Raw genomic sequence first — 57,671 nt, 5'->3', positions numbered from 1 at the left:
GTACGAATTCGATGCCTCCAAGGCACTGATCGACGATGGCCGTCACTTCGTCGGACTGGCCCTCGATGATGCCAACCAATATGACCAGACCGATCCGCGCATCGAGCAGTGGGTCGAGCAGATCCTGAGCGAAATCCACGCCCTGCTCTGATCTTTCCCACGTTTTGGCAAAACGACCCTGAGCGCCTGGCCCTTGCCGCCGGGCGCAGTTATCGCACCGATTTTCTCAATCGGTATCATCGCATGACGCTATAGCGACTTTTTTGTGCTGGTCTGCAACAATGGACTCGACATCCCATAACAATCAGAGCCGGATGTCGGAAGCAAACGGACAGACCAGAAAAGGATATTCTATGACCCCATTCTCCCTGTTGGCCCCCGCCATTGCCCGTGACGTGCTCGATCACGCACTGGCGCTGGGTGCCGATTTCGCCGAGCTGTTTGTGGAGCGCAAGCGCCGCAGCCAGCTCAGCCTGCTCTCCAGCCAGATAGAGAACATCAGCGGTGGCCTCGATTTCGGTATCGGCGTGCGCCTCTGTTACGGCCACAAGGTGCTCTACGGCTACACCAACCAAGCCAGCCGCGACGAACTGCTGCGCATCGTCACCCTGCTGGCGGCCAAAGACCGCCGCGACCCTGTGGTGACCGCCACCGCCTTCGATTTCACCCGCCTGAGCGATCGCAACCCGGTGGCGCTGCCCCTGTCGGCAGACAAGCTGCTGGAGCAGAAGATCGCCTATCTGCACGCCATGGATGCGGCGGCCCGCGCCGAGAGCGACAAGGTGAGCCAGTTCTCCGGCAACGTGCTGGGCTGGGAGCAGGAGGTGGAGATCTTCAACAGCGAAGGGGTGCAAGTGGCCGATCGCCGCCACTACAACCGCATCATGGCCCAGACCATCGCCATTGAAGGGAGCGAGCAGAGCGTCGGTTACGAGGCCCCCGGCGCCCTGATGGGCTGGGAGCATGCCGATCGCATCGATCCGCGCGAGCTGGCCCTCACCGCCACCCGTCAGGCACTGGTGAAACTGGGCGCGGCTCCCTGCCCGAGCGGCACCCTGCCGGTCATCATGGAGAACGGCTTTGGCGGCGTCATCTTCCACGAGGCGTGCGGTCATCTGCTGGAGACCACCTCGGTAGCCAAAAAGGCCTCGGTATTCCACGACAAGATGGGCCAGCTTATCGCCAATCCGGTGGTCAATGCGGTGGATGAAGGCTTGCAAAGCAATGCCTGGGGCTCCATCAACGTCGATGACGAGGGGATGGCGACCCAGCACACCCAGCTCATCAAGGACGGCGTTCTGACCGGCTTTCTGGTGGACAGAATGGGCGCCCTCAAGACGGGCTACGCCCGCACCGGCTCCGGGCGGCGCGAATCCTACAAGTACGCCCCCACCTCGCGCATGCGCAACACCTATATCGAGCCGGGCAACCACAGCCTCGACGACATGTTGGCCACGGTGGAGCACGGTATCTACGCCAAGAAGATGGGGGGCGGCTCGGTACAGCCCGGCACCGGTGAATTCAACTTCAATGTGCAGGAGGCCTATCTCATCGAGCACGGCAAAATCACCACGCCGCTCAAGTCGGCCACCCTGATCGGCACCGGCCCGCAGGTGCTGAAAGAGATCTCCATGGTGGGCCGCAATCTGGCGCTGGCCGCCGGCATGTGCGGCTCGGTCTCGGGCTCGGTCCCCACCTCGGTGGGCCAGCCGGCTCTGAAAGTGGACAATATTCTGGTGGGAGGGAACGCCTGATGAGCCAGCTCGACATGAACCAACTGCTCACCCGCTTGCTCGACAAGGTGGCCGACCTCGGCGCCGAGGCAGACATCATCGCCAATCAGGAGAAGGCCTTCTCCCTCAAGGCAGACAAGGGCGAGCTGGGTGAATACAAGGTCACCAGCAGCCAGCAACTCGGTATTCGCCTGATAAAAGAGGGTCGGGTCGGCATCGCCTACTCGGAATCCCTCGATGAGCTGGCGCTGGATGCCATGCTGCAGGATGCGCTCGATGCCAGCCGCTTTGCCAAGGTGGATGCAGATCAGCGCATCTCGGTGGCCAATAGCCGGATCACCACAGATTGCGCCGAGATCAACCAGCCCGATATCACGCCGGTTGAGGAGAAGATCGCTCTGGCCCTGCGCCTCGAATCTGACATGCTGGCCATGCCCGATGTGAGCGGCGCCCCCTACAACAGCTTCTTCGAAGGGGAGAGCCAGCTCTGGCTCGCCAACAGTCAGGGCACCCTCTGCCAGCACGGCGAGTTCAGCGTCGGCTGCTACACCTCGGCGCTGGTGGAACGGGATGGCCGCCAGTCGATGCACTCGCAGGGGCAGTATGGCCGCCGCTTCGACGAGCTGGACAGTCAGGCCCTGATCGAGCAGATCTACGCCATCGCCGATGGTCTGCTGCCCGGTGAAGCGGTGCCGAGCGGTCACTACAGCGTCATCTTTAGCACCAACTGCTTCGCCAGCCTGTTTGGCTGCTTTCAGGGTGTGCTGTCGGGCAAGTGGGCCCAGCAGGGGATCAACCCCTGGCGCAGCAAGGTCGGCCAGAGCGTAGCGTCACGCTGGCTTACTCTGGAGAGCAGGGTCTATATGCCGGGCGGCATGAACATCAAGGCGTTTGATGGCGAGGGAGCTGCCAGCTCGGATCTGCTGCTGATTGGCGAAGGGGAGCTGAAAACCCTGCTCCACAACAGCGCCACCGCCCGCCACTTTGGAGTCGCCAGCAACGGTTCGGCCGCTCGCGGTGCCCGCAGCGCCCTCGATGTGACCGCTCGCCATCTGGTGTTTGGCGCAGGCCCCCATAGGGAAGCGGAGGTGCAAAGCGGCGACTATCTGGAGCTGGTCAAGCTGGATGGCCTGCACTCCGGTGCCGATGCGGTGAGCGGCGACTTCTCCTTTGGCGCGTCAGGTTTCCTCTGCCGCGATGGAGTTCGCCTGCAGCCGGTGCGCGGCATCACGGTAGCAGGCAACTTCTACCGCCTGCTGGGCGAGCTGGAAGCAGTCGGTGACACCCTGCACCACAACGACGGCAAGGGCTTCTACGCCCCGCAGATCCGTTTTGGCGGCCTCTCCGTAGCGGGCAAGTAAACGTCCCGACGAAACCTGCAAGCAAGAAAAAGGCGCCTGATGGCGCCTTTTTGCTCGTTATCTCGTCCGCCTTGATGGCATGACTCAGGGCGAGAGCGGCTCGCGATGATACTCGGCGCAGCCGCATTCGGGGCAGGTATCGAGCTGCTCGGGGTGTAGCACGGTATGGCGCCAGCCACACTGGTCGCACACCATGACCCCGAGCCCCACCCAGTCACCCGCTTCGTAAACACCCTTATGCTCCAGCTCGTCGGCCAGCTCCCGCCACTCCACCTGGGCGCGGTCGGTCACATCCGCCAGCCAGGACCAGGCGGTGTCTTTGAGGGCCAACATAAAGGCAGACTCTTCCACCTGCGCACTATCGTCATGGCGCCCCTCGTCATAGTTGCCCAGATCCCGCTTCACGTACTCGGCGATGAGCGCCAGCTCGTCCTGAGTCAGGTCGCTGGCGGCCTCCAGATAGGCCTGCACCTTGGCAATCATCCGGTTGAGGCGCTCCCCCTGGAACTCTTCAGTCTCTTGCCACTGTTTTTGCAGCTCGGCAATGAAGGCTTCGTACCCTTTTTGACGTTTGTCCATGGCTCTAACTCCTCTACTAAACCCTGATCTGGCCCGGCTTAAGGCCCAAGGGACGCTGGCGGTTGTTGCCGCCGCAGGATATGGGTATTCTATTGCGATTTCCCAGCTGATTTATCTATTCATTTCACAGATCCGGATGTCACCAATGCAAGAGCAATACGTTCCCCAATCAATCGAACCAGCAGTGCAAAAGCACTGGGATGCCAAGAAAACCTTCAAGGCCGTGGAGAAGGTAGACAAGGAGAAGTTCTACTGCCTGTCCATGTTCCCCTATCCGTCTGGTCGACTACACATGGGGCACGTTCGTAACTACACCATAGGTGATGTGATCTCCCGTTATCAACGCCTCAATGGCAAGAACGTGCTGCAACCCATAGGTTGGGATGCATTCGGTCTGCCGGCCGAGAACGCCGCGATCAAAAACAATACCGCACCGGCGCCCTGGACCTACGAAAACATCGAATACATGAAGAACCAGCTGAAAATGCTGGGTCTGGGTTATGACTGGGATCGTGAAGTCGCCACCTGCAAACCGGATTACTACCGCTGGGAGCAGTGGTTCTTCACCAAGCTCTACGAGAAGGGTCTGGTCTACAAAAAGACCTCCTCCGTCAACTGGTGCCCGAACGACATGACAGTGCTGGCCAACGAGCAGGTGGTCGACAACTGCTGCTGGCGCTGTGACACCCCGGTGGAACAGAAAGAGATCCCCCAGTGGTTCATCAAGATCACTGACTACGCCGAAGAGCTGCTCAACGACATCGACAATCTGGAAGGCTGGCCAGAGATGGTCAAGACCATGCAGCGCAACTGGATTGGCCGCTCCGAAGGGGTCAACATCAGCTTCGCCATCGAGGGTCAGGGTGAGCAGCTGGAGGTCTACACCACCCGTCCGGACACCTTCATGGGCGTCACCTATGTCGGTATCGCCGCCGGTCACCCGCTGGCGCTGCAAGCAGCCCAGAACAATCCTGAGCTGGCCGCCTTCATCGAAGAGTGCAAGAACACCAAGGTCGCCGAAGCGGAACTGGCTACCATGGAGAAGAAGGGCATGGCCACCGGCCTCTATGCCATTCACCCGCTGGATGGCCGCAAGGTACCGGTCTGGGTCGCCAACTTCGTGCTGATGAACTACGGCACCGGCGCCGTGATGGCAGTTCCGGCCCACGATCAGCGTGACTTCGAATTCGCCACCAAATATGGCCTCGACATCAAGGCGGTGATCAAGCCGGTTGATGGCGACGTCGACGTGAGCGAAGCGGCTTACACCGAGAAGGGCGTGCTGTTCAACTCCGGCGAGTTCGACGGTCTCGACTTCCAGGGCGCCTTCAATGCCATCGCCAGCAAGCTGGAAGGGCTGGGCAAGGGCAAGCGCACCGTAAATTACCGCCTGCGTGACTGGGGTGTCTCTCGTCAGCGTTACTGGGGGGCCCCCATCCCGATGCTGACCCTGGCTGACGGTACCGTAGTGCCGACACCGGAAGATCAGCTGCCGGTACTGCTGCCGGAAGACGTGGTGATGGACGGTATCCAGAGCCCGATCAAGGCTGACGCCGAATGGGCCAAGACCACTTACAACGGTCAGGAAGCGTTCCGCGAGACCGATACCTTCGACACCTTTATGGAGTCCTCCTGGTACTACGCGCGCTACTGCTCCCCGGACTACGACAAGGGTATGCTGGATCCGGCGGCGGCCAACCACTGGCTGCCGGTGGATCAGTACATCGGCGGTATCGAGCACGCCTGTATGCACCTGCTCTACGCCCGCTTCTTCCACAAGCTGCTGCGTGACGCGGGTCTGGTCAACAGCGACGAGCCGTTCAAGCGCCTGCTCTGCCAGGGCATGGTGCTGGCTGACGCCTTCTACTACAAAGACGAGAAGGGCGGCAACGTCTGGGTCAGCCCGACCGACGTCAAGGTAGAGCGTGACGAGAAGGGTCGCATCACCAAGGCCATCGACAACGAAGGCCGTGAGGTAATGCACTCCGGCATGACCAAGATGTCCAAGTCCAAGAACAACGGCATCGACCCGCAGCTGATGGTCGAGCGTTACGGCGCCGATACCGTCCGTCTGTTCATGATGTTCGCCTCTCCGGCCGAGATGACCCTGGAGTGGTCCGACTCCGGCGTAGAGGGTGCCCAGCGCTTCCTGCGTCGCCTGTGGCGCGTCACCTTCGAACACGTTTCCGGTGGCGCCGTTGCCGCGCTGGATGTAGCGGCTCTCACCAACGAGCAGAAAGCGGTACGCCGTGAACTGCACAAGACCATCGCCAAGGTAAGCGATGACGTGGGTCGCCGTCAGACCTTCAACACCGCCATCGCCGCCATCATGGAGCTGATGAACAATCTCTCCAAGCTGGGCAACGACGAGCAGGACCGCGCCCTGATGCAGGAAGCGCTGGAAGCCGTGGTAGTCATGCTCTACCCCATCACCCCGCACATCGGCTTCGAGCTGTGGAAGATGCTGGGCAAGGGCGACGACATCGATCACGCAGCCTGGCCGGTGGCCGATGAAGCGGCCATGGTCGAGACCGAGAAGCTGGTGGTGGTACAGATCAACGGTAAGATGCGCGGAAAACTGACCGTGCCGGCCGAGATCAGCCAGGCCGACGTCGAGAAGCTGGCGATGGCTGATGCCTCCGTGCAGAAGTTCACCGACGGTCTGACCGTGCGCAAGGTGATCTATGTACCTGGCAAGCTGCTCAATATTGTCGCTAACTAATTGGCTGCCAACTGATTGGTTACCAACTGATCATTGCCAATCTGTAACAGCAAACGGATGATAACGGCGGGCCCTGCGCCCGCCGCTTTCCCTTAATGCAAAGAGGATTTTCTATGGGCACCATCTTCACCCGCTGGATGGCCATCGTGCTGGCTGGTCTGCTGCTGCAAGGCTGCGGCTTTCACATGCGCGGCAACGGCATTCCGAGCGAGCTGATGACCATGAAGGTCGTGGGCGACAACAAGAGCGACTTCTACCGGATGGTTACCACCCGTCTGAAGGCCTCTGGCGTGACCCTGGCCGACAAGGAGGGCATTCCGGTGCTCACTCTGGGCGGCGTAGGCAGCACCAGTCAGGTCGCCTCGGTCAACGCGCTGGGGACGGACACCGAATATGTGCTGGGCTTTGGTACCCAGTTCACCATCTCGGTACCGGGCAAGCCGACTCAGGTCTTCCCCATCAACTTCAACCGCAGCTTCCTCAACAAGCCGGATGCAGCGCTCGCCTCCTCCCGTGAGCAGGAGCAGCTCAACCGCGAGATGCAGGAGCAGGCGGCCAATCAGGTGATCCGGCAGTTGAGTCAGGTCAGCTTCTGATGCGGATTTACCCGGAACAATTTGGTGACCACCTCAAAGCAGGGCTTCGGCCCTGCTATCTCGTTTTTGGCGACGAGCCCCTGTTGCGACTGGAGGCCATCGATGCCATCCGTCAGATCGCCCGCAAGCAGGGTTTCGATGAGCGCCACACCTTCGTGGTGGAACAGGGGCTGGACTGGAATCAGGTCTACGATGCCTGTCAGGCCATGAGCCTCTTCTCCGCCCGCCAGATCATCGAGCTGGAGCTGCCCGCCAAGGTGGACAAGGATCTCGCTGCCCGCATCAGCGACATTGGCAAGCAGCTCCACCCCGACCTGCTGCTGGTGCTGAGTGGCGGTCGCCTCAACCAGACCCAGATGAAGGCAGCCTGGTTCGACAAGCTCTACCAAATTGGCACCTATGTGCCGGTCAACCATCCGGAGCCCAAGTTTTTCCCGCGCTGGATGAGCGCCCGTTTTGCGCGTTTCGGCCTCAAGGCGCTGCCGGATGCCATCAACTTCATGTGCCACTCCTACGAGGGCAACCTGCTGGCCGCCAGTCAGGAGATCGAGAAGCTGACCCTGCTCTCGCCGTCCCAGCCCATCAGCGTCACCTATCTGCAAGAGACCATTATCCGCCACGCCCACTTCACCCCGTTCCAGCTGGTCGATACCCTGCTGGAGGGCAAGGTGAACCGGGCCCAGCGCATTCTGGCCGCCCTGCGGGCCGAAGGTACCGAGCCGGGGATGCTGGCCTGGACCCTCTGCCGCGAGCTGGAGCAGCTGACCGAACTGTCGCTGGCGATGCGCAACGGCCAGCCGCTGGGTGAGCACTTCAGCCGCCTGCGCATCTGGCAGAGCCGCCAGCAGCTCATTCAGCAAGCGCTGACCCGACTGCCGTTTGCCAAATTGCAGCAACTGTGGCAACTGATGGCCCAGCTGGACGACGCCCAGCGCAGCTTCGATACCGAACAGGCCTGGCTGATGTTGCAGACCATTGCCCTCGGCTTTCGTGATGGCACCCCGCTGCCGCTGGTGATGGAGAGTGCGCCATGCTGAAGGCGCCTGTCGGTTTGCTTGGCGGCACCTTCGACCCCATCCATATCGGTCATCTGCGCCCGGCCATCGAGGCGCGCGATGCCCTCGGGCTGGCCGAGATGCGGCTGATCCCGAACCATATCCCGCCCCACCGTGCCAATCCGTTCTGCTCCAGCGAACAGCGTCTCGCCATGGTCAAACTGGCGGCAGCGGAGAACCACCACTTTGTGGTGGATGAGCGGGAGCTGAGACGGGACAAGCCCTCTTACACCATCGATACCCTGATCGAGCTGCGTCATGAACTGCCCGATACGCCGCTCTGTTTTCTGATGGGGATGGATTCCCTGCTGAGCCTGCCAAGCTGGCACCGCTGGCAGGAGCTGCTCGACCATGCCCATCTGGTGGTGAGCGTGCGGCCGGGCTGGCAACCGGATTATCCGGCCGGGGTGGCGCAGCTGCTGGCGCGCCATCACACCACTGACGCCAGCGCGCTGCACCAGCGTCTGGCTGGCCATATCTGGCTGGCGGACAACCAGCCCATCGAACTGTCAGCCACCCGGCTGCGGGCCCTGCTGGATGCGGGGCAAGACACCCGCTACCTCTTGCCCGAGTCGGTTGCGCACTATATTGATCAACAGGGGCTCTACCGCGCCAACCGCCGCTAGCCCCTGTCGTAATCCCGCCCCACCCGATGGGAAACGGGAGTGACCATGATATAATCCGCCGCCCTGACGCAAACGCTGCGCGCCGGAATACAGGAGAGACTCATTGCAAGGCCAAGAATTGCATGCCTTTATCATCGATAAGATCGATGACATGAAAGGCCGCGACATCATTACCCTCGATGTACGCGGCAAATCCAGCATTACTGACACCATGATCATCTGTTCCGGCAACTCCAGTCGTCACGTCAGCGCCATTGCCCACCATCTGGCCAGCGAGGCCCGCCACGCGGGTCTGGATTTGCTGAGCGTGGAAGGGCAACTGAGCGGTGAATGGGTGCTGGTAGATATGGGCTCGGTGATCGTGCATGTGATGCAGGATGAACACCGTGACTTCTACCAACTGGAAAAGCTGTGGAGCGGTGCCGCTCAAATGAATACGCAATAAGAGCACAAGTGTAACGACCATGAAGATCCAGTTGATTGCGGTGGGCACCAAGATGCCCGCCTGGGTAGAGCATGGCTTCGAAGAGTATCGTCGCCGCTTCCCCAAAGACATGCCGTTTGAACTCGTCGAGATCGGCGCAGGCAAACGGGGCAAAAATGCCGACATTCCCCGCATCCTGCAGAAGGAAGGGGAAGCCATGCTGGCTGCTGCGGGGCGTTCGCGCATCGTCACCCTCGACATTCCGGGCAAGCCCTGGACCACGGAGCAGCTGGCTACCCAGCTGGAGGCGTGGAAACTCGATGGCCGCGATGTCGCGCTGCTGGTAGGCGGGCCGGAAGGCTTGTCCCCCGAGTGCAAGGCTGCCGCTGAACAGAGCTGGTCACTGTCACCGCTCACCCTGCCCCATCCACTGGTGCGGGTGCTGGTGGCAGAGAGCCTCTATCGGGCCTGGAGCATCACCACCAATCATCCGTATCATAGAGAGTGAGCCATGCGTCTCTGGAGTCTCACCTCTCATATTCCCCCCTATCACAGAGAGTGAACAATGCAGTTCCTGCTCTTATTGCCCCCAAGGGTCTTGAGGTAAAGGCATGCTGAAACAACGCATCGAAATGCGCGATCACAGTGCCGAGGGCAATCTGTTCTTCCGGCGCACCCTGGTAGCCTACATCGGCATCGTCGTGCTGATGCTGGTGCTGCTGGGCAATCTCTATTATCTGCAGGTCGAGTCCTACGACACCTACCAGACTCGCTCCAACTCCAACCGAATCCGCGTGGTGCCGGTGGCACCGCCACGGGGCCTCATCTATGACGCCAACGGTGTGCTGCTGGCGGAAAACCGCCCGGTCTACAGTCTGGAAATTGTGCCGGAAGAGACCAAAGATCTCGAAAAAACCGCCGACCAGCTGATCACCCTGCTGGGTCTGCCGGAGGGCACCAAGGAGAAGTTCCTCGCCGAAGTGAAGCGCCAGCGCCGCTTCAAGCCGGTCCCCCTCTACGAGAAACTGACCGAATATCAGGTAGCCCTCTTCTCGGTCAATCAGCATAACTACCCGGGCGCCAGCATCGAGGCCTACCTCAAACGCTACTACCCGTTTGGTGACACCCTCACCCACGCTTTGGGCTATGTGGCCAAGATCAACACCCGTGACGTGGAGCGCCTCGAGAAGGAAGAAAAACTCGCCAACTATGCAGCCACCAAGGATATCGGCAAGCAGGGGGTGGAGAAGTATTACGAGGATGAGCTGCACGGTGTGGCGGGCTATCAGGAGGTCGAGGTGAACAACCGCGGCCGGATTGTCCGTACCCTCAAGTTCCAGCCGCCTATTCCGGGCAAGGATATCTACCTCAATATCGACGTCCGGATGCAGCTCAAGGCCCAGCAACTGCTGGCCGGCCAGCGCGGCGCCATCGTGATGATGGATCCGAGAACCGGCGCCATCATCGCCATGGAGTCGAGCCCGAGCTACGACCCAAACCTGTTCGTGACCGGCATCTCCAGCGCCAACTATTCGGCGCTGCTCAACGATCCGGCGCGGCCGCTGGTGAACCGCACCACTCAGGGCATCTATGCCCCCGCCTCCACCGTCAAACCCATGATGTCGGTGATGGGGCTCAACGAGGGAGCCATTACCCCGGGCTACCGCTATTTCGGCGGCCCGAGCTTCTCCATTCCCGGCACCACCAAGAAGTTTCGCGACTGGCGTCGCTGGGGACACGGCTGGCTCGATGTCTATCGCGCCATCGAGGTCTCGGCAGATACCTACTTCTACGATCTCGCCTATCGGGTCGGCATCGACAAGATCCACAGCTACATGACCAAGTTCGGCTTCGGTCAGTACAGTGGCGTCGACCTCTATGAAGAGACCAAGGGGGTCATGCCATCCCGTGACTGGAAAATGGCCCGCTGGCGTCAGCCCTGGTATCAGGGGGACACCATCTCCATCGGTATCGGTCAGGGTTACTGGAGCGCCACGCCAATCCAGCTGGCCAAGGCGATCAGCATCCTGACCCAGAATGGTCACGATGTGACCCCGCACCTGCTCAAGAGCACCGCCTCCCAAGCGGGAGTGGTCGATGCACCGATCAACCCGAACATGGCGCTCAAAACCAAGAGCGACAGCTACTGGCAGGTGGCGCGTGAGGGGATGTGGCGAGTGATCAACGGCCACGAGGGTACCGGCCGTCGCGCTTTTGCCAACACCCCCTATGTGGCGGCAGGCAAGTCCGGCACCGCCCAGGTGGTCAACATGAAAGAGAATCAGGTCTACAACGCCAAAACCATGAAAGTGGAGCACCGCGACAATGCCCTGTTTGTCGCCTTTGCTCCCTATGAAACACCCAAGGCAGTCGTGGCACTGGTGCTGGAGAACGCCGGTGGTGGCAGTACCAATGCGGCCCCCGTTGCTCGCCAGATGCTGGATGCCTATCTGCTGCCCCCTGATCCGCAACTGCCACCGGCACCGGAAAAGCCGTCCCAACCGAGTGAGGTCGCCCCCAATGAGTAATTCTGCCCGCCAGCAGAGCATCTGGTACAAGCTGCATATCGACTTGCCCCTGCTGCTCGGTCTGCTGGCCGTGATGACCCTCTCCATGGTGGTGCTCTACTCCGCCTCCGGTCAGGATATGGACTCCATCGTGCGCCAGCTGGTGCGCGGCGGTCTCGCATTTGCCCTGATGATCGGCCTGGCCCAGCTGCCCCCCTCCCTCTACGCCCGCTGGTCGGTGCCGCTGTTCGCCGTGGTGGTGCTGATGCTGATTGCGGTGGACGTATTCGGCCACATCGGCAAGGGGGCCCAGCGCTGGCTCGATCTGGGCTTTATGAAGTTCCAGCCCTCCGAGGTGATGAAGCTCTCCATGCCGATCATGGTGGCCGCCTGGCTCAGTCGCCACTCGCTCCCCCCCAAGTTCAGCCATGTGGTGATCGCCCTCATCATGGTGCTGCTGCCCACCCTGCTGATCGCCGCCCAGCCTGACCTTGGCACCTCCATTCTGGTGGCCGCCTCCGGCTTCTTCGTCATCTTCCTGGCGGGGCTCAGCTGGTGGCTGATCGGTTTGGCGGTCCTGCTGATGCTGGCCTTTATGCCGGTGCTCTGGTTCTTCCTGATGCACGACTACCAGCGCCAGCGGGTGCTGATGCTGCTCGACCCGGAGAAAGACCCGCTCGGCCGCGGCTATCACATCATCCAGTCCAAGATTGCCATCGGCTCCGGCGGCGTCTTTGGCAAGGGATGGCTGCAAGGGACCCAGTCCCAGCTTGAGTTTTTACCAGAACGGCATACCGACTTTATCTTCGCGGTATTTAGCGAGGAGTTCGGTCTGGTGGGGGTTGCCCTGCTGCTGGTGCTCTACCTCTACGTCATCAGCCGTTGCCTGTTTATCTCGATGCAGGCCCAGAACAGTTTCGAGCGACTGCTGGGCGGCGCCATCACCCTCACCTTCTTCGTCTATGTGTTCGTCAACATGGGCATGGTGAGCGGCATCTTGCCGGTGGTGGGGGTACCCCTGCCGCTGGTGAGCTATGGCGGCACCTCCATGGTGACCCTGATGGCCGGATTCGGTATCCTGATGTCCATCCAGACTCATAGAAGACTGCTCGCCTGATGAGACGGGTCGGATTGCTGCTCTCGCTCGCCACCACGATGGCGACCGCCGCCGTGGCGCCGGACCGGTTGGCCCTGCTCGCCGAACAGCAGCAGGTGCCGCTGGCGGAGTTGCAGGCTGCCGTCGCCCGCGCCCAGTTACGGCAGGAGGTGCTCGACACCATCAGCAAGCCGTGGGAGGCCAAGCCCTGGCATCGCTACCGGCCGCTGTTCGTTACCCCGGATCGCATCCGTGATGGCCAGCAGTTCTGGCAGCAACATGCCGAGACGCTGGCTCGCGCGGAGCAGACCTATCGGGTGCCCGCCTCGCTCATCGTGGCCATCATAGGGGTAGAAACCTTCTACGGTCGCCAGATGGGCCGTCATCCGGTGCTCGATAGCCTCTACACCCTGGGGTTTCACTACCCCAAGCGGGCCGACTTCTTTGCCAAGGAGTTTGCCCAGCTGGTGGTGCTGGCCAAAGAGGAAGGGTGGCAACTCGATACCCTCAAGGGCTCCTATGCCGGCGCCATGGGGATGGGGCAGTTCATGCCCTCCAGCTACCGCCACTACGCCGTCGATTTTGATGGGGATGGCAAGCGGGATCTGTTTGCCAACCCGGTCGATGCCATCGGCAGCGTGGCCAACTATTTTGCCAGCCACCAGTGGCGCTGGGGCGAATCCGTGGTGGAACCGGCCCAGATCGGGTTGATGGCAGTCGAACCTCTACTCAGGCCTGAGCCCGAGTTAACACAACAGTGGTCAGAACTGGCGGCGGCAGGGATTGAGCTCGCCACGCCGCTGGCCCCACAGACGCCGGTCAAGTTGCTGGCGTTTGCCCAAGCCGATGGACCGGAATACTGGGTCGCACGGCATAACTTTTATGTGATCACCCGTTACAATCGCAGCCCACTCTATGCGATGGCGGTGTATCAACTTAGCCAAGCCATTCAGGAAGCGTATGCATCTTCGTCACAAACTCCTCCCGCTCAGCCTGAGCTTGTTGCTGGCCGCCTGTAGCAGCCAGCCGGAACAGAGCGCCCCCATCGAGCCGCAAGCACCGGTCAGCAAACCACCCGTTATCGAGATCCCGCAAGCCACCGGCGCCATTCCGCGCCCCGAGCCCCTGAGTGCCAGCGGCAACCGGGACTACTGGATTGGCAAGCAGAAGCACGAGGTGTGGCGCGACATCAAACACTACAGCGAAGAGGGCACCGCCAGCTGGCTGTCGCCGGATCTGGACGGCCAGAAGACCGCCAACGGCGATGTGCTGGACAGCAAGCTGTTCAGTGCCGCCCACCGCAACCTGCCCATCCCGAGCTATGTGCGGGTCACCAATCTGGACAACGGGCTGGAGACCATAGTGCGGGTCAACGATCGTGGTCCCTTCAACAGCCCGCGCCTGATCGACCTCTCCTACGCAGCGGCCAAGCAGCTGGAGATGGTCGACAGCGGTGAGGCCCGAGTACGGCTGGAGCTGATCAGCGACACTCCGGATCAGATGGTGATCATGGAGCCGATGAAGCCCATCGAAATGACTCCAACCACTCCGGCTGCGGCCTCCAACACGCTGTCGCAAGATGGCTTCCTGGGTGAACCGACCGCGCTGGCGATGGCCACTCCCGCCGCCGATCCGGCTCCTGTCAAGGCACCCGCCGCCAAGCCCGCCAAAGCGGCACCTGTCAAACCAGCGCCAGCCAAGGCTGCAGCGCCCGCCAGCAGTGGGGATGGCAAGATGATCCAGGTACTGGCCAGCGGTTCCCGGGATCGGGCCGAGGCGATGGGCAAGGTGATGACCCAGCGTTACGGCGTACCCTACCGAATCGATGCCCATGGCGCCATTTTCCGGGTGCTGATTGGCCCGGTCGCCGCCGACCAGCAGGCAAGTGTGCTGGAAAAAGTACGTCAGGGCGGACTGGAACAGGCCTTTATCGTGCCCTGATCGCCCCCTTTTGCCGCGGATGTGACTAACCGCTTACTCACTGTCATCACGTCGTTTTATGGCGTGATGACAGGGAGTGATGGATAAAAAACCAGTTCTGATCGCCATCTCGGGCTATAACCTGCGGGCGCATCTGGTATAGTTAGGCCCGCATTTTATCCCCATCTGGCTCGCAGGAATTTCAAGATGTCCAAATTTGCCCGTTCAGTTCTTCTGGCCTCACTGATCAGCGTAACCGCCCAGGCCAATACGCCGGTGCCGACACCGACCCCGAATGCCATGCCCATGGTGGTTCCCGCCGCGCCGGAGATCTCCGCCAAGGCCCATATTCTGATCGACTACTACTCAGGTCAGGTGCTGGCCGAGCAGAACGCCGAAGAGCGTCTGCCGCCCGCCAGTCTGACCAAGATGATGACCTCCTACATCATCGGCCAGGAACTGCTGAAGGGGAACATCAAGCGCACCGACATGGTGACCATCAGCCAGAACGCCTGGTCCAAGAACTACTCCGACTCCTCCAAGATGTTTATCGAGGTGGGCAAGCAGGTCTCCGTCGATGATCTCAACAAGGGCATCATCATCCAATCCGGCAACGATGCCTGCGTCGCCATGGCCGAATTCCTGGCGGGCAGCACCGACTCCTTCGCCAGCCTGATGAACAGCTGGGCCGCCAAGCTTGGCATGAATGACAGCCACTTCATGAACCCGCACGGTCTGGATGCAGAAGGTCACTACAGTACCGCTCACGACATGGCCCGTCTGGGTCAGGCGCTGATCCGCGACCTGCCGGAGGAGTACAAGATCTACTCCCAGAAATCCTTCGTCTTCAACGGCATCACCCAGCACAACCGCAACCGCCTGCTGTGGGATCAATCCCTGCAAGTGGATGGCATCAAGACCGGCCACGTCAGCCAGGTCGGCTATAACCTGGTCTCCTCTGCCACCAACAACGAAGGCATGCGCCTGATCGCCGTGGTACTGGGCGCCAGCAGCGAAGCCTCCCGCGCCGCCGAGAGCAAAAAACTGCTCACCTACGGCTTCCGCTTCTTCCAGAGCCTGACCCCGTACAAGGCGGGCACCGAGCTGGTCACCCAGAAGATCTGGATGGGCGACAAACCGGAAGTGAAACTGGGCGTCGACAAAGATGTCTCCGTGCTGGTCACCCGCGGTCAGGGTAACAACCTGAAGGCTGATTTCCAGCTCGACAGCGAGCTGAAAGCGCCGCTGGCCAAGGGGCAGCGCGTCGGTACCGTGTTCCTGAAGCAGGGCGACAAAGAGATCAAGCAGGTGCCGCTGGTCGCCCTGGAAGAGGTGCAGGAAGGTGGCTTGATGAGCCGTCTGTGGGACTACCTGGTACTGCTGGTCACCAGCTGGTTCAAGTAATCCAACGCACAATCCTCACCAAACAGCGGCGCCAACAGGCGCCGCTGCTGTCTGTGACGGACAAAAGCAGCGAATAACCCTGTAAACTGCAGGTTCCGCCTTACCCTGATTTGTGGTAAAAAGCAGCACTTCCATCCTTGTCTGACCGATCCTGGCCTTGATCCCGGTCTGGGCAGCGCCCATATAGTTATGAGCCGTGCCCATATAGACTTGAAATGGCGGCCTCCACGGGCCATCGGCCACTAGCCATCCAAGATGAAGTCATCCCGGTGATGACGCAAAAGGTGAGTAAATGAATACCAAGTTTGATGAACTGCTGGAGTTTCCCTGCAAATTCCCGTTCAAGGTACTCGGCGTTGCCGACCCGGCACTGCCGGAAATGGTGGTTGAAGTGCTGCAGCAGCACGCCCCCGGCACCTATAGCCCGACCGTCCAGCCCAGCTCCAAGGGCAACTACCACTCGGTCCGCGTGACCGTGACTGCCCAGAGCAAAGAGCACATCGAAGCGATGTACCACGCCCTTGGCAAGATCGAGCTGGTGAAATACGTACTGTAATTTTTCTCTCGCCCCGTTCTGCGGGGCGACTGTTTTTGGCCGCAGCACGCCGCGAGGACGCCATGTCATCCCAGATCCCCGCCCAGTCCAGCCTGATTGTCAGGCAGCTGGGTCGCCGCCCCTACCAGCCGGTATGGGACGCCATGAAAGCCTTCACCGACAACCGCACCAGCGATACCCCGGACGAGTTCTGGGTGGTCGAGCACGATCCCGTCTACACCCAGGGTCAGGCCGGCAAGGCCGAACACCTGCTCAATCCGGGCAATATCCCGGTGGTGCAGAGCGATCGCGGCGGTCAGGTGACCTATCACGGCCCGGGCCAGCTGGTGCTCTACGTACTGGTGGATGTCCGCCGCTGCAAATTCTCGGTTCGCGAGCTGGTGACCGCGCTGGAGACAGCCATCATCAACACCCTCGCCAAAAGCGATATCCAGGCCTATGCCAAGGCCGATGCCCCCGGGGTCTATGTGAAAAATGACCTTGGCATGGAGGCAAAACTGGCCTCGCTGGGTCTGCGCATCCGCAAGGGGTGCTCGTTCCACGGGCTGGCCCTCAACATCAACATGGACATGACCCCCTTCCTGCACATCAATCCGTGCGGCTATGCGGGTATGGCCATGACCCAGACCAGCGCCCTGGGCGGCCCGCGAAGCGTGGCCGAGGCGCAATCCATTCTGGTGGCCGAGCTGGCTCGCCTGATTGGCTATCAAACAATAACAAACACCGAGAGTGAATCATGAGCAAACCCGTTCGTATGGAGCCGGGCGTCAAGCTGCGCGATGGCGACAAGATGGCCCTGATCCCGGTGAAATTCATGCCGGATCCCAACGAAGAACTCCTTCGCAAGCCGGACTGGATGCGGATCAAGCTGCCCCCCTCCAGCCAGAAGATCGAACACATCAAGAGCACCTTGCGCAAGAACAAGCTGCACTCGGTCTGTGAAGAGGCCTCCTGCCCCAACCTGGCGGAGTGCTTCAACCACGGCACCGCCACCTTCATGATCATGGGCGCCATCTGCACCCGCCGTTGCCCCTTCTGCGACGTGGCCCACGGCCGCCCGCTGGCACTCGATCCGGAAGAGCCGAAGAAGCTGGCGCTGACCATCAAAGAGATGAACCTCAAGTATGTGGTGATCACCTCGGTGGACCGCGACGATCTGCGCGACGGCGGTGCCCAGCACTTCGCCGACTGCATCCGCGAGATCCGCGAGCACAGCCCGCAGACCCGCATCGAGATCCTGACTCCGGACTTCCGTGGCCGGATGGAGCAGGCGCTGGAGGTGTTCCGCGAGACCCCGCCGGACGTCTTCAACCACAACCTGGAAACCGCGCCGCGCATGTATCGCGTCGCCCGCCCGGGCGCCGACTACAAGTGGTCGCTGGAGCTGCTGCGCCGCATCAAGGAGATGCACCCCCACGTACCGACCAAATCCGGTCTGATGATGGGCCTTGGCGAGACCAACGAAGAGATCGTCGAGGTACTCAAGGATCTGCGCGCCCACGGCGTCAACATGCTGACCCTGGGTCAGTATCTGCAGCCAAGCCGCCACCACCTGCCGGTCAAGCGCTACGTGCCGCCCGCAGAGTTTGACGAGCTGAAAGATGTCGCCATGGAGCTGGGCTTTACCCACGCCGCCTGTGGTCCTTTCGTTCGCTCCTCCTACCATGCTGATCTGCAAGCCAAGGGCGAAGAGGTCAAATGATTTCGCACGACAGAGTGGCCAAGTAACCGCCACCCTCACAATAAAAAGAGCGCCCATTGGCGCTCTTTTTATTGGTATCACTGACCGTTGCGGCTTGATCTACTTCAGTAGCCGTGGTCGAAGATTCCCTGCTGATGCCAGCGTTGCAGCTGGGCCAGCACCCGGGTCTCTCGCGCCGTCCACTGGGGACAGGGTCCCGCCAGCTGAGTCTTGTTGGTTTGCAGCGCTTCGTCGAGGGCAAACCAGCCGGGCACGAAGCCAAGGCGGACCTCGTAGGGCTGTGGCTGCGGGGCTACCAGCTGATCGCCAATCCGGCACAAGTAGTAGAGCGAGCGGATGCAGTAGGCATCGAACCCCGGCTCGCGGGCGGCGCGATATTCACGGGTCTCGCCAAGCAGGCCCCCCACTTCCCGCAGCTCGGCACCACACTCCTCCAGCAGCTCGCGAGCGAGCGCCACATGGTGGCTCTCCCCCGCTTCAATGCCGCCCCCGGGGAACATCAGATCGCCGTTGACCCGGGAGTGGACCAGCAGCAGCTCGTCGCCACGGGGCACCACGGCGCGCACTGTGAGGCGCTCAAGCGTGAGGCCATCGGTACGTACCTCGCCATGAACGAAAGAGAGATCGAACGGATTGGGCCAGCAACTGGCCGGAGAGAACGTCGTCATCACTGCATCAGGGCCGGTAGTTGCCATGCTTTAGCTGCTCGACAATTTCGGCAGCCCGCACATCGTAACCATCCTGCTCTGTCTTGCTCAGGGTGTGGTAGATGCCAAAACGCTTGGCTGAGACCTCGGGGCTATCCTGAAACGACTCGCTCACCTTGCCCCACAGATAGGCCAACCCGTACTGTTTCTGACCCATATAGAGGGTGCTGAGGGAGGTGAACATGCGGCTGTTCACCTTGTCCCCCTCCTGATAGAGGGATAGGCCATGCTGCAGGGTGGCGATGGCCTTTTCCGGGTCGCTCTTGGCGTAGATACCGCCGAGCGCCAGTTGCAGCTCGGGTTCATCCAGCGCCTTGGTGCCTTCCAGAGCCATAAACTGTTGGCGAGCCAGCTCGTTGGTGTTGTTGGTCCAGTGCCAGAGCAGCAGGTAGGGATCTTGTGAATTGCGGGTCGCGGCATCGAGCTGGGCCAACTGATCCCCGGCCGCCAGCATTCCCTCTACCCGTGGGCTCTTCTGCTCGCGGGCATTCTTGTACTCAATGCTGGTGGAGCGCTCGGCACACTTAAGATAGCGCTCAAGGTTACGCATCAGCTCGTACTTGCGCCGATCCGTCCCCTCCTCCTTGAGATAGAAGCGACTGCGGATCACATCTGTACGCTCGTAGCGACACCAGCCATCGTCCACCAAATCCTGGCAGAGCTCGGGATGATTGCCACAGATGTTGTGGATCCGGTCGTCATTGCAGCCAGCCACGGCAAGGCCGACGGAAAGCATGATGAAGGTCTGTCGCAGGGGGAAATTGGCCATGGTTCACATCTTGTTGGTAACGCGGGTTGGTAACAACTGGCGCCTTTACGGGCCACCTCCGGCTAGCAAACCGGTTACATATCCATTACAATGCGCGCGCCATATAAGGCCGCGATTGCAGAATAATATAACGAAATATACACCCCTACACTGATCTGCATTCGACGAATTTTCTATTTACACCAACAACGTGAAATAAAGGATCTGGTCAATGACCCACGAGCACTACTTGCAAGCGTGGCAGGAGAGCCAGGAGCTCGCCGAAGCCATGCAGCCCTTGATTGGTCGCCTCTACCGACAACAAGGGGTCGAGATCACCCTCTACGGCCGCCCGCTGCAAAACGCCTCCACCATCGATATCCTCAAGGCCCACCGGGTCGTCCGCCGCCACCAGGGAGCTCCCCTCCCCATCCAGCAAAGCTTCCCCCTGCTTCAGGCCATCATTGCCCTCAAACCCACCGCCGCCGAGGTTGACCTTGGCAAGCTGGCAGTCGGCTACTGGCAGGATCATCAGGATGAAGCAGGGATCGAGGACTATCTGCAAGCGCGACTGGCACCGGCCCTTGGCCGCAGCCAGATGCCGCAGCCGACCGACGTGGTGCTCTACGGCTTTGGCCGTATCGGCCGCCTGCTGGCCCGCCTGCTGATCGAGCGTACCGGCGCCGCCAATCCGCTGCGACTGCGCGCCATCGTGGTACGCGGTGGTCGTGACGGAGATCTGGAGAAACGTGCCAGCCTGCTGCGACGCGACTCGGTGCACGGCCCCTTCAATGGCTCCATCGAGGTGGATGTGGAGCGCAGCGCCATCATCGCCAACGGCACCTTCATTCAGGTGATCTACGCCAATAGCCCAGCCGACATCGACTACACCGCCTACGGCATTCACGATGCGCTGATCGTCGACAACACCGGCGTCTGGCGTGACGAAGCAGGCCTCTCCGAGCACTTGAAGGCGCGCGGTGCCGGCAAGGTGTTGCTGACTGCCCCCGGCAAAGGGGAGATGAAGAACGTGGTGTTCGGGGTCAACCATGAGGTGATAGGCCCGGATGACAGGATCATCTCCGCCGCCTCCTGTACCACCAACGCCATCACCCCGGTGCTCAAGGTAATGCAGGAGCGGTTCGGCATCCGCCACGGCCACGTGGAGACGGTCCACTCCTACACCAACGATCAGAACCTCATCGACAACTATCACAAAGGCGAGCGCCGCGGTCGCAGCGCAGCCCTCAATATGGTGATGACCAGCACCGGTGCCGCCAAGGCGGTGGCCAAGGCGCTGCCCGAGCTCAAGGGCAAGCTGACCGGCAACGCCATCCGGGTGCCGACCCCCAATGTCTCGCTGGCAATTATCAACCTGTCGCTGGAGCAGGCTACCGATCGGGAAAGCCTCAACGCCTATCTGCAGCAGATGGCGCTAAGCTCGGCCCTCCATCGCCAGATCGACTTCAGCGCCAGTACCGAGCTGGTCTCCTCCGACATGGTGGGTTCCCGTTATGCGGGCATCGTTGACTCCCAGGCGACCATCGCCGAAGGGGATCACTGCGTGCTCTACGTATGGTATGACAACGAGTTCGGGTACAGTTGTCAGGTAGTGAGGGTGATGGAGCAGATGGCTGGCGTAGTCCGCCAGGATCTACCGGCATAGCCCGCCAGGATCTGCCGGGCTGACCCCGAAGTTTATGGCTCAATAGTTCAAGGAGAAGGCCGGATGTCGTTTCAACAGGGTGAATTTTTACAAGCTATCAGGCAGATGCCACAAGAGGTGTACGAGCGGCTCAAAACCGCAGTCGAGCTGGGCAAGTGGCCCGATGGCAAGCCCCTGACCGACGAGCAGAAGGCCACATCGCTGCAAGCCGTGATGGCCTGGCAGGCGATGCACCTCGACAACCCCGAGCACATGAACATCGGCCGCGACGGCGAGATCGTGATGAAGAGCAAGAGCGAGCTCAAACGTCAGTATCGCGACGAGGAAGAGATAGTGCGGGTCGACCTCAACCACTGAGTCTTACCCGGCAGGCCGCCCGCTGCGGCCACAACAGAGAGGGGAGCCATGATGGCTCCCCTCTTTTTCCTATCTATGCAGGATGACTCATCCCCCTCATCCCCAGCCCTTCTCCCGCCGGGGGAGAAGGGAGCAGACTCACAGCATGCGGAGAGTAAGCGAGCCACCAGCCGGCGATTTTCATGGCAAGCCTCGTGGCCAACAGCACCTCGATCTATCCCCTCTCCCGCCGGGAGAGGGTTAGGGTGAGGGCCGCAACGCTCAGGGAGTCAGCTCCCCTCGCAGCGACTGCTGCATCAGCTCGCGAATGCGGTGGGAGGGCAAGTCTTGGCTCAACAGGAAGTGCAGCTTGGTGAGTGCAGCCTCGGCGGTCATGTCAAAGCCCGAGATCACCCCGGCCCGCGACAGGGCGTTGCCGGTAGCATAACCCCCCATATTGACCTTGCCGTGCAGACACTGGCTCAAGTTGACGATGATGACGCCGCGGGCCGATGCCTCGGAAAGCAGCGCCAGCATGGCCGGGTTTTGCGGCGCATTGCCGACCCCGAATGACAACAGGATCAGCGCCTTCACCGGCTGTTGCAGGATATTGGCGATCACCTCACTGGAGATCCCCGGATAGAGGGTCACCACGCCGATCGGCTGGGGGGTAATGTCGTGCAGCACCAGCGGCCGTGCGGAGGGCACACCCAGCTCACCCGCTTCCAGCGAGATGGCGATCCCGGCATTGAGCAGCGGCGGATAGTTGGGGGAGTCGAAGGCGTGGAAGCCGTCGGCGTGCACCTTCTTGCTGCGGTTGCCGCGATAGAGCTGGTTGTTGAAGAACAGCGTCACCTCGTGGATCGGGTAGTTGGCCGCGATATAGAGGGCGTTGAGCAGGTTCTGCTGACCGTCGGAGCGCAACTCGGCCAGCGGGATCTGGGAGCCGGTGATGATGACCGGCTTGTGCAGATCTTCCAGCATGAAGGAGAGCGCCGAGGCGGTGAACGACATGGTGTCGGTGCCGTGCAGGATCACAAAGCCGTCGTACTTCTCATAGTTGTCGCGAATGTCTTCGGCGATGCGCTGCCAGTCCGCCGGGGTCATGTCGGAGGAGTCGATGAGGGGCGCATACTCGTGGATATGGTAATCCGGCATCTCGGGGCGGTGGAACTCGGGCATCCGCGCCAGACAGTCTTCCATAAAGCCCGCCATCGGCACGTAGCCGTGATCGGAACGCTGCATCCCAATGGTGCCGCCTGTGTAGGCAATGTAGATAGACTTCTTCACACCCTCTCCTCTTGATGAAGTGAACACCGCCGGAACATGAACCATGTCGGGGTGAACCACAATGTCAACGCCCGCCAGCGCCTCTGCGTGCAGCGGAAACCGGCGAATTATAGAGACTGGCGCCCCAAATGACAGCCGTTCCATGCACCCTTTTCGGCTTTTCTGCCCTCTACCTACATAGTGTTAAATGTCACAATAAACCACTAAAACGAGCATTAATACGACAAAGATGGAATTAAACGATGCTTTTTGCTACAATCCGCCGGATTTTACTAAAATCTCATCTGGATGCCTGAGCATTTCAGGCCCGCACAAGCCCCATCTTTCCTGGGGCGGGGAGATGTTTCCCCTTCTTTGCTGGCACATAAGCCACACTGTTTTCATCCCGGCTGAATCTGTAAGTCTTTTGCTATGAAAGACACAGCCAATCAACATGGGAGTACTGAATGTTACAACTTGATTCCTACGCAACGCTGGTCGCTGCCACTCTGGTATTGCTGCTTGGCCGGGTGTTGGTTACCCGAGTCGGGCTGCTGCGTACCTTCAACATCCCCAAACCGGTAGCCGGCGGCCTGGTGGTCGCGCTGGTACTGCTACTGCTGCGCTCCACCCTGCAGATGGAGCTGCAATTTGATACCAGCCTGCAAACCCCGCTGATGCTGGCCTTCTTCGCCTCCATCGGTCTCTCCGCCGATCTCGCCAGCCTGAAACGCGGCGGCAAGGCGGTGGTTACCTTCCTGATGGTGGTCACCGGCCTGCTGCTGGTGCAAAACAGTCTGGGTGTCGGTCTGGCTACCCTGCTCGGTCTGGATCCCCACATGGGGCTGCTGGCCGGCTCCATCACTCTCTCCGGCGGCCACGGCACCGGAGCGGCCTGGAGTGCCACCTTCTCCGAGAAGTACGGCGTGCAATCCGCCGCTGAGCTCGCCATCGCCTGTGCCACATTCGGTCTGGTGCTGGGCGGCCTGATTGGCGGCCCGGTGGCTCGCTATCTGGTGAAGAAAGTGCAGGTGCCCGGTGAGGAGCACAATCAGGATGAGGCCCCCCAGGGCTTCGAAATGCCGGATATGGAGCGCCCCCTCACCACTTTCAGCGTCATCGAGACGCTGGCACTGATCGCCATCAGCCTCAAGGGCGGCGAGCTGCTCTCCGCCTCGCTCAAAGGGGGCGCCTTCGAGCTGCCGATCTTCGTCTGCGTGCTGTTTGTCGGCGTGCTGCTGCGCAACGTCCTGACCCTGCTGAACTGGCATGAGGTGAGCGATCGCGAGGTCTCCCTGCTGGGCAACGTCAGCCTGTCGCTGTTCCTCGCCATGGCACTGATGAGCCTGAAACTGTGGGATCTGGCCAGCCTGGCGCTGCCCATCTTCATCCTACTGGCCGCCCAGACAGTGGCGATGGCACTCTACGCCATCTTCGTCACCTTCCGGGTGATGGGCAAAAATTACGATGCGGCCGTGCTGGCGGCAGGTCACTGTGGCTTTGGCCTCGGGGCCACCCCAACCGCGATTGCCAACATGCAGGCAATCACCCAGCGCTTCGGTCCCTCCCACCTGGCGTTTCTGGTTGTGCCCATGGTGGGCGCCTTCTTTATCGACATCATCAACGCCATGGTGATCAAGCTGTTTATGGCTATGCCATTCCTGTAATTCCCTTTCCGTCAGACGTATATGATCAGAGCCCACCTTTCGGTGGGCTCTTTGTTTGTTCTCTACTCGCCAGCTGACGCAGGCAGAGCCGGGGCTCGTATCCGGCACCAGGGTGACCCGCGAGCAACTCAGAAAACCCGAAATCCCCACATCCCGCACTCCCCCGAACAACAAAAAGCCCCGCACTCGACAGAGGGCGGGGCTTGATTATGTCAGCCGGAACAGACCGGGACGTGCACCTTACAGGATAAAGGTCGACACCTGCTGGTTCAGGTCAGCAGCACGCCCTTTGAGGCTGTGGGCCTGATCCAGATCGCGCATGGCAGATGCTGTGATCTCGTCACTCACATCCTTGATGGCGGTGGTGTTCTGGGTGATCTCGCCGGTCACCTGGGTCTGCTCCTCGGCGGCGGTGGCGATCTGGCCCGCCATGTCGGAGATGAGGGAGATGGCGCTGGTGATCTCTTCCAACGCGCGTACTGCCTGATCCGCATCCTGCACGCTGTTGTCCGCCAGCCCTTGACTGGTCTGCATCAGGCTCACCGCACGGGCAGTGGTCTGTTGCAGGGTCTCGATGGTGGACTGGATCTGCTGGGTGGAGTCCTGGGTACGGCGCGACAGCACCCGCACCTCGTCAGCGACCACCGCAAAACCACGACCCTGCTCACCGGCGCGAGCCGCCTCGATGGCTGCGTTCAACGCCAGCAGGTTGGTCTGCTCGGCAATCCCCTGAATGGTGGAGAGGATGCTGGTAATGGCCTGCGCGTGACGGCTCAGCTCGCCGATCACCTCGGTCGCCTGCCCAACCTCTTCGGCCAGACCATTGATGGACTGGCGGGTCTTGTTGACCAGCATCTTGCCCTGCTCACTGCTCTGGGCAGATTGCTGGGCAGCGGCGGCGGTGTTCTCGGCGTTGCCGGCGATCTCCATGGTGGCGCTCGCCATCTCGGTGACCGCCGTGGCGACCATGGTCACCTCCTGCTGCTGACGCTGCAGCTCGTCCACCGCGGCCTGGTTGGTCACCAGACTGCGCTCGGCATCGGCGTTCAGCTCGTTGGCCAGCTGACGGATATTGCCGATCAGCTGATGCTGGCTGCCGACGAAACGGTTGAAGCTGTTGGCCAGTTGGCCCACTTCGTCGTTGGCGTCGATCTTGATGCGCTGGGTCAGATCACCGTTACCATCGGCAATGCGGGCCAACGCCTGGGAGACCTTGGTGAGCGGGCCAAGCAGCATGCTGACCAGCCAGGAGATAGCGAGGATGCTACCCACCAGCACCAGTAGCGCCATCCCCAGCTGGGTCATCAGCAGGGAGGAGAGCGGCGCTTCCAGCGCGGCCTTGTCCAGCACCAGCACCAGTTCCCAATCCGTGTCGGGGATATCAGCCGCCCACAGCAGCTTGTCGCGACCTTCATTGTCAAAATAAGCTGGCACCAGCTCCTTGCTTGACTTGCTCTGCTCGATCAGCGCGTTGGTCAGATCGTTGTCGATCTCGCTGGCCGGTTTCATCGCCTTGGCAGCATCCTTGTAGGCGATGATGGTGCCATCCTTGTGCATCATGATGGCGAAACCGTCGGCAGGCAGCTGCATCTTGGTCACGTCTTCCACTAGCGAGGCGATGGAGAGGTCACCACCGACGACCCCCCAGAAACCGGCTGGGCCAGGGTCACCACCATGATGTTGTAAGCCACGTCGAGATAGGGTTTGGTGACAATCAGGCCACCTTTGCTCATCGCCTCCTGATACCAGCCACGAGAGCGCGGGTCGTAGCCATCGCGGTTGATGGAGGGATCGGAGTCATTCATCTTGCCGCTGCTCTCACCGAAATAGGTGAGCTGGAAACGGCCAGAAACCTGGGCCTGTTGCAGGGCATTGAGGGGGTCGGCACTGGCCTTGTTGCCGAGCGCCTGAATAACGTCGCGACGGGCGGCGAGCCAGTCGCTGACACGCTCGGCCTGCTGGGTACCCAGCCGTTGCAACTGCTCCTGGCTGCCTTGCAGCAACAGGGATTTCTGGCTGCTATAGCTCTGCCAGGAGAGCAACAAAATCACCAACGAAAGGGCGATCACCACTGACAACAGTATCTTCTGCTTGAGTGACAGGTTTTTCATCATGTGTTCTTCTTATTGAGGTGAGGAGCGGGTTTTTCCCTAAATTGCACAACACTACACGTAGTCATTAGCGACCCGAATGGCCAAAACTGAACCTGAAAATGGGTCGGCGGACGATATTTTCTACCGAGGTGGAGAAAAGTGCACCAGAAATTGACGGCATGAGCCGCACAAGCCAAGGCAACCCTGTTTATTCCTTCCACAATTGGCTAGAATATCCCGTTTTTAAATCACATCGACCCTGAGAGTTTTCACGATGTTCGAAGTTAATCCCGTATTAAATAAACTTAAGGAGCTGTCTGAGCGGACCGAGCTTCTTAGGGGGTACCTTTGACTATGACGCCAAGAAAGAGCGTCTAGAAGAGGTCAACGCCGAGCTGGAACAGCCGGACGTATGGAATGAACCCGAGCGCGCACAGGCGCTGGGCAAAGAGCGCGTCGCGCTGGAAAACGTGGTCGGCACCATCGACACCCTGACCCAGGGCGTGGATGACGTCGAGATGCTGGTGAGCCTGGCCGTGGAAGGGGAAGACGAAGAGACCTTCAACGAAGCCATCGCCGAATCCGAACAGCTGGAAGCCAAGCTGGTGGATCTCGAATTCCGCCGCATGTTCTCCGGTCAGCACGACGGCTCCGACTGCTATATCGACATCCAGTCCGGCTCCGGTGGTACCGAAGCACAGGATTGGGCCAACATGGTACTGCGCATGTACCTGCGCTGGGGCGATGCCCACGGCTACAAGCCCGAGCTGATTGAATGCTCCGAAGGCGACGTGGCTGGCATCAAGTCCGCCACCATCAAGTTCACCGGCGAATATGCGTTCGGCTGGCTGCGTACCGAAACCGGCGTACACCGTCTGGTTCGCAAGTCCCCGTTCGATTCCGGTGGCCGCCGTCACACCTCCTTCTGTTCTGTGTTCGTCTACCCCGAGATCGACGACGATATCGATATCGAGATCAACCCGGCGGATCTGCGGATCGACGTCTACCGCGCCTCCGGTGCCGGTGGTCAGCACGTTAACCGAACCGAATCCGCGGTGCGTATTACCCACGTTCCGACCGGTGTCGTGGTACAGTGCCAGAACGACCGTTCCCAGCACAAAAACAAAGACCAGTGTATGAAGCAACTGAAAGCCAAGCTCTACGAGCTGGAAATTCAGAAGCAGAACGCTGAGAAGCAAGCCCTGGAAGAGACCAAGTCTGATATCGGTTGGGGCAGCCAGATCCGTTCCTATGTGCTGGATGACTCCCGTATCAAGGATCTGCGCACCGGCGTCGAAACCCGTAATACCCAATCGGTGCTCGACGGTGACTTGGACAAGTTTATCGAAGCCAGCCTGAAATCAGGTCTGTAAACAAGCAGGAATCACCATGTCTGAACAAACCATCACTCCGGAAGTCGACCAAACTCTCGAACTTAACAACGAGATGACCGAGCGTCGTTCCAAGCTGGCCGCCCTGCGCGCCCAGGGTAATCCTTTCCCCAACGACTTCCGTCGCGACAGCCTCTCTGGCGATCTGCACGCAGAGTTCGACGACAAAAGCGCCGAGGAGCTGACGAGCCTGGGTAAACGGGTGAAGATTGCCGGTCGCATCATGACCCGCCGGATCATGGGCAAGGCTTCTTTCGCCACCCTGCAGGACATGGCCGGCAAGATCCAGGTCTACGTCACCCGTGACGACCTGCCGGAAGGTTTCTACAACGAGCAGTTCAAGAAGTGGGATCTGGGCGACATCGTGGGTGTCGAAGGTACCCTGTTCAAGACCCAGACCGGTGAGCTCTCCGTTCACGTTTCCGATATCCGCCTGCTGACCAAGGCACTGCGTCCGCTGCCCGAGAAGCACAAAGGTCTGACCGACCAGGAAGCTCGCTGCCGCCAGCGCTACCTGGATCTGATCGCCAACGAAGAGTCCCGCAAGACCTTCATGATCCGCACCCAGGTGGTTGCCGGTATCCGTAAATTCTTCAATGAAAAGCGCTTCATGGAAGTGGAAACCCCGATGATGCAAGTCATCCCGGGTGGCGCCTCCGCGCGTCCGTTCGTCACTCACCACAATGCGCTGGACATCGACATGTACCTGCGTATCGCTCCGGAGCTCTATCTGAAGCGTCTGGTGGTCGGTGGTTTCGAGCGTGTCTACGAGATCAACCGCAACTTCCGTAACGAAGGTATCTCGGTTCGTCACAACCCCGAGTTCACCATGATCGAGTTCTACATGGCCTACGCCGACTACATCGATCTGATGGACCTGACCGAAGAGCTGCTGCGCACCCTGGCGCAGGACATTCTGGGCGACACCAAGATCCGTTACGCCAAAGAGGGCGAAGAGGGTCTGACCATCGATTTCGGTCAGCCGTTCCAGCGCCTCACCATGGTCGAGTCCATCCTGAAGTTCAACCCGGACGTAACTCTGGACGATCTGGCTACCCTCGAGAGCGCCAAGGCCGTTGCCAAGCGTCTGCACATCGAGCTGATGAAGGGTTGGGAGCTGGGCCACGTGATCACCGCGATCTTCGAAGAGACCGTGGAGCACATGCTGCTGCAACCGACCTTCATCACCGAGTACCCGGCTGCCGTATCTCCGCTGGCCCGCCGCAACGACGTGAACCCGGATGTAACCGACCGCTTCGAATTCTTCATCGGTGGCCGCGAGCTGGCCAACGGCTTCTCCGAGCTGAACGATGCAGAAGACCAGGCCAAGCGCTTCCAGGATCAGGTTGATCAGAAAGAAGCAGGCGACGACGAAGCCATGTTCTACGACGCCGACTTCGTCACCGCACTGGAGCACGGCCTGCCGCCGACTGCCGGTCAGGGTATCGGTATCGACCGTCTGGTGATGCTGTTCACCAACAGCCACACCATCCGTGACGTCATTCTGTTCCCGGCCTTGCGTCCGCAGAAGTAAGGTTCATGCCCGCCGGGATCCATCCCGAGCGCGATAGCTTGAAAACGCCCCGCAACAGCGGGGCGTTTTTCTATCTCCTTTACCGCCAAATCACTTTATAAATTCAATAATGGAATAAAGAAGATATTTTTATTCTTTGTTGTTATCCAAAACGCCCTTTAATCTGGCCAAAAATCAGACCATGGAAGACGCGTGTGATGCAATTGAAGGATTCCCCATTCTACCTCTCCCCCCTATCTGACGAGCAGCAACGTCAGCTGGGCCAGGTACTCTCGACCCTCAATACCCAGCAACTGGCCTGGGTGAGCGGATATCTCTACGGCCTCTCCCAGAGCGGTCACCAGAACGTTGCTGCCAGCGCCGCCGTGGCTGCGCCCAGCGGCAGCCTGACCATTCTCTACGGCTCCCAGACAGGCAACGCCAAAGGGGTCGCGAGTGCCATCAAGGCGCAGGCCGAGGCCCGCGGCCTAACGGTCACCCTAGCGTCTATGGCCGACTACAAACCCAAGCAGCTCAAGAAAGAGAGCCACCTGCTGGTGGTAGTGAGCACTTACGGGGAGGGTGAACCACCTGAAAGCGCCGTCGATCTGTTCGAGCAACTTAAAAAAGGCAAGATTGGCAAGCTGGACGGGCTCAAGTTCGCGGTACTGGGGCTGGGTGACAGCTCCTACGAATTTTTCTGCCAGACCGGCAAAGATTTTGACAACTTCCTCGCCAAAGCAGGGGCCGAGCGCATTTATGAGCTCGCGAGCCTCGATGTGGATTATCAGGATGCGGCCAAGAGTTGGGGCGAGCAGGCACTCAACGCCATTGCCACGACCCTCTCTACCGGTGTGGCCAGCAACGTAGCCAGCGCGGTGCAGCAGGCGGTTGGCCACAGCCAGTACAGCAAGGAGAATCCCTTCCCTGCCCGCCTGTCGGTCAATCAGAAGATCACCGGCCGGGATTCCACCAAGGATATCCGCCATATCGAGATCAATCTGGCCGACTCTGGCCTCACCTATCAGCCGGGGGATGCCCTCGGTGTCTGGTTCGACAATGACGCCGACCTGGTGGGGGAAGTGCTGGCCCTGACCGGCCTCTCCGGTGATGAAGCCACGGCCCACGGCACCTTGCGCGCTGCCCTGACCAGTCACTTCGAACTGACCCGGCTGCACGGCGGCTTTATCACAGGACTCGCTGACATATCGGACAACGCAGCGCTGAAAGATCTGGCTGGCGACAAGGCCCAGGTCAATGCACTGATCGCCTCTGCCCAAGTGGTGGATGTACTGAAACGCTTCCCGACCGCACTCACTACCGAGCAACTGGTCAGCCTGCTGCGCCCCCTCACCCCGCGCCTCTACTCCATCGCCTCCGCCCAAAGCGAAGTGGAAGAGGAGGTACACCTGACCGTCGGCGTGGTGCGTTACCCGCAGGAAGATGGCACTGTGCGCTCTGGCGCCGCCTCCTCCTATCTGGCAGACCGGCTCATTGAGGATGGTGAGGTGCGGGTATTCATCGAGCACAACGACAACTTCCGCCTGCCCGCCAATCCCGATACCCCCGTCATCATGGTGGGCCCGGGCACCGGCATCGCCCCGTTCCGCGCCTTTATACAGGAGCGGGAAGCTCAGGGCGCGGAAGGCAAGAACTGGCTCTTCTTCGGCAACCCCCACTTTACCCAGGATTTCCTCTATCAGGTGGAGTGGCAGCGTTATGTGAAATCGGGGCTGCTGTCGAAGATCTCGCTAGCCTTCAGCCGGGATCAGACCAACAAGATCTATGTGCAGGACCGCCTGCGCGAGGCAGGGCTTGAGCTCTACCAGTGGCTGGAAGCAGGCGCTCACTTCTATGTGTGTGGTGACGCCAACAAGATGGCCAAGGATGTGCAGGAGGCCCTGCTGGAAGTGATTGCCGAACACGGTCACAAGAGCCGTGAGGAAGCAGAAGAGTATTTGAGCGAATTGCGTCGTGCCAAACGTTATCAAAGGGATGTCTATTGATGAGCAAACAACCTCTTTCTCACCCAAAAGCGGGACCGGTCGAAGGGCCGCGGGCCGACAACGAGCGCCTCAAGCGCGAGAGCAACTTCCTGCGCGGCACCATAGAGCAAGATCTGCAGGACCCGCTCACCGGCGGCTTTAACGGCGACAACTTCCAGCTGATCCGCTTTCACGGCATGTACCAGCAGGATGACCGCGACATCCGCCCGGAGCGCGCCGCCCAGAAGCTGGAGCCGCTGCACAACGTCATGCTGCGTGCCCGCCTGCCGGGTGGGATCATCACCCCGGCCCAGTGGCAGATCATCGACAAGTTCGCCGAAGAGCACAGCCTCTACGGCAGCATCCGCCTGACCACCCGTCAGACCTTCCAGTTCCACGGGGTGTTGAAGCGTGACATCAAGCTGATGCACCAGACCCTCAACAGCACCGGCATCGACTCCATCGCCACCGCAGGCGACGTAAACCGCAACGTACTCTGCACCAGCAACCCGGTGGAGTCCGAGCTGCATCAGGAGGCCTACGAGTGGGCCAAGAAGATCTCCGAGCATCTGCTGCCCAAGACCCGCGCCTACGTGGAAATCTGGCTGGACGGTGAAAAACTGGGGCAGGATGAGGAGCCGATCCTGGGCTCCAACTACTTGCCGCGCAAATTCAAGACCACTGTGGTGATCCCGCCCCACAATGACGTGGATATCCACGCCAACGATCTCAACTTCGTAGCCATTGCCGAAGGTGGCAAACTGGTGGGCTTCAACGTGCTGGTGGGCGGCGGCCTAGCCATGACCCACGGCGACACCAGCACCTACCCGCGCAAGGCGAGCGACTTTGGCTTTATTCCGCTCTCCCACGTGCTGGAGGTGGCGGCCGCCGTGGTCAGCACCCAGCGCGACTGGGGTAACCGGGTAAACCGCAAGAACGCCAAGACCAAGTACACCCTTGAACGGGTTGGCGTCGAAGCCTTCAAGGCCGAGGTGGAGAGCCGCGCCGGCATCCAGTTCGGGCCGGTTCGCCCCTATGAGTTCACCAGCCGGGGCGATCGCTTCGGTTGGGTCGAGGGGATCGACGGCAAGCACCACCTCACCCTGTTTATCGAGAATGGCCGCCTGCTGGACTTCCCGGGCAAGCCGCTCAAAACCGGCATGCTGGAGATCGCCAAGGTGCATCAGGGGGATTTTCGCCTGACCGCCAACCAGAACCTGATCATCGCCGGGGTGCCTGCCAGCGAGAAGGCCCGCATCGAAGGGCTGGCACGCCAATACGGCCTGCTGGATGACGGCGTAAGCGAGCAGCGCAAGCAGTCCATGGCTTGTGTGGCACTGCCTACCTGCCCGCTGGCGATGGCTGAAGCGGAGCGCATGCTGCCGGCGTTTGTCACCGACATCGAAGGCTTACTGGCCAAGCACGGCCTGGCGGATGACGCCATCATCTTCCGGGTCACCGGTTGCCCCAACGGCTGCGGCCGCGCCATGCTGGCGGAAGTGGGTCTGGTGGGCAAGGCGCCCGGCCGCTACAACCTCCATCTGGGGGGCAACCTGGAGGGCACCCGCATTCCGCGCCTCTATCAGGAGAACATCACCGAGCCGCAGATTTTGGCCGAACTCGACGCGTTGATCGGCCGCTGGGCCACCGAGCGAAATCAGGGTGAGTGCTTCGGCGACTTCGTGATCCGGGTTGGGGTGATTGCGCCCGTTATCGATTCTGCGAGGGACTTCTATGCCGCTTAATCTGCCGCTTAATGTCACTGAAGATGGCCGCCTTGACCTGCAGGCGCTGCTAGCCCTCGGCCGTGAGGAGCAAGTCGAGGCGCTAGCCCCCCTCAACCGGGAGCTGGATACCATGAGTGCCCCCGAGCGGGTGCGCTGGGCCCTGGCAAATCTGCCGGGGGAGCATGTGCTCTCATCCAGCTTCGGCATTCAGGCGGCGCTGATGCTCCATCTGGTAAGCCGCGAGCGGGCCGACGTGCCCGTGGTGCTGACCGATACCGGTTATCTGTTCCCGGAGACCTACCGTTTCATCGACGAGCTGACCGAGCGCCTCGCGCTCAACCTGAAGATCTACCGGGCCGAGCTCAGCCCGGCCTGGCAGGAGGCGCGATTTGGCCTCTTGTGGGAGCAGGGCGTGGAGGGGATTACCCGCTACAACCAGCTCAATAAGGTGGAGCCGATGGACCGCGCCCTGCGTGAGCTGGGGGCCCAGACCTGGTTCTCCGGCCTGCGCCGGGAGCAGTCCGGCAGCCGTGGCAAGCTGCCGGTGCTCGGCATCCAGCGCGGCCGCTTCAAGTTCCTGCCGGTGATCGACTGGAGCAACAAGGATGTCTTCTACTACTTCAAGGAGTTCGACCTCCCCTACCACCCGCTGTGGGAGCAGGGTTATCTCTCGGTGGGCGATGTCCACACCACCGCCAAATGGGAGCCCGGCATGAGCGAGGAGCAGACCCGCTTCTTCGGCCTCAAGCGCGAGTGCGGTTTGCACGAGGAAAATGGCGAGAACGACGGCTCAGGCATCTAATCCCGTCTTGAAAACCCAACAGAACAACAAGGGCATCCGAAGATGCCCTTGTTGTTATTTGCCCATTAGCATTCGTCCGTCAGCGGCGCTGCCAGGTCTCGAAGCTATAGGGGTGCGGGTTCTTCTCATCGGCAGGGTGGCTCTCACAATCAACGCGTTGCCACTGACCATCGTCAAAAGCAGGGAAGCGGGTATCCCCCTCCACCGCCAGATCGATGCGGGTCAGGTAGAGACAATCCGCGCTCGGCAACATCTCGGCATAGAGATGACCACCACCGATCACCATCAACTCCTCCACCGAGCTGCCTGCCAACAGCGCCAGCGCCGCCTCGACGGAGCCCACCACCTCAATGCCCTCAGCCTGATAGTCGGGATTGCGGCTGATCACCAGATTGCGCCGTCCGGGCAGCGGTCGACCGATGGATTCGAAGGTTTTGCGCCCCATCAATACCGGTTTACCGAGGGTGACACGCTTGAAGTGGGCCAAGTCAGCAGGCATATGCCAAGGCATCAGGTTATTCTTGCCGATCACCTGCTTTTTCGCGAGGGCAGCAATCATAGAAATCTTCACGGTATCAGTATCTCACTTCACCATTCATATAATGGGGCGGTTACGATACACGACCAGAGACGGAATAGCCAAACCGAAACTGAGGGCACCGACGATAAAGAGCGCCTTGAGGCCGTTCTCCACCGCACTCTGGATCAACTCCATGGTCACGCCATTGATGTTGAGCTCCACCACCGCAATCATGGTCTTGAAGGCATAACTCCCCGGGATCATCGGAATGATGGAGGCAACGCTGAACACCGGACGAGGCGCCAGCAGACGGCGAGACCAGTAGACGCAGACAAAGCCGACCGTGGTCGCCGCCGCCAGCGTCGCCCACTCGATGGGCATGCCATAGTGGATCAGCAGGGTACGCAGACTGTGGGCCAGCGCGCCGCCCATGGCGCAATACTTCAGCATCCGTGGTGGCACGTTGAACAACATGGCAAACCCCACCGCCGGAATGGAGGACCAGAAGGCATCCTTGGCCAGTAGCCAGAGCAAATCCATCATACTTTCCACCCCCAGATCCCGGTGACCGACATGGCCAAAATGATACCTATGGCGGCGCTGATGGTCAGCAGGGTCGCTGTCCCCCAGCGGGCCAGCCCCATGTTGAAGTAGCCCTTCACCATGTCGGAGACCGCATTGATCAGCGGAAAGCCCGGCACCAGCAGCAGCACGCTGGCCGCCATGGCGAGATAAGGCTGGTCACCCCAGTTAAAGAAGGTGGCGCTGGAGGAGAGCAAAGTAGCGATAAAGCCGGTGGCGGCAAAATTGATGAGCGGGCTATGGTGATGGCGGGCCATCAGCTGGCGCACCCGCATCGCCACGGCAGACGAGAAGCAGGTCACCAGGAAGATAGGCCAGTCACCGCCAAACAGCAGGCTAAAGGCACCACAGGAGAGCCCCACCATGGGGACCACCAGCCAGGGGTGATAGTGGAAGGGGACGATGGCTTCGAGGCGCTGGCGCACTTCACGGGCACCGATCAGCTCTTTTTCCGCCATGATGCAGATCCGCTGGATCTCGCACACCACCTGCATATTGATGCCGTGTTCGCGCACCCGCCGGGTAGTGGTGACGCAACCCCCCTGATAGAGACTGGTGAGCACGATGGCACTGGAAGAGATGGCCATTTCGACACTCTCCAGCCCCAGCGCCATCCCCAGCCGCACCGTGGTCTGCTCGATGATCCGGCTCTCCGCCCCGAACTGGGCCAACATCTGACCCACCTTGACGATAATGCGGGTGATCTCTGTCTGTTGCTCCCGCGACAACACCCGTCTTGGTGTGATACTTCTCATAATCCCTTCGAGTCGTAGCAATAAAAATTTCGGCCATATTAGCCTAACTTTTACTGTTATTCATCCACCTCTATCACAACCTGACTAATTAGTTATTACAAGAAGGAGAAAAGAAATTACATCACAAATACATTACGACTAACATTAAAAACCATAACAATCAGGTCGCCAGCAATTCCCTTTATTATGGCCTCACCGATTTGGCTGAAATATCATTCAAGGGGGTTATTGCAGATTATTTGCGACGTCGATAGTCCGCCAGACGGATTATTTTACCACTGCCATCGCTTTCAGGCGGAGGGTCCCCCTCTTCTCTGAACTGGCTCATTTCGCTGCGCATCAAATAAAAAGATTCCCGCATCATGTTGGTAATCCGGATACAGCTATCAAGATTGTTTTTCGCCAGCCGGCGCTGACCATCAATCTTGAACTGCAACCCGCGCAGACGGCGCTGCTGATCGGGGCTCGCACGGGCCATCAACTGGTCGATCTGCTGCTCCAGAATGGCATCCAGCCGGGAAGGCTCACTCGCAGCCAACTCCTTCAGGGTGTCAAAATCAGGCAACTCCATATGCCCTCCTTGGCGACTATTGCTGGCAACACACTGCGGTACCACACCATCACGTCCCAGCCATATAAATCTGTATATACGACGCGGCTAAAAAGGGTTCAATCCATCCACTGGCGACTAAACCGGACAATGGTCACTACGAGGGTGTCTATCTATTTTAATTGTGTTTGGAAACAAGCGATTGTTTTTAATTCATGCGAGATAAAACACTTATACATTTTAGGTTGTGATTTTCTGTTTTTTATTGCAAATAAAAATCCGGGTGGCCTTATTTTGCTTCATTCGACACTTTATTCTTCCCTCACCGACCCGCGTCATCTCCTGACGGTTTAACATATCTCACTGATTATGTTATTTTAATTGCCACTTTTATCGGACATTCAAGAGCAGACCATGAGCAAGGCAAAAATCGGTATCGTCACCGTCAGCGATCGCGCCAGCGCGGGCATCTATGAAGACCTCTCCGGCAAGGCCATCATCGACACCCTGAACGCTTATCTGACCTCGGAGTGGGAACCTGTCTATCAGGTGATCCCCGATGAGCAGGAGCAGATTGAAGCAACCCTGATCCGGCTGGCGGATGAGGAGCAGTGTTGCCTCATCGTCACCACAGGCGGCACCGGCCCGGCCAAGCGGGATGTCACGCCAGAAGCGACCGAGGCGGTATGTGATCGCATGATGCCGGGCTTTGGCGAGCTGATGCGGGCCGAATCCCTCAAATTTGTGCCGACCGCCATTCTGTCGCGCCAGACTGCCGGACTGCGCGACGATACCCTGATCGTCAATCTGCCGGGCAAGCCCAAATCAATCCGCGAATGTCTGGATGCCGTCTTCCCCGCCATCCCCTACTGTATCGATTTGATGGAAGGGCCGTATCTCGAGTGCGATGAAACTGTCATCAAGCCGTTTCGGCCGAAAAAATAGCGAACCCGACCATAAAAAATAATGGCGAGCCACGGCTCGCCATTATTTTTAACTCATCTGTCTGCGCAGAAAAACCACATCAATTATTTGCGGCCGAATACTTTTACGCCCGCTTTGCTGCGCTCTGAATTACCGTACACTTCGATTTTTTTCACACAACGGCGCGAGCCCAGTGATTTCCACTCGGTCTCTTTATCACTGCTCATTTCCCGATCGAAACGAATGGTCTTTGTACGATCACCACCATAGGTCACCACCACCCGATCCAGGGTCAAATCACGCTCTGCCTTCACCTTGATATATTTGGTCTGACGGCAAACCACCAAAGGAATTGTCGCACCATGATCACCGGCTCCCAGCAAAATAGTCCGCCCCAGCGTGAACTGATCGTCACCGGCATGGCTGGCTGACGCCACCACCAGCAAGGCACCACCCAGCAAGCTGCGTGCAGAAAAACGGGAATTCCAGATAGACATCAAGGACATAACACCTCCAATAAAAAATGGAGTGTGATGATAAGGGTTAAACCATAACGGAAGCTGTATCACGGCTGAATTTGCTGCGAATGTGCGGGGATCAACAGAGAAAACAGCACGACTTTTCGGCAAAAAGAGAAGAGCCGCAGATAGCGGCCCTTGCGGCAAGAGAGCGCTTAGCGTTCCATAATTTGGGTCACGTCATCTTTCTTGATCATTACCTCGCGCCCTTCATGATCGTAATAGCGATACATGCCGGTGCTCTCGTCCAGCTTGGGTTTGCTCTCTGTGGTGATCATCTTGCCATCCTTGGTGCTCATGATGTATTGGGAGCTGCATGCCACCAGCCCCAGAGTGCACACCAGGATCATCATCAGTTTTTTCATTGCGGCCTCTTCTGCGATCATCCTCACCACGAGGATGTTTCTTGAAGCCTAGTTCAATCGCACGGCACGGGATGGCGCGATGAGCAAAGCGGGATCGCCGTCAATAATCAGCGACTTAGCCTAGTTATCTGGCCGGGTGGCGAGCGCAATGAAAAAGGCCGGACATCTCTGTCCGGCCTCTTCTGTTCAGCGCAAGAACGCAATCATGACTTGGCGGGCTGACGCTCACCGGTCACGGTCGGGTTCTTGGGATCGGAACTCCACTCGTACCAACCACCGTCGTAGACGCTGATCTGTTTCCAGTCCATCAGCCAAGCGTAGAAGAAGGCCTCGGAGGCTCGCCAGCCGGTACCGCAGTAGAACGCCGCCTGCTGGGTTGGCTCGATGTTCCACTGGTCCCACATGGCGAGGATCTCGCGGGCCGGCTTCATGGTGCCGTCCGGGTTGTGGAAGTCGCTCATGCTGTTGGCATCGACGCCACCATGACCCCATTTGGCCCCCGGAATATCGCCCTTCGGCTTGATGTAGCTGTAACCTGAGGTGTTGCCGACAAACTCGTCCCAGGTACGCACACTGACCAGCGCGCTATCGGGCTTCTTGAGCAGCTCTTTCGCCTGACTTAGCGTGGTGTAGTACTCGGGGTGAGCGGGAATGGCCACGCCAAACTCCTTCACCGGCTCATATTTGTTGGGCAGACCAGTTTCGGTGCGCAGGTGCTGGATAAACCAGGCATCCAGACCACCGTCCAGCAGGCGCACATCTTCCACCCCCGCATACATCATCAGGTGCGCGGCTCGGGCGGCCGCCATGGTGTTGCGACCGTAAAGGATGACGGTGGTGTCGTGACGGATGCCGTTATCCAGCAGCAGCTTCTTGAGCGCTTCGTCAGAGACCTTGTTCCACAGCGGCTCCTCTTCGAGGCTGTTGGTATCGATATAACCTGCCCCCGGGATGTGACTGATGAGGTAGGCCTTGGGTGAACCCCAATCCACTTCAAACAACTTCCAGTCACCCTTGGGCGCAGCGGCAACCGGCTTGCCCTCTTGCAGATCCGCCAACCAGCGCGGATAGACCAGCTGCTGCCAGCGTGCCAGCGACTCGCGCGGTGCGGCTTGCCACCCTTGCAGCTCGAACAGCTGCTTGATCCCCTGCTTGCGCAGCAGACGGGCCACCTCGGCCACTTCGCGGGACGCACCGTAGAGGGCAACCGGACGATCGGCCTTCAGTCCCTTGATCTCGAGGGCCTTTGGCCACTCTTCATCGCTGTATTTCCACTCGGCAGAGAGGTTCTCGGCGCCCGCCACATGGCCGCCCTGCTTCTCCCCTTCCATCGGCCACCCCTGATAGAAGTAGCTGGCGCGGGTATCCAGGATGACAGCCTGTTTGGCCTTGGCATCGGCCAGCGAGAGCGGTGGCAACTCCCCTGCCACGGCGGGCAGGGCACACCAGAGCAGTAAGGTCGCCAGCGCGGCCTGCAGGAAGCGAAGATGTCGTTTCATGGTGATTTCTCGATTCATAGTGAACAAGGTTAAAAAATGGAGCGACCCAGCCGCTCGGCCAGCAGCTCCAGCGCCGCCGTGCCCGCCAGCGAGTTGCCGGCTTTGTTGAGCTCGGGCGACCAGACACAGACGCAGAGCTCGCCCGGGATCAGGGCGATGATACCGCCGCCGACCCCCGATTTGCCCGGCATGCCGACCCGATAGGCAAAATCGCCCGCCTCGTCATAGAGGCCGCAGGTGGCGAGCAGGGCGTTGACCTGTTTGGTGGTGCGGGCGGGCAGCAGCGGTACGCTCTCGCCCAGTGGCACACCACGGTTGGCCAGATAGATGAATGCCCGCGCCAGATCGACGCAGCTCATGCGGATGGCACAGGCATTGAAGTAGCTTTGCAGCACCTTGTCCACTTCGTTTTCGAAGTTGCCGTAGGCCTTCATCAGATAGGCGATGGCGGCGTTGCGGGCAGAGTGCTGATATTCGGAGCGAGCGACGACCTGATCCGCCATGATGGCTGGGTTGCCCGAGAGTCGGCGCACCAGCTCGAGGGTACGCTGACGGGGCGCAGTGAGGCGGGTCTCCAGCAGATCGCTCACTACCAGCGCTCCGGCATTGATAAAGGGGTTGCGGGGGATCCCCTGCTCGAACTCGAGCTGTACCAGCGAGTTGAAGGGCTGGCCGGAGGGCTCCTTGCCGACACGGACCCAGATCTCCTCCTCCTGATAGAGAGTGAGTGCCAGGGTCAGGCTCAGGGCCTTGGAGATACTCTGGATGGAGAAGGGTTCAAAAGCGTCACCGGCAGTGAACAGCTCCCCCTCGACGGTACAGACTGCGATACCAAGCCGATCGGCCGGTACCTGAGCCAGTGCCGGAATGTAGTCGGCCACCTTGCCTTGTCCCAGCAACGGGCGCACCTCTTCAAGGATGCTGGCCAGTAATTCGGATGACAACACCATAAGCAATAAGCGATTCCATGACTAAAACAGCGGTGGAGATCCCATCCCCACTGACAAAAATCCCGCCAGCGGCGGGATTTTTCAGTTACCCACAACAAGGCGCCAGATGCGGCAACCTTGTATCAGGCCGGTTCACCGTACCAGAGGTCGAACAACTCGGTAACGACCACGGCTTCCATCCCCTTGCCTTCCAGCCAGGATTTGACGGCAGCGCGGTCTTCTTCGGTACACTTGCCCAGTTGCTGGGTGCAGATCATCCCTTCCCAGGCCAGGTGACCGGAGCCGGCAAAAGCCAGTTTACGGGGTTCAACAACCTCATCGATCATCGCATCGACTACCGCATCGATGGTCTCTTCGGCAGTGCCGACCGGGAAGTTGAAACTGATGTCGAAACCCATTTCCTGGAATTCATCGACGCGCAGTTTCTTGCGCAGGCGGCGGCTACGATTGGCCATGATAGCTCCTCAAGTTAGTTGATACGCTAGGTGTGTTGACGTGCCAGCTTAGCTGACACGCTTGAAAATCAGATCCCAAACCCCGTGGCCGAGACGGTGGCCACGTTGTTCAAATTTGGTCAGCGGACGCCAGTCCGGACGCGGCACCCAGTTGCCGGTGGCAGAGGTGTTCTCGTAACCCTCGGCGGCGCTCATCACTTCCAGCATGTGCTCGGCATAGTTTTCCCAGTCAGTCGCCATGTGGAACACGCCACCGATGGCCAGCTTCTGGCGAATATCCTGGGCAAACGCAGGCTGTACGATGCGGCGCTTGTGGTGACGGCTCTTGTGCCAGGGATCCGGGAAGAAGAGCTGCAGGCAGGAGAGTGAACCGTTCGGGATCATGTGCTCCAGCACCTCGACCGCATCGTGGCAGATCACCTTCAGATTGGTGACGCCCGCTTCCTGAGCGCTGCCCAGACAGGCACCCACGCCCGGGGAGTGTACTTCAATGCCGATGAAGTTCTTCTCGGGGGCATTCTTGGCCATCTCAACCAGAGAGGCGCCCATGCCAAAACCGATCTCCAGCACCACAGGTGCTTCACGGCCAAACAGCGCGACCAGATCGAGCTGCTTTGGCTCGAAATCGATGCCCATGACCGGCCAGAGCTCTTCCAGGGCCTTCTCCTGCCCTTTGGTCAGGCGGCCTTCGCGACGGACAAAGCTGCGGATCTTGCGCATGAACTTGCCGTCTTCGTTAAATACATCTTGGGTCACAGGCATAATGGTCTCGTTATTTCATCAATCCGGGTAATACATCTTGTGTTCGATCCCGAGCGGGACCGCTCGCGGCTCGGCATTTCATCGACCCGCGAAAACAGGGGAGCGAATTATCCCAAGATAGGCCCAAGGCGCAAGTGTTTCGCGCAACAAATATTCCGGCCATCCACTTCCCTGCCCCCTCACTGGCATCACCATACCGACTAACCGTCCAATATAATCCGCAGCAGAGTCGTTCCAGCCCTTTTTTGGCGATTTTTGTGACAATCATTGCCTCATTTCTGAAATCTGATACAAACGGATAACCTGGCGGTCGAATGGAGCGACCGCCCACATGCCGAGAGAATTGTCTATGCAGCCGTTTTTTGCCCAGCGCTTCGAGAAGGTTGAACCTTCCTTTATCCGTGAAATCCTCAAAGTTGCCGCCAATCCGGAGATCATCTCCTTCGCTGGTGGCCTGCCCAATCCCCACCTGTTTCCGGTCAAGGCGATCGATCAGGCCTGTCAGGATGTGCTGCGCGAGCAAGGGGCTGCAGCCCTGCAATATGCGGCGACCGAGGGCTTCGCCCCGCTGCGCCAATATATTGCCGACCGCTATCTGGCCCGCCACGGCATGCAGGTCAATCCGGACAACATCCTGATCACCAGCGGCTCCCAGCAGGCGCTGGATCTGCTGGGCAAGGTGCTGATCGACGAGGGTCAGGATCTCATCATCGAAGAGCCGGGTTACCTTGGTGCCATTCAGGCTTTTTCTGTCTACCAGCCCACCTTCAAGCCGATCACCCTTGAAGAAGAGGGTCTGGATCTGGCGGCGCTGGATGCGCTGCTGGCAAGCGGATCCAGTGCCAAGCTGCTCTACGGCGTGCCCAACTTCCAGAACCCGAGCGGTGTCTCTTATAGCCGTGCCAACCGCGAGGCACTGGCCGAGCGACTGGTGCGCCACGATCTGTTGATGGTGGAAGATGATCCCTACGGCGAGCTGCGCTTCGAGGGCGAGCATCTCCCCCCGATTGCCAAGCTGGCGCCAAACAATACCGTGCTGCTCGGCTCTTTCTCGAAAACCGTGGTGCCCGCCTTCCGTCTGGGCTGGATGGTGATGCCGGAGTGGCTGCGCAAGAAGGTGACCATCGCCAAGCAGGCGACCGATCTGCACAGCAACGCCTTCAGCCAGCAGGTACTGCACCGCTTCCTGACCGACAACTCCCTCGACGCTCACTTGGAGAAGATCAAGGAGGTCTATGGCCGCCAGCGTGCCGCCATGGAGGCCGCGCTGGCCCGTCACTGCCCGCCCGGTGTCAGCTACACCCGACCGGAAGGGGGCATGTTCCTCTGGCTGACCCTGCCAGCCCACATCAGTGCCATGGCGCTATTTGACGAGGCGATCAAGGAGAAGGTGGCCTTCGTACCCGGCGCACCCTTCTACGTGCGCCCCGAGATCAAGAACACCCTGCGCCTGAGCTTCTCCTGCGTCGATGAAGCAACCATCGAGGAGGGGGTCAAACGCTTGGCTCGCGCCCTCCAGCGCATGCTCTGATCGTCAGACAAACGGTACCAACAAAAAACCAGCGGCGATCGCTGGTTTTTTTATGCTCCCCATTCAACCGTTCAGCCAAACAGGGTCTTGCAAAACTGCTTCATCGGGATGGGGCGGCTGTAACGATACCCTTGCAGATAGTCAACGTGGCGCGCCCGCAGGTAGTCCGCCTGCGACTGCTTCTCGACCCCCTCCGCGATCAGGATCAATTCAAGTCGCTTCGCCAGATCAATCACGTTTTCAACGATATGGCTGGAGAGTGCATCCGTGCCGATCATCTCTACAAAGCTCCGATCAATCTTGAGTGCATCGACCTGAAACTGTTGCAGATAGGTGAGACTGGAGTGACCGGTGCCAAAGTCATCGATAGAGATCAACACGCCCAGTTTACGCAATTCGGCAAACATCTGAGCGGTAGTCTCATCAGCCACCAGCAGTTCACGCTCAGTCAGCTCCAGCCCCAAATCAACGGGATTGTCCTTAAACGCGTCGAGAAAGGCCTTGCAGTCAGCCAACAGGTCAAGGTCCTGAAAGTGCTTGGCGCTGATATTGAAACAAAAATGGAACTTTGCCGGCAACTTGCGGGCATAAGGGGAGAAGTGATCGCGCACCTGCGCCATCAACAAGCTGGTCATGGGCACGATCAGCCCGCTATCTTCCGCCAGCGGAATAAAGCGATCCGGCGAGATCATCCCTTGCTTGGGATGCTGCCAGCGCATCAGCACCTCACAGCCACGCCACTGCTCATCCTCACCGGAGACCACCGGCTGCAGGTAGGGGACAAACTCCTCTTCGATCAACGCCCGCTTTAGCTCCTCCGCTGGCGAGCTGCTACGCCCCATCAGCCTGAAGGTGCCGAATCCAATCAGCAGCGCCAGCAACGGAGAGAGGATCAAGGTATATCTGGAGTATCGCCATGCGTGGCTCCAGTAGTCATGCACCGTGACCCGGGTGACGACCTGATAGGGGAAATCGGCCGAAGCGAGGGCAATATAACCCTCTTCTGTCGGAGAGGGCGCCGCCCCGACCTGACCTGAGCCAAACAGTGCCCTCTGCCCCACCACCAGAGCCATCGGGGAGTTCTTGCTGGAGATCTCCAGGGTATTGCGCAGGTAGTAGCCATCTACACCGATCAGCACACTCCCCTTGTCCGTTTCATGACGCAGCACGATCAAGGGGCGATCCGGTGTGACCTCATTGCCTGGCAGCAGTTGCAACCTGCCATCCACATAGCGGTCGGGATTGAAGGGGCCATCGTAGTCACCATAGAGCGAGGTGCAATAGATGTGGCTGCCTACAGCCAGATTGGCGGAACGGACATAAGGCACCGTGGCCACCTGTTCGCGCAGCAGTTGTGCCGCCTCCTTGCACGAGTGACCAAGCATCCCCTTCACATTGATGGCCGCCTGCTGGGCATGGCCGATGGAGCGCTCAAACATCACACGGGCATGCTGCAACCGTGAATCGGCATCACGCTCTGTCTCCGTCACCGTCTGCCAGATAACGGCAACAACCCCCAGCAGCAGGATCCCGCCCCCCATCAGCAGCGCCAAGAGAATCCTCGAGTAAAGCTGGCGAAGTTTCAAACGACGAAATGGCATGGCGGCCTCTTTGATGCTCGATAATGGGTGACAGCCTCGGTGGACAGGCGAAAAGGGTCGCCATAATAGCGATTGTTCAACAAATGTCCACCCAACAAAAATCAATCAATTCAAACTATTGTTCAACAATATGTCGTAAGAAGAGGATAGAGTTAACAAACGTCAAACAGAAAACTCCCGAAGCACGTCTCACTTGTTGAAGGGAAGCCACACCATTAAAGTTGAGCAAACGGCAGCAGGAGCATGCAGCGATGAAGATTCTTATTACCGGAGGGACCGGCTTTATCGGCCGCAAGCTGGTTGCCCATCTCAAGGTCAATCACGAGGTCGTGGTATTGAGCAGGCAGGGGAGCCGCGCTTACTCCCTGCTGGGCCACGATATCAAGGTATTGGATAACCTCGACCGGCTCGATGACCTCAATGACGTGGACGCAGTGATCAATCTGGCCGGTGAACCCATCGCCGCCGGACGCTGGAGCGAGTCGCGCAAACAGCTGCTCTGCGATAGCCGCTGGCTGCTGACCGAGCAGCTGGTAGATCTCATCAAGCTATCCAGCACGCCGCCCAAGGTGCTGATCAACGCCTCCGCCATCGGCTGGTATGGCAGACAGGGCACCGAAACCCTCGACGAGCAGTGCCGCTCTCCCAACGACGAGTTTACCCACCAGCTCTGCCAGCAGTGGGAGACCCTGGCGCAGGAGGCCCAGAGCCGCCAAACCCGGGTCTGTATCGTGCGGATCGGGCTGGTGCTTGGCATGGATGGCGGCGCCCTGCCCAAAATGCTCCCCCCCTACCGACTCGGACTCGGCGGCCCCATGGGATCGGGCGGCCAGATGATGAGCTGGATCCATGTGCAGGATCTGGTGCGCGCCATGCTGTTCTTGCTGGATCACGAAGAGTGCAGCGGCATCTTCAACGGCACTGCGCCCCATCCGGTCAGCAACCGGGAGTTCAGCCAGACCCTTGCCACCACGCTGCACCGTCCACACCTCTTCTTCGTCCCGGCGCCGCTGTTGCAACTGGTGATGGGGGAGGCGGCCGATCTGCTGCTGACCGGACAAAAGGTGATACCAGCACGGCTGCAACAGGCCGGTTTTCACTTCAGCTATCCCGAGCTGCCGAGCGCCCTCACCAATCTTCTGCGTGAGCCCCGCTAACTCACACCCGCTCGCTGCATCCGCTCGTCAGCACCTCGCATAACAAGCAGCCCGGCCAATGGCCGGGCTGCTTGTTTATTGTGGCTGCGCTATTGCACTCTGTGGCATCGGCTCGCGCTGTCGGGATTACAACAGTCCCTGACCCAGACCCCGCAGCCGATCGCTCAGGGTGCCAGCCAGCAGCTGGCGCTGCATCCCCTGCCCCGCCAGCGTCACCAGCAGTGCCCCCTGCGTCGGCAGGCCAAACCAGATGGCCCAGTGGAACTGCCACTGCCCCTCGAACCACCACCACTGCAGGCCAAAGGAGCAGAGCTCTACCACCATGGCGGCACAGAACCCCGCCAGCGCACCACTGGCCACCAGCTCCCAGCGCAGCATCTTCCTGAGCAGATCACTGCTGGCACCCAGAGTGCGCATCAACAGCAGCTCGCGCCGACGCTGGGCCATGCTAGCCTGGGTCTGGGTCAGCAGCACCAGCAGTGCGGCCACTGTCACCAGCCCCAGCATCAGCGCCAGCGCCCGGCTCACCTGCTCCGATACCTGAGTAAGCCGCGCAATCAGGTCATCCACATCGATAAGGCTCACCGTGGGGTGACGGCGGATCAACTCCACCTCGGCAGTGCGCCCCGCCTCGGGCAGCCGGTAGCTACCAAGCCAGGTTCGGGAGAAGGGTGCCAGCAGATCCTCGGAGAAGATCATGTAGAAGTTGGGGCGCATGTTGTCCCACTTGATGCTGCGCAAACTGGTAACCCTGGCGCCGAAGCTGCGCCCCTCGATGGTAAAGGCGAGCATGTCCCCCAGTTTGATATCGAGTCGCTTGGCCAGCTCACTATCCACCGACACCTCGCCGGGTCCGGCAAGCCATTTCCCGGCCACCAGCTTGTTGTCGATTGGCAGGGTTGCCGTGGTAGTGAAGTTGAGCTCCCGATCGACCCCCTCGCGGCCACTGCTGGCCCCCTCGCCCACCGCCTCACCAGCGATATGGGTCAGCCTGCCGCGCACCATGGGGTAGAAGTCGGAAGTGTTGGCCCCGGCCGCCGCCAGTTCGCTCAGGATCCCCTCCCGCTCGTTCTCCGCCACATTGACCAGAAAACGGTTGGGCGCATCAACCGGGAGACGAGCCGAAAACTCATCCAGCAGATCGACCCGGGCCGCCCAGAGCAAGCCAAACAGCATCAGCGCCAGCGCAAAGCCCGCCAGCTGAAACAGGCCGCTGCTGCGCTCGCGCGACAGGTGGGCCAGCGCCAGCCGCAAGGCATGAGGCCCGCTCACTCTCGCTCCCAGCCGCAACATCAGCGCCGCCAGCAGGGCCAGCAGCCCCATCAGCAAGCCCATGCCACCCACCAGACCCAGCGCCAGCCGTACATCGGCGGTAAAGCCCCAGACCAGCGCAAACAGCCCGAACAGGCCGACCGGCAGGGCCAGCCAGGGGGGAATACCCGCCTCCAGCTCCCGGCGCAATACCCGCAGCGGCGGCACTTTCAGCAGCCGCAAGAAGGGCACAAAAGCGAGCAGCAGGGTGATAAAGAGCGCCACCGCCACCCCCAGCGCAAAGGGGCGCCAGGAGGGGGGCGGCAGATCCGGCGGCAGCAGGTCCCCCAGCAGTTGCAAGGTGATCCACTGCATGGCTGTGCCCGCCACCAGACCCAGCAGCGCACCAATCAGCGTCAGCGACAGCAGCAGGGTTCCCATCAGTTGCCAGAGCGAGCGACGTGATGCCCCCAGCGTCTTGAGCAGCGCCACCATATTGGTCTGGCGCTCGGCAAAGTGGCGCACCGCAATCCCCATCGCCAACGCCCCCAGCAACACCCCGCTTAGCGAGGAGAGCCGGAAGAAACGTTCAGCATTGGCCAGCGAGCGGCCCACTTGGGATTCGCTGTCATCCGGTTTGATCCACTTCTGTCCGGCCTGCAATTTCGGCAACAACCATTGCTCGTAACGGGCCAGCGATTCCCGCGGCCCCTTGAACAGATAGCGCCACTGCTGGCGACTGCCGGGGAGCAGGGCGCCGGTCGCTTCGATATCGGCACTGTGGATCAGTGCACGCGGCGCCAACAGGAAGGGACTGAAGCCCTGATCCGGCTCCTCGCCAAGCAGGCCTGCCACCTTGAGCACCGCATTGCCTACCTCCAGCTCATCCCCCGTTTTGGCCTTGAGCAGCTGCATCACCCGGGCGGAGAGCCAGATCTCGCCGGGAGCCGGGGCGCGGGCAGGTTCCAGAGTGAGCTTGCCGTAGAAGGGAAAACCGTCGGGCACTGCCCGAATGGAGGCGAGCTGCAACGCATCACCGTGAAACAGCATGCTGTTGAAGCTGACGGTGGTCTGCACCGCCAAGCCATCCTGTTTCGCTCGGGCCAGCCAGCCATCCGGCAGAGCAGCGGCAGTACGCAACACCCGATCCGCCCCGATAAAGTCGCGGCCCGACGCCTTGAGTCCGGCATCGAGCCGATCCGCCACCAATGCCACACTCAAGACGCACGCCACGCTAAGCGCTAGCGCCAGCACAAACCAGCGCAGCTCGCCGCTGAAACCTTCCCGGCGCAGCAGTCGCCATCCCAATCGCCACTGCATCATCCCTTGCATCTCCCGCTTGACCCGCAGCTCACCCCGTTACACCACATCATGGGCCACCTCGCGATCCAGCCGACCCGCCGTCATGACAACTTGCCGCTGGCAGCGCTCGGCCAACTGATGGTCATGAGTCACGACCACTAGCGTGGTGCCGTGCTTGCGATTGAGTTCAAACAGCAGCTCGATCACCTTCTCGCCGGTCTTGCTGTCGAGGTTGCCGGTCGGCTCGTCCGCCAGCAGCAGACTGGGGCGGGTCATAAAGGCGCGGGCAATGGCCACCCGCTGCTGCTCACCGCCGGAGAGCCGTGGCGGCAGATGGTGCAACCGCTCGCCAAGCCCGACCGCGGCCAACAGCTCGCGGGCTCTTGGTTCGCAATCCCGCTCACCGCGCAGCTCGGCGGGCAGCATCACATTCTCCAGCGCCGTCATGGTCGGAAGCAGCAGGAACGACTGGAACACAAAACCGATCTGCTCGGCGCGCAATCGGGCCCGCCCCTCCTCATCCAGCTCGCCAAGGGATTTGCCGAGGATCTCGATATCTCCCTGACTCGGCATATCGAGCCCGGCCAGCAATCCCAGCAGGGTGGACTTGCCGGAGCCGGAGGCACCAACCAGGGCCACCGTCTCGCCGCTATTGACTTGCAGATCGATCCCTTCAAGGATGGTGAGGCTTTCCTGGCCGAGGCGAACCGATTTGCCGAGGCCCTTGACGACAATAATGGGGGTTGAACTCATGCTCTGTATCCTTTGTTCCAATCCCTTGATGACAATCCATAGCGGGAGTTGAATTGATGGTGCGTATTCTGTTTGCCTTGTTCGTTGGCCTCGGCAGCCTGCTCTCGTCGGCTCAGGCCCAGACCCTGCTGGTGCTGGGTGACAGCCTGAGCGCCGGCTATCAGATGCAGGTTGAGCAGAGCTGGCCTGCCCTGCTCAACCAGAAATGGCAGGAGGAGGGGGGAAAACACACCCTGCTCAATGCCAGCATCAGCGGTGAAACGACCCAGGGGGCGCTGGCCCGTCTGCCCGCTCTGCTGAAAGAGCACAAACCGGACTGGCTGCTGATCGAACTGGGGGGCAACGATGGCCTGCGCGGCTTCGCACCGACCATTACCCGCCAGAATCTGGCCAGCATGATCGCGCTCGCCAAGGAGCAGCAGACCCGTGTGGTGTTGACTCAAATCCAGCTGCCCCGCAACTACGGTGCCCGCTATCTGCGCCAGTTCGAACAGATCTTTCCCGAGTTGGCCCAGGCTAACGATCTGCCTCTGCTGCCCTTCTTTATGGATGATATTGCGCTGCGCCCTGAACTTATGATGAACGATGGTATTCATCCCACCCCGGCGGCCCAGCCCCAAATCCGCGATAAAGTCGCCCGCTTTATGGAGCCGCTGCTCAGCCAATAAGCCCGCCGTCTATCACCAATATCCCATAACAAAATATCCCGCCAAACTTGGATGTTTTGAATGGTCGACGATCTCGGCATGGCACCTTGCTTCAACCAATCCATCGCCAATACCTAATAACAACACATCCCGCCGAAGCGGGATGTTTTGTTACTGATTTAGCATAACCGGCAGGCAGCGTCTCAACTTTCCAGCACCTGGCGCAGCCGCTCCTGGGCCACGCCGACCAGCAAGTCGGGCTGGAATTTGGAGATAAAGCGGTCGCACCCCACCTTCTTGACCATGGCTTCGTTGAAGTTGCCGCTCAGGGAGGTGTTGAGGGTGATAAAGAGATCGGACATACGCGGATCGCTGCGTACCTCGTGGGTCAGGCGGTAGCCGTCCATCTCCGGCATTTCGGCATCGGTGATCATCAGCAGGATCTCGTCGGTCACCTTCTTGCCAGCATCGCACCACCCCTTGAGCAGGGTCAGCGCCTGCAAACCATCCTGACACTCGATCACCTCAAGCCCAAGCTGGCCCAGGGTCTCGCGCACCAGATTGCGGGCGGTGCTGGAGTCATCGACGATCAGCACTTTGCGGCCATGCATCTCGGGCAGGATCTCCCGATCCAGCACCTCTTCAGAGATCCGGATGTCATAGGTGATGATCTCCGCCAGCACCTTCTCTACATCGATGATCTCGACGATCTGATCCACCCCATCTTCGGGAATGCGGGTGATGGCGGTGAGGTAGTTGGCGCGCCCGGCAGAGCGCGGCGGTGGCAGTATATCCTTCCAGGTCATGTTGACGATGTTGGCCACCTGCCCCACCAGAAAGCCCTGAATGGTACGGTTGTACTCGGTGATGATGAGGTTGGATTCACTGTCGATGGGCATGGGGCGCATACCGATGGCGCTGCGCAGGTTGATCACCGGGATCGAGGTACCGCGGATATTGGCCACCCCGCTGATATTGTGATGGGAGCCCGGCATCTTGCTGAGATGGGGCAACTTGACCACTTCCCGTACCTTAAAGACGTTGATGGCGAACATCTGACGGGTGCCGAGACGAAACATCAACAACTCAAGGCGGTTTTCACCCACCAGTTGAGTTCGTTGATCAACGGAATCCAATATACTCGCCATACGCTGATATCCATCTGATTATTAATCGACTCTATTATAGAGGCTGCCCGCCAGGAAAGGCAGGCGCATTTTCAACCAGAGCGACCAACCAGACAAAAAAAGTGAGGCCGAAGCCTCACTTATCTCATTGATTTTAAAATCAATAGCTACAGACAGACTTCCAGCTGCCATCGGTTGCCTTGGGCTCGCTGCTGGTCCACCAGTTCGCCTGCCACACTACCTTGTTATGGGTGATGCGATCGCCGCCATTGGCATGATCCCCCTGCGGCCAGCTCGGATAGGCCTTGTAGGCCGCCGGATTGACGTTCTGGCTGCTGCAGCTGGTGCCCGGATTCTCGCCACCCCCCGAACCCAGCACGGCCTCCGGCAGGGTCGGGAACTCGGCCTTGAGACCAATGGTCTGGCTGCCGCTGATGATGCGCATGCCGCTTGGCACGCCAGCGGCGGGCAGGTAGTAGGTCATGGCGACTTCAATCTCGGCCCCCGGTGCCAGAGTCTGCCATCCCGGCAGGTTCATGGCGACCTTGTGGAAGTCCTTCTCGTTGGCAATGCCTTCCGAATTGTCGTTGCCACCGCTCTCCACCACTTTCAGGCCCATGCCACTCTGATCCGTGATGGTGTCAGAGGTGGAGGTGGGCACCAGAAACTCGATGCGCGCGCCGCCCGGAATGGTCTGGGTCGACTTGTTGACCAGCTTGAGTTTCGGGTTGATCGGGTAGTTGGAGTCCCCTTCCTTGAAGCCGGAGAGGCTGACCTGGATGTCGAGCTGGGCGCTCGGCGCAGCCAGATCGTTTTGCTTGGTGTTGTACGGAGTTGCCTTGGCAAACTTCTCATAAGCCAGGGTGGTCAGGGTGCTGCCCATGCCGTACTCGTTCTTGGCCGGATCGAAGGCGTAGTCACCAGCCATCTCCCAGAACATCACGCCACCCAGACCGCGCTTGATGATGTAGTCGAGCTTGTGGCCCATGGACTCTTCATCTTCGGTTGAGAGGAACACCTTCTTCTCTTCGTTCCACAGCCAGGGCGCGTGGGCCTTGTCATCGTAGTAACGCACATACGTGCCCTGCATCACGTGCGCCGGATTGTTGGGATCCAGACCCCAGGCAGTGCCATAACTCGGCAGCGTGGTGATGCCAAGGCTGGCTGCATGCTCCAGGTTTTTGGCATGCCACATGGGCACGGCGCCACCGCCGATCTCTTTGCCGTTCTTATCCAGATCATGCCAGATGTTGTCGATGCCGACCGCCCCGTTGCCGCACGGAATGGTGCTGCCACCAGTGCCCGGCTGGCACTCGTTCTGGCTCGGCAGGGCTGCCTTGCCACCCAACCCGTGACTGCCACCGCTTACCCCCTGCCAACCGCGGGTGTAATAGGGCACGCCAACGTTGATCTTGCCAGCCGCCAGCGCACCGCGGAAGTAGTGGGCAGACCAGGCGGCGTTGAGGTAACCGATACCGCCAAACTGGGTCTGGGTATAGACGCCCCAATGGGAGAGCTCGGGGTCAGCATTGTTGTCGAACAGGGCCGCATTGTGACCGACAAAGTGGTTCCAGGCGCCGTGGAAGTCATAGGTCATCAGGTTGACGTAGTCGAGGTACTGGGTGACCTGGAAGTTCTCCATCCCGCGCAGCAGATAGGCCGAGGCCGGTGAGGCGATGGTCAGCATATACTTGCGGCCATCTTCGTTACCGGCGTTGTCGAGCCGCGCCCGCAAGGTCTTCATCAGCACCTCGTAGTTGGCAAACAGCTTGGCCCGGCACTGGTTGGAGAGCGGGAAGTCGTTGGGATTGCCCGCATCCTTCATCGAGGTGGGGTATTCGTAGTCGATATCGACCCCGTCAAAATCGTACTGGCGGATAAAATTCACCGCCGAGTCAGCCAGGGTGTTGATACCGGCAGTATTGACCGAGCAGTCCCCCTTGGTAGTGGCAGTGTAGAAACCGCGGGTATCGGCCCAGCCGCCGACCGAGATGAGGGTCTTCACGTCCGGATACTGCTTCTTGTACTTCGACAACAGGTTGAAGTGGCCCTTGTAGGCGAATTCAGGATCCATCTCGGCACCCGGCACGCCATCCCAAGTCATCTTGGTGGCTGCATCGTCCACCTTGATGGTGTGGCTCTGCTCATCCACCGCCGCAAAGGCGTAGTTGATGTGGGTGATCTTGTTCCATGGAATATCGCTCACCAGATAGGCAGGCAGGCCGTTCTTGCCGGTGCGCCAGGAGGTGAAGTAGCCGATGACCCGGCGGGCATGGTCATCCCCCATGCACTCGTAGCCATCCGGGCGATAGACCTGGCGAATGTCACAAGAGAGGTTGCCACCGGTGGGCGGCAGCGCGGCCTCCTCGACATTGACGGTCACCGCCGCCGACTCGCCGCTCAGATTGCTCTTGTCAGTGGCCACCAGCTTGAGGGCGGCACTGCCTTTGGCATCCGGCGTCCAGTTCACCTGCCAGGGGGCAGTGGTATCTTCGCCCACCTTCTTGCCGTCGACATAGAGCTCGACTTTGGCCACATCGTTGTTGGCATCGGTGACGTTACCGCTCACCGCCACACTGCGACCCAGCGTCACCTTGGCTCCATTGGCCGGGCTGCTGATGCTCGCCTTGGGGGCCTCTGGCGCCACAACGGCGGCGACGTTGAAGCTCGAATCCGCTTCGCTCAGCACCTTGCCGTCTTTATCCAGCGCCCGTGCCTTGAGGGTATGGCCTCCCACTCCGGCGGCGCTCCAGCTGGCACTCCAGGGCGAGGCGCTCGCCGTGGCGACCAGCTTGCCGTCAACAAGATATTCCACCCGGGCCAAGGCCGTTACCGGGCCGCTCAAGGTCACCGCCAGCGCCACACTGGTACCTTCGTTGAAGCTGGCACCGGCAGCCGGTGAGCTGACTGCCACACCGAGCGCAGGAGGAGGCACCTCGCCACCATAGGGCTTCCAGGCATCTGCCCAGACCACCCCTACCCCCGGCTCATAGTGATAGGGGGATGCCCCGCACCAGCCTGAATAGGGGAATTCTTTGCACTCGTAGAGGGCACCGACGTTGCTGACGATATCGCCAGCCTTGTAGGTAGTACCGGATTTATAGGCGGGATAAGCGGCCTGAGCCCACGCGGGCGCGGCCGCAAGGGCGACCAGCATGGCAAGCCTGCTGGGTCTGAAGAGCTGTTGCATATTGTTATCTTCCTTGTTTTGTCTTGGCATTGGTCACCAAGGCAAAGAACAATCGCAACCTGCATGATGGGCGCAGACAACTGGCAATGGACCTGCCACAAAAACCACCCCTCACCCAGGGAAACCCCGCTATCTGGATCCACGATCGAGACCGGAAGCATTGCGCCCCGACATCACTGCCGGTTTGCCCTTTACCTGGGTTCCGTGAGGAACGAACCCAGTATAGGAAGGCGACAAGATCCCCTCAATCTTTATTCTCAAAGAGAATTATCCCCTGCCACGAAAGCGTCATGATCACAGGGTTAAAATTGATTTAATTATCAAAAAAATCATATCGTTACTGGGATCATAAAAACGCTTTTCCTCATCTTCCCAGATTCGTTTAATGTGCGTTGGCTCACTGGTATGACATGCCAGAAATGTGACAATGCGCGCCCTTGGTCAACGAGCCAAGGCTATGGAATCACTGGCAAAAATAAAAAAGGAACACCTATGAAAGGTACTCGTACCCTGCTGTCGCTGGCCGTGGGGCTGGCACTTGCATCCTCAGGCGCCCATGCGGCATTTGTCTGCCCGTCCGATCCGGCTCAACTCACTCCCATCCCGACCATTCAGGGCACAGGCTCCGCCAGCGCGCTGGCCACCCAGACCGTGACCGACAAGAACGGTAACGTGACCGGTAAAATCAGCCCGGGCACCTTCAACGTCCGCGGTATCGTGACGACGCTTGGCCAAAGCCTGACCAAGGGGTTCTATCTGACAGACCCGGTGGGCGATGGCAATCCGGCCACCTCTGATGGCATCTTTGTCTATCTGAACGACAAGGACTTCGCGACCAAATATAAAGACATCAAACCGGGGGCTGAACTCTGCCTCGAAGCCAAGGTCGAGGAATACTACGGCGGCACCCAGCTCAAGCCCACCTTCGAATCCAGCAAAGCCCGCCTGCAAGTCACCGCACAAGGGCTGAATGTGCCGACCAGCGTACTGCTGGTCAATGAAGGGGAGACGCTGGCGCAAGCGCTCAATCGCCACGAAGGGATGCGGGTACGTCTCGACAGCAGCAGTGACCTGCACCTGACCCGCAACTACGGCTTCGACTACAAGGTCTATCGCAACAACGTAGAGTTGGCCCACAAAACCCCGCTGATCAAACCGACCCAACTTCATGTTGCCAGCAGTGCGGACGCTGTCGCACTGGCCACCAAAAATGGCAGCAACCGTCTAGTGGTTGAGTCTGATTACAAAGCACCGGATGGCGTACTGCCCTGGTTCCCGAGCTGGGATGCCGATCAGGGATATCTGCGCATCGGTGATCAACTGACAGGGCTGGAGGGGGTGATCGTATACAACAAGGATGCGTTCCGTCTGGTGGTACCGAGCGATGTCACCCTGACTGCCGGCGCCCTGCTGCGCAGCCCTGAAGAGGATCGTCAAGACGCGCCGGCTCGCCTCTCTGGCAGCGATCTGCGGATCGGCAGCTTCAACGTGCTCAACTACTTCACCAGCCACTCCAGCATCGGCGGCGCACTCAATATCCTGTGCAAGGATCAGGCGGATGCCGACAACGCCAAAGGTTGCAACCGGGGTGCCAAGAGCCAGCCTGAGTTCGAGAAGCAGCGCACCAAGATCGTCAATGCCATTACCGCAATGGATGCCGATCTGCTCGGCCTGATGGAGATGGAGAACAACGGCTTCGAGGATAACTCGGCCCTCCACAATCTGGTGACCCGCCTCAACGAACAGCAGAAGGATGCGAGCAAACACTACGCCTATGTGCGTCTGCCGGTCACTGCCCTTACCGATGGCAAGTTCTTCGGCGGCGACGCCATCATGGTGGCGATGATCTACCGTCCTGCCCTGCTCACCCCCAGCGGAGATGCCAGCGTCATCAAGTTGCCGGAGCAGCGCTACACCACAGGTGGTGTGGCCAAGACAGCCGGTCAGCGCGATTCTCTGGTTCAGACCTTCACCCTCGCCAAGAGCAAGGAGCCGTTGACGCTGGTGGTCAACCACCTCAAATCCAAGGGGTCAGGCTGCTACGAAAATGGCGATGGCAAGACAGAACCGGCCGACCTGCAAGGCAAGTGCACCGAGTTCCGGGTCTCTGCCGCCAAGGTGCTGGGTGAGGCGGTCAGCAAACTGCCGGGCCAGGTGCTGCTGGTGGGCGACTTCAACTCCTACGCCAAGGAAGATCCGATCCGGGTGCTGACCGACTACAACCCGGCCACCAGCGAGCGGAAGATCGTATCGGCTTCCCACACCTTTATCGGTGAGCAGTCCTATGAACAGCTCGGTCGCGAAGTGACTCGCAGCTACGGCCTGATCGATCTCAACGTCAAATTCAACAAGGAGAAAGCCATCTCCTACAGCTACGACGGGGAGCTGGGCACCCTGGACTATGCCCTCGCCAACCCGGCGCTGGCCAGCAAGGTGGCTGGTGTCGCCGACTGGCACATCAACTCCTTCGAGAGCTCCCTGTTCGAATACGGCAGCCAGTACACCGGCTCCCTGCTCAAGTCTGACAACCCCTTCAGTGCCTCCGACCATGATCCCATCATCGTCGACCTGAGACTGGAGAGCGATGCCACCAAACCGGACACCTCCTCAGGCGGTGGTGCACTGGGACTCGGCCTGCTGGCCCTGTTGCCACTGGCCTGGCGACGTCGCCATTAATCACAAGCGCATCTGAATAGTGCAAGCAAAGCCCGCGAGTCTCGCGGGCTTTTTCATTCAGGTCATTGGATTTACAAATGAAAGGCGCGGACGTATGGAGAAAATAAATGATGGAGAAAACAAAAAGGCCACCGCGATGCGGTGGCCTTTTGCTTCTTGTAACAAGAATTTGGTGGAGCTACGCGGGATCGAACCGCGGACCTCTTGCATGCCATGCAAGCGCTCTCCCAGCTGAGCTATAACCCCAAATTCGGTACTGAATGAATGGTTCTGGCGGCCATTCATCCTAAATAATGGTGGAGCTACGCGGGATCGAACCGCGGACCTCTTGCATGCCATGCAAGCGCTCTCCCAGCTGAGCTATAACCCCA

49 protein-coding genes, 2 tRNA genes, 1 pseudogene and 1 riboswitch (1 of these 53 cut by a window edge) are annotated in these 57,671 nt (G+C 59.9%); of the genes and pseudogenes, 30 read left to right on the top strand and 22 right to left on the bottom strand.

Annotated elements, in window-relative coordinates; genetic code table 11:
• The 3 genes from fldB to OKC42_RS06845 form a co-directional block, all read left to right on the top strand.
• A protein-coding gene (gene fldB, locus OKC42_RS06855; RefSeq protein WP_005335151.1) for a flavodoxin FldB crosses the window boundary here: on the top strand, positions 1-151 show its end. 368 nt of this gene lie to the left of the window's left edge; only the last 151 of its 519 coding nucleotides appear in the window; the start codon falls outside the window, past its left edge; the stop codon is at positions 149-151.
• Positions 152-353: 202 nt separating this feature from the next.
• Positions 354-1,754 carry a TldD/PmbA family protein gene (locus OKC42_RS06850; RefSeq protein WP_270819299.1) on the top strand — a complete coding sequence of 467 codons (1,401 nt, stop codon included), beginning with the start codon at positions 354-356 and terminating at the stop codon, positions 1,752-1,754.
• On the top strand, positions 1,754-3,094 hold the full coding sequence (locus OKC42_RS06845) for a TldD/PmbA family protein (RefSeq protein WP_270819296.1): 1,341 nt from the start codon (positions 1,754-1,756) through the stop codon (positions 3,092-3,094). The genes OKC42_RS06850 and OKC42_RS06845 overlap by 1 nt, the downstream gene beginning before the upstream one ends.
• An 84-nt stretch (positions 3,095-3,178) precedes the next feature.
• Here OKC42_RS06845 and OKC42_RS06840 read toward each other — a convergent pair whose 3' ends face one another.
• Positions 3,179-3,673 carry a zinc ribbon-containing protein gene (locus tag OKC42_RS06840; RefSeq protein WP_005348075.1) on the bottom strand — a complete coding sequence of 165 codons (495 nt, stop codon included), beginning with the start codon at positions 3,671-3,673 and terminating at the stop codon, positions 3,179-3,181.
• Between the two features lie 145 nt (positions 3,674-3,818).
• On the opposite strand from OKC42_RS06840, the gene leuS reads away from it, so the two are divergent.
• The 14 genes from leuS to lipA all read left to right on the top strand — a co-directional run bounded on the left by leuS (position 3,819) and on the right by lipA (position 18,281).
• Positions 3,819-6,395: a leucine--tRNA ligase gene (gene leuS / locus OKC42_RS06835; RefSeq protein ID WP_270819295.1), complete on the top strand. Its 2,577-nt coding sequence runs from the start codon at positions 3,819-3,821 to the stop codon at positions 6,393-6,395.
• A gap of 113 nt (positions 6,396-6,508) precedes the next feature.
• On the top strand, positions 6,509-6,991 hold the full coding sequence (locus OKC42_RS06830; protein ID WP_005335160.1) for an LPS-assembly lipoprotein LptE: 483 nt from the start codon (positions 6,509-6,511) through the stop codon (positions 6,989-6,991).
• Positions 6,991-8,028, top strand: coding sequence for a DNA polymerase III subunit delta (holA, locus tag OKC42_RS06825; RefSeq protein WP_270819294.1), 1,038 nt, complete (start codon positions 6,991-6,993; stop codon positions 8,026-8,028). Before OKC42_RS06830 ends, holA begins: the two co-directional genes overlap by 1 nt.
• Positions 8,022-8,672, top strand: a complete 651-nt coding sequence (gene nadD / locus OKC42_RS06820; protein ID WP_103250746.1) for a nicotinate-nucleotide adenylyltransferase — start codon at positions 8,022-8,024, stop codon at positions 8,670-8,672. Before holA ends, nadD begins: the two co-directional genes overlap by 7 nt.
• Positions 8,673-8,775: 103 nt before the next feature.
• Positions 8,776-9,117 (top strand): ribosome silencing factor, encoded by a 342-nt coding sequence (rsfS, locus tag OKC42_RS06815; protein WP_005335165.1) that lies wholly within the window; start codon positions 8,776-8,778, stop codon positions 9,115-9,117.
• Between the two features lie 19 nt (positions 9,118-9,136).
• Positions 9,137-9,604, top strand: coding sequence for a 23S rRNA (pseudouridine(1915)-N(3))-methyltransferase RlmH (gene rlmH / locus OKC42_RS06810; RefSeq protein WP_005335166.1), 468 nt, complete (start codon positions 9,137-9,139; stop codon positions 9,602-9,604).
• A 103-nt stretch (positions 9,605-9,707) separates the two neighbouring features.
• Positions 9,708-11,624, top strand: a complete 1,917-nt coding sequence (gene mrdA, locus OKC42_RS06805; RefSeq protein WP_040066816.1) for a penicillin-binding protein 2 — start codon at positions 9,708-9,710, stop codon at positions 11,622-11,624.
• The gene (gene rodA, locus OKC42_RS06800) at positions 11,617-12,720 is read left to right on the top strand and encodes a rod shape-determining protein RodA (protein ID WP_005335170.1); all 1,104 of its coding nucleotides are present in this window, start codon (positions 11,617-11,619) and stop codon (positions 12,718-12,720) included. The genes mrdA and rodA overlap by 8 nt, the downstream gene beginning before the upstream one ends.
• Complete coding sequence (gene mltB, locus OKC42_RS06795) at positions 12,720-13,718, top strand: lytic murein transglycosylase B (protein ID WP_270819292.1); 999 nt, start codon at positions 12,720-12,722, stop codon at positions 13,716-13,718. Before rodA ends, mltB begins: the two co-directional genes overlap by 1 nt.
• Positions 13,660-14,640, top strand: a complete 981-nt coding sequence (locus OKC42_RS06790) for a septal ring lytic transglycosylase RlpA family protein (RefSeq protein ID WP_270819290.1) — start codon at positions 13,660-13,662, stop codon at positions 14,638-14,640. The genes mltB and OKC42_RS06790 overlap by 59 nt, the downstream gene beginning before the upstream one ends.
• 186 nt (positions 14,641-14,826) lie before the next feature.
• Positions 14,827-16,023, top strand: coding sequence for a D-alanyl-D-alanine carboxypeptidase family protein (locus tag OKC42_RS06785; RefSeq protein WP_005335176.1), 1,197 nt, complete (start codon positions 14,827-14,829; stop codon positions 16,021-16,023).
• A gap of 292 nt (positions 16,024-16,315) precedes the next feature.
• The gene (gene ybeD / locus OKC42_RS06780) at positions 16,316-16,579 is read left to right on the top strand and encodes a DUF493 family protein YbeD (RefSeq protein WP_005335178.1); all 264 of its coding nucleotides are present in this window, start codon (positions 16,316-16,318) and stop codon (positions 16,577-16,579) included.
• Positions 16,580-16,641: 62 nt separating this feature from the next.
• Complete coding sequence (gene lipB, locus OKC42_RS06775; protein WP_252413385.1) at positions 16,642-17,319, top strand: lipoyl(octanoyl) transferase LipB; 678 nt, start codon at positions 16,642-16,644, stop codon at positions 17,317-17,319.
• Positions 17,316-18,281, top strand: coding sequence for a lipoyl synthase (gene lipA, locus OKC42_RS06770; protein ID WP_005335190.1), 966 nt, complete (start codon positions 17,316-17,318; stop codon positions 18,279-18,281). The genes lipB and lipA overlap by 4 nt, the downstream gene beginning before the upstream one ends.
• A gap of 104 nt (positions 18,282-18,385) precedes the next feature.
• Here lipA and OKC42_RS06765 read toward each other — a convergent pair whose 3' ends face one another.
• Together OKC42_RS06765 and OKC42_RS06760 are read right to left on the bottom strand one after the other, a co-directional pair.
• Positions 18,386-18,949, bottom strand: a complete 564-nt coding sequence (locus OKC42_RS06765; RefSeq protein WP_270819289.1) for an NUDIX domain-containing protein — start codon at positions 18,947-18,949, stop codon at positions 18,386-18,388.
• 7 nt (positions 18,950-18,956) lie between these two features.
• Positions 18,957-19,757, bottom strand: coding sequence for a DUF2989 domain-containing protein (locus OKC42_RS06760; protein ID WP_042082765.1), 801 nt, complete (start codon positions 19,755-19,757; stop codon positions 18,957-18,959).
• Positions 19,758-19,968: 211 nt separating this feature from the next.
• On the opposite strand from OKC42_RS06760, the gene OKC42_RS06755 reads away from it, so the two are divergent.
• A complete protein-coding gene (locus OKC42_RS06755) occupies positions 19,969-21,402 on the top strand; it encodes a glyceraldehyde-3-phosphate dehydrogenase (RefSeq protein ID WP_270819288.1) in 1,434 nt (477 codons plus the stop codon).
• Positions 21,403-21,465: 63 nt separating this feature from the next.
• Positions 21,466-21,759, top strand: a complete 294-nt coding sequence (locus OKC42_RS06750) for a YeaC family protein (RefSeq protein ID WP_042061025.1) — start codon at positions 21,466-21,468, stop codon at positions 21,757-21,759.
• 261 nt (positions 21,760-22,020) lie between these two features.
• Here OKC42_RS06750 and ansA read toward each other — a convergent pair whose 3' ends face one another.
• Complete coding sequence (ansA, locus tag OKC42_RS06745; RefSeq protein ID WP_042054747.1) at positions 22,021-23,028, bottom strand: asparaginase; 1,008 nt, start codon at positions 23,026-23,028, stop codon at positions 22,021-22,023.
• A 446-nt stretch (positions 23,029-23,474) separates the two neighbouring features.
• On the opposite strand from ansA, the gene gltS reads away from it, so the two are divergent.
• The gene (gene gltS, locus OKC42_RS06740) at positions 23,475-24,674 is read left to right on the top strand and encodes a sodium/glutamate symporter (RefSeq protein WP_005348115.1); all 1,200 of its coding nucleotides are present in this window, start codon (positions 23,475-23,477) and stop codon (positions 24,672-24,674) included.
• Positions 24,675-24,914: 240 nt separating this feature from the next.
• Here the strand turns inward: gltS and OKC42_RS06735 are convergent.
• Positions 24,915-26,785, bottom strand: a pseudogene (locus OKC42_RS06735) (methyl-accepting chemotaxis protein).
• A gap of 256 nt (positions 26,786-27,041) precedes the next feature.
• On the opposite strand from OKC42_RS06735, the gene prfB reads away from it, so the two are divergent.
• The 5 genes from prfB (at position 27,042) to OKC42_RS06710 (ending at position 34,185) form a co-directional block, all read left to right on the top strand.
• A protein-coding gene (gene prfB / locus OKC42_RS06730) for a peptide chain release factor 2 (protein ID WP_100645262.1) occupies positions 27,042-28,140 on the top strand; the annotation gives its coding sequence in 2 pieces (ribosomal slippage) (positions 27,042-27,116 and positions 27,118-28,140; 1,098 coding nt in all).
• Between the two features lie 16 nt (positions 28,141-28,156).
• Positions 28,157-29,692: a lysine--tRNA ligase gene (gene lysS, locus OKC42_RS06725; RefSeq protein WP_005335201.1), complete on the top strand. Its 1,536-nt coding sequence runs from the start codon at positions 28,157-28,159 to the stop codon at positions 29,690-29,692.
• Between the two features lie 197 nt (positions 29,693-29,889).
• Positions 29,890-31,677 carry an assimilatory sulfite reductase (NADPH) flavoprotein subunit gene (locus tag OKC42_RS06720; protein WP_270819382.1) on the top strand — a complete coding sequence of 596 codons (1,788 nt, stop codon included), beginning with the start codon at positions 29,890-29,892 and terminating at the stop codon, positions 31,675-31,677.
• Positions 31,677-33,401 (top strand): assimilatory sulfite reductase (NADPH) hemoprotein subunit, encoded by a 1,725-nt coding sequence (gene cysI, locus OKC42_RS06715; RefSeq protein ID WP_270819286.1) that lies wholly within the window; start codon positions 31,677-31,679, stop codon positions 33,399-33,401. Before OKC42_RS06720 ends, cysI begins: the two co-directional genes overlap by 1 nt.
• Complete coding sequence (locus OKC42_RS06710; protein ID WP_005335204.1) at positions 33,391-34,185, top strand: phosphoadenylyl-sulfate reductase; 795 nt, start codon at positions 33,391-33,393, stop codon at positions 34,183-34,185. The genes cysI and OKC42_RS06710 overlap by 11 nt, the downstream gene beginning before the upstream one ends.
• 79 nt (positions 34,186-34,264) lie before the next feature.
• Here OKC42_RS06710 and folA read toward each other — a convergent pair whose 3' ends face one another.
• The 4 genes from folA to OKC42_RS06690 all read right to left on the bottom strand — a co-directional run bounded on the left by folA (position 34,265) and on the right by OKC42_RS06690 (position 36,613).
• Positions 34,265-34,756 carry a type 3 dihydrofolate reductase gene (gene folA, locus OKC42_RS06705; RefSeq protein WP_041234339.1) on the bottom strand — a complete coding sequence of 164 codons (492 nt, stop codon included), beginning with the start codon at positions 34,754-34,756 and terminating at the stop codon, positions 34,265-34,267.
• Positions 34,757-34,780: 24 nt separating this feature from the next.
• Entirely contained in the window at positions 34,781-35,248 is a 468-nt protein-coding gene (locus OKC42_RS06700) for a threonine/serine exporter family protein (RefSeq protein ID WP_026035076.1), read from the bottom strand.
• Positions 35,245-36,042, bottom strand: coding sequence for a threonine/serine exporter family protein (locus OKC42_RS06695; RefSeq protein WP_005348133.1), 798 nt, complete (start codon positions 36,040-36,042; stop codon positions 35,245-35,247). Before OKC42_RS06695 ends, OKC42_RS06700 begins: the two co-directional genes overlap by 4 nt.
• Before the next feature lie 235 nt (positions 36,043-36,277).
• Positions 36,278-36,613: a DUF3135 domain-containing protein gene (locus OKC42_RS06690; protein ID WP_005348142.1), complete on the bottom strand. Its 336-nt coding sequence runs from the start codon at positions 36,611-36,613 to the stop codon at positions 36,278-36,280.
• A gap of 393 nt (positions 36,614-37,006) precedes the next feature.
• Here OKC42_RS06690 and mog point away from each other — a divergent pair, with 393 nt between their 5' ends.
• Positions 37,007-37,537: a molybdopterin adenylyltransferase gene (mog, locus tag OKC42_RS06685; RefSeq protein WP_005348144.1), complete on the top strand. Its 531-nt coding sequence runs from the start codon at positions 37,007-37,009 to the stop codon at positions 37,535-37,537.
• 83 nt (positions 37,538-37,620) lie between these two features.
• On the opposite strand, the gene OKC42_RS06680 is transcribed toward mog, so the two are convergent.
• The 6 genes from OKC42_RS06680 to trmB form a co-directional block, all read right to left on the bottom strand.
• On the bottom strand, positions 37,621-38,022 hold the full coding sequence (locus tag OKC42_RS06680; RefSeq protein ID WP_005335217.1) for a DUF2541 family protein: 402 nt from the start codon (positions 38,020-38,022) through the stop codon (positions 37,621-37,623).
• A 167-nt stretch (positions 38,023-38,189) separates the two neighbouring features.
• Positions 38,190-38,399: a YgdI/YgdR family lipoprotein gene (locus OKC42_RS06675; RefSeq protein ID WP_144714317.1), complete on the bottom strand. Its 210-nt coding sequence runs from the start codon at positions 38,397-38,399 to the stop codon at positions 38,190-38,192.
• A 203-nt stretch (positions 38,400-38,602) separates the two neighbouring features.
• Complete coding sequence (locus OKC42_RS06670; RefSeq protein WP_064335634.1) at positions 38,603-39,898, bottom strand: sulfurtransferase; 1,296 nt, start codon at positions 39,896-39,898, stop codon at positions 38,603-38,605.
• Positions 39,899-39,927: 29 nt separating this feature from the next.
• Entirely contained in the window at positions 39,928-40,848 is a 921-nt protein-coding gene (gene glsB / locus OKC42_RS06665) for a glutaminase B (protein ID WP_236376192.1), read from the bottom strand.
• Between the two features lie 122 nt (positions 40,849-40,970).
• Complete coding sequence (locus tag OKC42_RS06660; RefSeq protein ID WP_005348158.1) at positions 40,971-41,303, bottom strand: YggL family protein; 333 nt, start codon at positions 41,301-41,303, stop codon at positions 40,971-40,973.
• Positions 41,304-41,351: 48 nt separating this feature from the next.
• On the bottom strand, positions 41,352-42,065 hold the full coding sequence (trmB, locus tag OKC42_RS06655) for a tRNA (guanosine(46)-N7)-methyltransferase TrmB (protein ID WP_100653060.1): 714 nt from the start codon (positions 42,063-42,065) through the stop codon (positions 41,352-41,354).
• 349 nt (positions 42,066-42,414) lie between these two features.
• Here trmB and OKC42_RS06650 point away from each other — a divergent pair, with 349 nt between their 5' ends.
• Positions 42,415-43,596: an aminotransferase-like domain-containing protein gene (locus tag OKC42_RS06650; RefSeq protein ID WP_270819285.1), complete on the top strand. Its 1,182-nt coding sequence runs from the start codon at positions 42,415-42,417 to the stop codon at positions 43,594-43,596.
• A gap of 71 nt (positions 43,597-43,667) precedes the next feature.
• On the opposite strand, the gene OKC42_RS06645 is transcribed toward OKC42_RS06650, so the two are convergent.
• Positions 43,668-45,197, bottom strand: a complete 1,530-nt coding sequence (locus tag OKC42_RS06645; protein ID WP_179902390.1) for an EAL domain-containing protein — start codon at positions 45,195-45,197, stop codon at positions 43,668-43,670.
• A gap of 251 nt (positions 45,198-45,448) precedes the next feature.
• Between OKC42_RS06645 and OKC42_RS06640 the strand changes: the two genes are divergently transcribed.
• Entirely contained in the window at positions 45,449-46,354 is a 906-nt protein-coding gene (locus OKC42_RS06640) for a TIGR01777 family oxidoreductase (RefSeq protein WP_270819283.1), read from the top strand.
• A gap of 126 nt (positions 46,355-46,480) precedes the next feature.
• Here the strand turns inward: OKC42_RS06640 and OKC42_RS06635 are convergent, their stop codons facing one another.
• On the bottom strand, positions 46,481-48,928 hold the full coding sequence (locus OKC42_RS06635) for an ABC transporter permease (protein WP_270819282.1): 2,448 nt from the start codon (positions 48,926-48,928) through the stop codon (positions 46,481-46,483).
• 36 nt (positions 48,929-48,964) lie between these two features.
• Positions 48,965-49,660: an ABC transporter ATP-binding protein gene (locus OKC42_RS06630; protein WP_236296928.1), complete on the bottom strand. Its 696-nt coding sequence runs from the start codon at positions 49,658-49,660 to the stop codon at positions 48,965-48,967.
• A 56-nt stretch (positions 49,661-49,716) separates the two neighbouring features.
• Here OKC42_RS06630 and OKC42_RS06625 point away from each other — a divergent pair, with 56 nt between their 5' ends.
• Positions 49,717-50,328 (top strand): arylesterase, encoded by a 612-nt coding sequence (locus OKC42_RS06625; protein WP_005335237.1) that lies wholly within the window; start codon positions 49,717-49,719, stop codon positions 50,326-50,328.
• A gap of 182 nt (positions 50,329-50,510) precedes the next feature.
• On the opposite strand, the gene OKC42_RS06620 is transcribed toward OKC42_RS06625, so the two are convergent.
• Together OKC42_RS06620 and OKC42_RS06615 are read right to left on the bottom strand one after the other, a co-directional pair.
• Positions 50,511-51,455, bottom strand: coding sequence for a chemotaxis protein CheV (locus tag OKC42_RS06620; protein WP_005335238.1), 945 nt, complete (start codon positions 51,453-51,455; stop codon positions 50,511-50,513).
• 139 nt (positions 51,456-51,594) lie between these two features.
• Complete coding sequence (locus OKC42_RS06615) at positions 51,595-54,624, bottom strand: glycosyl hydrolase family 18 protein (RefSeq protein ID WP_429089712.1); 3,030 nt, start codon at positions 54,622-54,624, stop codon at positions 51,595-51,597.
• Positions 54,625-54,740: 116 nt separating this feature from the next.
• A riboswitch (cyclic di-GMP riboswitch) is annotated at positions 54,741-54,823 on the bottom strand.
• Positions 54,824-55,116: 293 nt separating this feature from the next.
• On the opposite strand from OKC42_RS06615, the gene OKC42_RS06610 reads away from it, so the two are divergent.
• Entirely contained in the window at positions 55,117-57,300 is a 2,184-nt protein-coding gene (locus tag OKC42_RS06610; RefSeq protein WP_270819281.1) for an ExeM/NucH family extracellular endonuclease, read from the top strand.
• Between the two features lie 170 nt (positions 57,301-57,470).
• On the opposite strand, the gene OKC42_RS06605 is transcribed toward OKC42_RS06610, so the two are convergent.
• Both OKC42_RS06605 and OKC42_RS06600 read right to left on the bottom strand, forming a co-directional pair.
• Positions 57,471-57,546: transfer RNA gene (locus tag OKC42_RS06605), tRNA-Ala, on the bottom strand.
• 48 nt (positions 57,547-57,594) lie between these two features.
• Positions 57,595-57,670: transfer RNA gene (locus OKC42_RS06600), tRNA-Ala, on the bottom strand.
• Position 57,671 lies beyond the last annotated feature (1 nt).

The organism is Aeromonas sp. Y311-2 (assembly GCF_027706025.1).
In the GTDB taxonomy this organism is placed as follows: domain Bacteria; phylum Pseudomonadota; class Gammaproteobacteria; order Enterobacterales; family Aeromonadaceae; genus Aeromonas; species Aeromonas veronii.
The sequence above is the reverse complement of the archived record's forward strand: the minus strand, read 5'-3'. Positions and strand labels throughout refer to the sequence as shown.

What these genes read in the sequence shown, in the direction of transcription:
- OKC42_RS06830 (WP_005335160.1), top strand. Translation starts at nt 6,509, where the DNA reads ATGGGCACCATCTTCACCCGCTGGATGGCCATCGTGCTGGCTGGTCTG.
- holA (WP_270819294.1), top strand. Translation starts at nt 6,991, where the DNA reads ATGCGGATTTACCCGGAACAATTTGGTGACCACCTCAAAGCAGGGCTT.
- OKC42_RS06790 (WP_270819290.1), top strand. Translation starts at nt 13,660, where the DNA reads ATGCATCTTCGTCACAAACTCCTCCCGCTCAGCCTGAGCTTGTTGCTG.
- OKC42_RS06675 (WP_144714317.1), bottom strand. Translation starts at nt 38,399, where the DNA reads ATGAAAAAACTGATGATGATCCTGGTGTGCACTCTGGGGCTGGTGGCA.
- rlmH (WP_005335166.1), top strand. Translation starts at nt 9,137, where the DNA reads ATGAAGATCCAGTTGATTGCGGTGGGCACCAAGATGCCCGCCTGGGTA.
- OKC42_RS06630 (WP_236296928.1), bottom strand. Translation starts at nt 49,660, where the DNA reads ATGAGTTCAACCCCCATTATTGTCGTCAAGGGCCTCGGCAAATCGGTT.
- OKC42_RS06680 (WP_005335217.1), bottom strand. Translation starts at nt 38,022, where the DNA reads ATGTCCTTGATGTCTATCTGGAATTCCCGTTTTTCTGCACGCAGCTTG.
- rodA (WP_005335170.1), top strand. Translation starts at nt 11,617, where the DNA reads ATGAGTAATTCTGCCCGCCAGCAGAGCATCTGGTACAAGCTGCATATC.
- OKC42_RS06645 (WP_179902390.1), bottom strand. Translation starts at nt 45,197, where the DNA reads ATGCCATTTCGTCGTTTGAAACTTCGCCAGCTTTACTCGAGGATTCTC.
- mrdA (WP_040066816.1), top strand. Translation starts at nt 9,708, where the DNA reads ATGCTGAAACAACGCATCGAAATGCGCGATCACAGTGCCGAGGGCAAT.
- OKC42_RS06690 (WP_005348142.1), bottom strand. Translation starts at nt 36,613, where the DNA reads ATGGAGTTGCCTGATTTTGACACCCTGAAGGAGTTGGCTGCGAGTGAG.
- OKC42_RS06660 (WP_005348158.1), bottom strand. Translation starts at nt 41,303, where the DNA reads ATGGCCAATCGTAGCCGCCGCCTGCGCAAGAAACTGCGCGTCGATGAA.
- OKC42_RS06850 (WP_270819299.1), top strand. Translation starts at nt 354, where the DNA reads ATGACCCCATTCTCCCTGTTGGCCCCCGCCATTGCCCGTGACGTGCTC.
- lipB (WP_252413385.1), top strand. Translation starts at nt 16,642, where the DNA reads ATGTCATCCCAGATCCCCGCCCAGTCCAGCCTGATTGTCAGGCAGCTG.
- OKC42_RS06610 (WP_270819281.1), top strand. Translation starts at nt 55,117, where the DNA reads ATGAAAGGTACTCGTACCCTGCTGTCGCTGGCCGTGGGGCTGGCACTT.
- OKC42_RS06670 (WP_064335634.1), bottom strand. Translation starts at nt 39,898, where the DNA reads ATGAAACGACATCTTCGCTTCCTGCAGGCCGCGCTGGCGACCTTACTG.
- OKC42_RS06640 (WP_270819283.1), top strand. Translation starts at nt 45,449, where the DNA reads ATGAAGATTCTTATTACCGGAGGGACCGGCTTTATCGGCCGCAAGCTG.
- OKC42_RS06710 (WP_005335204.1), top strand. Translation starts at nt 33,391, where the DNA reads ATGCCGCTTAATCTGCCGCTTAATGTCACTGAAGATGGCCGCCTTGAC.
- glsB (WP_236376192.1), bottom strand. Translation starts at nt 40,848, where the DNA reads ATGGTGTTGTCATCCGAATTACTGGCCAGCATCCTTGAAGAGGTGCGC.
- nadD (WP_103250746.1), top strand. Translation starts at nt 8,022, where the DNA reads ATGCTGAAGGCGCCTGTCGGTTTGCTTGGCGGCACCTTCGACCCCATC.
- OKC42_RS06635 (WP_270819282.1), bottom strand. Translation starts at nt 48,928, where the DNA reads ATGATGCAGTGGCGATTGGGATGGCGACTGCTGCGCCGGGAAGGTTTC.
- gltS (WP_005348115.1), top strand. Translation starts at nt 23,475, where the DNA reads ATGTTACAACTTGATTCCTACGCAACGCTGGTCGCTGCCACTCTGGTA.
- OKC42_RS06845 (WP_270819296.1), top strand. Translation starts at nt 1,754, where the DNA reads ATGAGCCAGCTCGACATGAACCAACTGCTCACCCGCTTGCTCGACAAG.
- lysS (WP_005335201.1), top strand. Translation starts at nt 28,157, where the DNA reads ATGTCTGAACAAACCATCACTCCGGAAGTCGACCAAACTCTCGAACTT.
- trmB (WP_100653060.1), bottom strand. Translation starts at nt 42,065, where the DNA reads ATGCCTGTGACCCAAGATGTATTTAACGAAGACGGCAAGTTCATGCGC.
- lipA (WP_005335190.1), top strand. Translation starts at nt 17,316, where the DNA reads ATGAGCAAACCCGTTCGTATGGAGCCGGGCGTCAAGCTGCGCGATGGC.
- OKC42_RS06620 (WP_005335238.1), bottom strand. Translation starts at nt 51,455, where the DNA reads ATGGCGAGTATATTGGATTCCGTTGATCAACGAACTCAACTGGTGGGT.
- OKC42_RS06720 (WP_270819382.1), top strand. Translation starts at nt 29,890, where the DNA reads ATGCAATTGAAGGATTCCCCATTCTACCTCTCCCCCCTATCTGACGAG.
- OKC42_RS06650 (WP_270819285.1), top strand. Translation starts at nt 42,415, where the DNA reads ATGCAGCCGTTTTTTGCCCAGCGCTTCGAGAAGGTTGAACCTTCCTTT.
- ybeD (WP_005335178.1), top strand. Translation starts at nt 16,316, where the DNA reads ATGAATACCAAGTTTGATGAACTGCTGGAGTTTCCCTGCAAATTCCCG.
- mltB (WP_270819292.1), top strand. Translation starts at nt 12,720, where the DNA reads ATGAGACGGGTCGGATTGCTGCTCTCGCTCGCCACCACGATGGCGACC.
- OKC42_RS06840 (WP_005348075.1), bottom strand. Translation starts at nt 3,673, where the DNA reads ATGGACAAACGTCAAAAAGGGTACGAAGCCTTCATTGCCGAGCTGCAA.
- OKC42_RS06700 (WP_026035076.1), bottom strand. Translation starts at nt 35,248, where the DNA reads ATGATGGATTTGCTCTGGCTACTGGCCAAGGATGCCTTCTGGTCCTCC.
- mog (WP_005348144.1), top strand. Translation starts at nt 37,007, where the DNA reads ATGAGCAAGGCAAAAATCGGTATCGTCACCGTCAGCGATCGCGCCAGC.
- OKC42_RS06615 (WP_429089712.1), bottom strand. Translation starts at nt 54,624, where the DNA reads ATGCAACAGCTCTTCAGACCCAGCAGGCTTGCCATGCTGGTCGCCCTT.
- OKC42_RS06760 (WP_042082765.1), bottom strand. Translation starts at nt 19,757, where the DNA reads ATGGCCAATTTCCCCCTGCGACAGACCTTCATCATGCTTTCCGTCGGC.
- OKC42_RS06755 (WP_270819288.1), top strand. Translation starts at nt 19,969, where the DNA reads ATGACCCACGAGCACTACTTGCAAGCGTGGCAGGAGAGCCAGGAGCTC.
- OKC42_RS06695 (WP_005348133.1), bottom strand. Translation starts at nt 36,042, where the DNA reads ATGAGAAGTATCACACCAAGACGGGTGTTGTCGCGGGAGCAACAGACA.
- OKC42_RS06785 (WP_005335176.1), top strand. Translation starts at nt 14,827, where the DNA reads ATGTCCAAATTTGCCCGTTCAGTTCTTCTGGCCTCACTGATCAGCGTA.
- OKC42_RS06750 (WP_042061025.1), top strand. Translation starts at nt 21,466, where the DNA reads ATGTCGTTTCAACAGGGTGAATTTTTACAAGCTATCAGGCAGATGCCA.
- OKC42_RS06765 (WP_270819289.1), bottom strand. Translation starts at nt 18,949, where the DNA reads ATGACGACGTTCTCTCCGGCCAGTTGCTGGCCCAATCCGTTCGATCTC.
- leuS (WP_270819295.1), top strand. Translation starts at nt 3,819, where the DNA reads ATGCAAGAGCAATACGTTCCCCAATCAATCGAACCAGCAGTGCAAAAG.
- cysI (WP_270819286.1), top strand. Translation starts at nt 31,677, where the DNA reads ATGAGCAAACAACCTCTTTCTCACCCAAAAGCGGGACCGGTCGAAGGG.
- OKC42_RS06625 (WP_005335237.1), top strand. Translation starts at nt 49,717, where the DNA reads ATGGTGCGTATTCTGTTTGCCTTGTTCGTTGGCCTCGGCAGCCTGCTC.